55 protein-coding genes, 5 tRNA genes and 1 pseudogene are annotated in these 57,671 nt (G+C 27.1%); 44 read left to right on the top strand and 17 right to left on the bottom strand.

Annotated features, from left to right (window positions below):
• Positions 1-45: 45 nt before the first annotated feature.
• From era to folE, 7 genes are read left to right on the top strand one after another with little or no spacing between them, the layout of a single operon-like run.
• Positions 46-930 (top strand): GTPase Era, encoded by an 885-nt coding sequence (gene era / locus CRU94_RS08670; protein WP_109066286.1) that lies wholly within the window; start codon positions 46-48, stop codon positions 928-930.
• 24 nt (positions 931-954) lie between these two features.
• Entirely contained in the window at positions 955-1,827 is an 873-nt protein-coding gene (locus tag CRU94_RS08665) for a hypothetical protein (RefSeq protein WP_129106384.1), read from the top strand.
• The gene (locus CRU94_RS08660; protein ID WP_129106383.1) at positions 1,808-2,488 is read left to right on the top strand and encodes a hypothetical protein; all 681 of its coding nucleotides are present in this window, start codon (positions 1,808-1,810) and stop codon (positions 2,486-2,488) included. The genes CRU94_RS08665 and CRU94_RS08660 overlap by 20 nt, the downstream gene beginning before the upstream one ends.
• Positions 2,469-3,839 (top strand): GspE/PulE family protein, encoded by a 1,371-nt coding sequence (locus tag CRU94_RS08655; RefSeq protein WP_129106382.1) that lies wholly within the window; start codon positions 2,469-2,471, stop codon positions 3,837-3,839. Before CRU94_RS08660 ends, CRU94_RS08655 begins: the two co-directional genes overlap by 20 nt.
• Positions 3,826-5,013: a type II secretion system F family protein gene (locus tag CRU94_RS08650; protein ID WP_129106381.1), complete on the top strand. Its 1,188-nt coding sequence runs from the start codon at positions 3,826-3,828 to the stop codon at positions 5,011-5,013. Before CRU94_RS08655 ends, CRU94_RS08650 begins: the two co-directional genes overlap by 14 nt.
• Positions 5,014-5,024: 11 nt before the next feature.
• A complete protein-coding gene (gene corA, locus CRU94_RS08645; RefSeq protein WP_129106380.1) occupies positions 5,025-5,975 on the top strand; it encodes a magnesium/cobalt transporter CorA in 951 nt (316 codons plus the stop codon).
• Between the two features lie 22 nt (positions 5,976-5,997).
• Positions 5,998-6,570 carry a GTP cyclohydrolase I FolE gene (folE, locus tag CRU94_RS08640; protein ID WP_129106379.1) on the top strand — a complete coding sequence of 191 codons (573 nt, stop codon included), beginning with the start codon at positions 5,998-6,000 and terminating at the stop codon, positions 6,568-6,570.
• 33 nt (positions 6,571-6,603) lie between these two features.
• On the opposite strand, the gene CRU94_RS08635 is transcribed toward folE, so the two are convergent.
• Both CRU94_RS08635 and CRU94_RS08630 read right to left on the bottom strand, forming a co-directional pair.
• The gene (locus CRU94_RS08635) at positions 6,604-7,485 is read right to left on the bottom strand and encodes a DUF234 domain-containing protein (RefSeq protein WP_129106378.1); all 882 of its coding nucleotides are present in this window, start codon (positions 7,483-7,485) and stop codon (positions 6,604-6,606) included.
• 220 nt (positions 7,486-7,705) lie between these two features.
• Entirely contained in the window at positions 7,706-8,155 is a 450-nt protein-coding gene (locus CRU94_RS08630; RefSeq protein WP_129106377.1) for a Fur family transcriptional regulator, read from the bottom strand.
• A gap of 143 nt (positions 8,156-8,298) precedes the next feature.
• On the opposite strand from CRU94_RS08630, the gene CRU94_RS08625 reads away from it, so the two are divergent.
• Complete coding sequence (locus CRU94_RS08625; protein WP_129106376.1) at positions 8,299-8,529, top strand: FeoA family protein; 231 nt, start codon at positions 8,299-8,301, stop codon at positions 8,527-8,529.
• Complete coding sequence (gene feoB, locus CRU94_RS08620; protein WP_129106375.1) at positions 8,519-10,402, top strand: ferrous iron transport protein B; 1,884 nt, start codon at positions 8,519-8,521, stop codon at positions 10,400-10,402. Before CRU94_RS08625 ends, feoB begins: the two co-directional genes overlap by 11 nt.
• A gap of 13 nt (positions 10,403-10,415) precedes the next feature.
• Here feoB and CRU94_RS08615 read toward each other — a convergent pair whose 3' ends face one another.
• Together CRU94_RS08615 and trpA are read right to left on the bottom strand one after the other, a co-directional pair.
• Positions 10,416-11,156 carry an arginyltransferase gene (locus CRU94_RS08615; RefSeq protein ID WP_129106374.1) on the bottom strand — a complete coding sequence of 247 codons (741 nt, stop codon included), beginning with the start codon at positions 11,154-11,156 and terminating at the stop codon, positions 10,416-10,418.
• Positions 11,157-11,897 carry a tryptophan synthase subunit alpha gene (gene trpA, locus CRU94_RS08610; protein WP_129106373.1) on the bottom strand — a complete coding sequence of 247 codons (741 nt, stop codon included), beginning with the start codon at positions 11,895-11,897 and terminating at the stop codon, positions 11,157-11,159.
• A gap of 96 nt (positions 11,898-11,993) precedes the next feature.
• On the opposite strand from trpA, the gene panB reads away from it, so the two are divergent.
• The 3 genes from panB to CRU94_RS08595 are packed head-to-tail and all read left to right on the top strand — an operon-like array spanning position 11,994 to position 14,896.
• A complete protein-coding gene (panB, locus tag CRU94_RS08605; protein ID WP_129106372.1) occupies positions 11,994-12,803 on the top strand; it encodes a 3-methyl-2-oxobutanoate hydroxymethyltransferase in 810 nt (269 codons plus the stop codon).
• A gap of 27 nt (positions 12,804-12,830) precedes the next feature.
• Positions 12,831-13,865, top strand: a complete 1,035-nt coding sequence (ruvB, locus tag CRU94_RS08600; RefSeq protein ID WP_129106371.1) for a Holliday junction branch migration DNA helicase RuvB — start codon at positions 12,831-12,833, stop codon at positions 13,863-13,865.
• Positions 13,862-14,896 (top strand): AI-2E family transporter, encoded by a 1,035-nt coding sequence (locus CRU94_RS08595; RefSeq protein WP_129106370.1) that lies wholly within the window; start codon positions 13,862-13,864, stop codon positions 14,894-14,896. Before ruvB ends, CRU94_RS08595 begins: the two co-directional genes overlap by 4 nt.
• Positions 14,897-14,902: 6 nt before the next feature.
• Here CRU94_RS08595 and CRU94_RS08590 read toward each other — a convergent pair whose 3' ends face one another.
• Positions 14,903-15,634: a ferredoxin-thioredoxin reductase catalytic domain-containing protein gene (locus CRU94_RS08590; RefSeq protein ID WP_129106369.1), complete on the bottom strand. Its 732-nt coding sequence runs from the start codon at positions 15,632-15,634 to the stop codon at positions 14,903-14,905.
• A gap of 96 nt (positions 15,635-15,730) precedes the next feature.
• A complete protein-coding gene (locus CRU94_RS08585) occupies positions 15,731-16,102 on the bottom strand; it encodes a hypothetical protein (RefSeq protein ID WP_129106368.1) in 372 nt (123 codons plus the stop codon).
• A gap of 100 nt (positions 16,103-16,202) precedes the next feature.
• On the opposite strand from CRU94_RS08585, the gene CRU94_RS08580 reads away from it, so the two are divergent.
• The 10 genes from CRU94_RS08580 (at position 16,203) to CRU94_RS08535 (ending at position 22,949) form a co-directional block, all read left to right on the top strand.
• On the top strand, positions 16,203-18,563 hold the full coding sequence (locus CRU94_RS08580; protein WP_129106367.1) for an ATP-binding protein: 2,361 nt from the start codon (positions 16,203-16,205) through the stop codon (positions 18,561-18,563).
• A gap of 77 nt (positions 18,564-18,640) precedes the next feature.
• A tRNA-Gly gene (locus tag CRU94_RS08575) sits at positions 18,641-18,717 on the top strand.
• Between the two features lie 37 nt (positions 18,718-18,754).
• Positions 18,755-18,831: transfer RNA gene (locus CRU94_RS08570), tRNA-Met, on the top strand.
• 8 nt (positions 18,832-18,839) lie between these two features.
• A tRNA-Met gene (locus CRU94_RS08565) sits at positions 18,840-18,916 on the top strand.
• A 13-nt stretch (positions 18,917-18,929) separates the two neighbouring features.
• Positions 18,930-19,006, top strand: a tRNA-Thr gene (locus tag CRU94_RS08560).
• Between the two features lie 18 nt (positions 19,007-19,024).
• Positions 19,025-19,099, top strand: a tRNA-Gln gene (locus CRU94_RS08555).
• A gap of 118 nt (positions 19,100-19,217) precedes the next feature.
• Positions 19,218-20,198 (top strand): c-type cytochrome, encoded by a 981-nt coding sequence (locus tag CRU94_RS08550; RefSeq protein ID WP_129106366.1) that lies wholly within the window; start codon positions 19,218-19,220, stop codon positions 20,196-20,198.
• An 18-nt stretch (positions 20,199-20,216) separates the two neighbouring features.
• Positions 20,217-21,161: a cache domain-containing protein gene (locus CRU94_RS08545; RefSeq protein ID WP_129106365.1), complete on the top strand. Its 945-nt coding sequence runs from the start codon at positions 20,217-20,219 to the stop codon at positions 21,159-21,161.
• Positions 21,158-21,817 carry a response regulator transcription factor gene (locus CRU94_RS08540; RefSeq protein ID WP_129106364.1) on the top strand — a complete coding sequence of 220 codons (660 nt, stop codon included), beginning with the start codon at positions 21,158-21,160 and terminating at the stop codon, positions 21,815-21,817. Before CRU94_RS08545 ends, CRU94_RS08540 begins: the two co-directional genes overlap by 4 nt.
• Complete coding sequence (locus tag CRU94_RS08535) at positions 21,807-22,949, top strand: sensor histidine kinase (RefSeq protein WP_129106363.1); 1,143 nt, start codon at positions 21,807-21,809, stop codon at positions 22,947-22,949. The genes CRU94_RS08540 and CRU94_RS08535 overlap by 11 nt, the downstream gene beginning before the upstream one ends.
• On the opposite strand, the gene sugE is transcribed toward CRU94_RS08535, so the two are convergent.
• Entirely contained in the window at positions 22,939-23,256 is a 318-nt protein-coding gene (sugE, locus tag CRU94_RS08530) for a quaternary ammonium compound efflux SMR transporter SugE (RefSeq protein ID WP_129106362.1), read from the bottom strand. The two genes, CRU94_RS08535 and sugE, sit on opposite strands and share 11 nt — an antisense overlap.
• Before the next feature lie 129 nt (positions 23,257-23,385).
• Between sugE and CRU94_RS08525 the strand changes: the two genes are divergently transcribed.
• Positions 23,386-24,267 carry a DMT family transporter gene (locus tag CRU94_RS08525; RefSeq protein ID WP_129106361.1) on the top strand — a complete coding sequence of 294 codons (882 nt, stop codon included), beginning with the start codon at positions 23,386-23,388 and terminating at the stop codon, positions 24,265-24,267.
• A gap of 7 nt (positions 24,268-24,274) precedes the next feature.
• Here the strand turns inward: CRU94_RS08525 and CRU94_RS08520 are convergent, their stop codons facing one another.
• Positions 24,275-25,144, bottom strand: coding sequence for a LysR family transcriptional regulator (locus tag CRU94_RS08520; protein WP_129106360.1), 870 nt, complete (start codon positions 25,142-25,144; stop codon positions 24,275-24,277).
• Between the two features lie 99 nt (positions 25,145-25,243).
• On the opposite strand from CRU94_RS08520, the gene CRU94_RS08515 reads away from it, so the two are divergent.
• On the top strand, positions 25,244-26,272 hold the full coding sequence (locus tag CRU94_RS08515; protein ID WP_129106359.1) for a YeiH family protein: 1,029 nt from the start codon (positions 25,244-25,246) through the stop codon (positions 26,270-26,272).
• Between the two features lie 16 nt (positions 26,273-26,288).
• Here the strand turns inward: CRU94_RS08515 and CRU94_RS08510 are convergent, their stop codons facing one another.
• Both CRU94_RS08510 and CRU94_RS08505 read right to left on the bottom strand, forming a co-directional pair.
• Positions 26,289-27,029 carry a DsbC family protein gene (locus CRU94_RS08510; RefSeq protein WP_129106358.1) on the bottom strand — a complete coding sequence of 247 codons (741 nt, stop codon included), beginning with the start codon at positions 27,027-27,029 and terminating at the stop codon, positions 26,289-26,291.
• Between the two features lie 65 nt (positions 27,030-27,094).
• Positions 27,095-27,994, bottom strand: coding sequence for an AEC family transporter (locus CRU94_RS08505; protein ID WP_129106357.1), 900 nt, complete (start codon positions 27,992-27,994; stop codon positions 27,095-27,097).
• Positions 27,995-28,114: 120 nt separating this feature from the next.
• Between CRU94_RS08505 and CRU94_RS08500 the strand changes: the two genes are divergently transcribed.
• The 18 genes and pseudogenes from CRU94_RS08500 to mnmE all read left to right on the top strand — a co-directional run bounded on the left by CRU94_RS08500 (position 28,115) and on the right by mnmE (position 48,916).
• A complete protein-coding gene (locus tag CRU94_RS08500) occupies positions 28,115-28,696 on the top strand; it encodes an NAD(P)H-dependent oxidoreductase (RefSeq protein ID WP_129106356.1) in 582 nt (193 codons plus the stop codon).
• A 31-nt stretch (positions 28,697-28,727) separates the two neighbouring features.
• A complete protein-coding gene (locus CRU94_RS08495; RefSeq protein WP_129106355.1) occupies positions 28,728-29,357 on the top strand; it encodes an NAD(P)H-dependent oxidoreductase in 630 nt (209 codons plus the stop codon).
• 49 nt (positions 29,358-29,406) lie between these two features.
• Complete coding sequence (locus tag CRU94_RS08490) at positions 29,407-30,900, top strand: hypothetical protein (RefSeq protein WP_129106354.1); 1,494 nt, start codon at positions 29,407-29,409, stop codon at positions 30,898-30,900.
• Positions 30,901-30,987: 87 nt separating this feature from the next.
• Positions 30,988-32,586: an ABC-F family ATP-binding cassette domain-containing protein gene (locus tag CRU94_RS08485; RefSeq protein WP_129106353.1), complete on the top strand. Its 1,599-nt coding sequence runs from the start codon at positions 30,988-30,990 to the stop codon at positions 32,584-32,586.
• Positions 32,587-32,665: 79 nt separating this feature from the next.
• Complete coding sequence (locus CRU94_RS09740) at positions 32,666-32,830, top strand: hypothetical protein (protein ID WP_258237439.1); 165 nt, start codon at positions 32,666-32,668, stop codon at positions 32,828-32,830.
• Positions 32,827-33,081: pseudogene (locus CRU94_RS09815) on the top strand (POTRA domain-containing protein); the annotation flags it as partial. The gene CRU94_RS09740 and the pseudogene CRU94_RS09815, both read left to right, overlap by 4 nt.
• A gap of 111 nt (positions 33,082-33,192) precedes the next feature.
• Complete coding sequence (locus tag CRU94_RS08480) at positions 33,193-34,296, top strand: ShlB/FhaC/HecB family hemolysin secretion/activation protein (protein WP_258237438.1); 1,104 nt, start codon at positions 33,193-33,195, stop codon at positions 34,294-34,296.
• 15 nt (positions 34,297-34,311) lie between these two features.
• Positions 34,312-37,647: a filamentous hemagglutinin N-terminal domain-containing protein gene (locus CRU94_RS08475; RefSeq protein WP_129106352.1), complete on the top strand. Its 3,336-nt coding sequence runs from the start codon at positions 34,312-34,314 to the stop codon at positions 37,645-37,647.
• 505 nt (positions 37,648-38,152) lie between these two features.
• Positions 38,153-40,846, top strand: a complete 2,694-nt coding sequence (locus CRU94_RS08470) for a hemagglutinin repeat-containing protein (RefSeq protein WP_129106351.1) — start codon at positions 38,153-38,155, stop codon at positions 40,844-40,846.
• Positions 40,836-41,063, top strand: a complete 228-nt coding sequence (locus tag CRU94_RS08465) for a hypothetical protein (RefSeq protein ID WP_129106350.1) — start codon at positions 40,836-40,838, stop codon at positions 41,061-41,063. Before CRU94_RS08470 ends, CRU94_RS08465 begins: the two co-directional genes overlap by 11 nt.
• A 5-nt stretch (positions 41,064-41,068) precedes the next feature.
• On the top strand, positions 41,069-41,473 hold the full coding sequence (locus CRU94_RS08460; protein WP_129106349.1) for a hypothetical protein: 405 nt from the start codon (positions 41,069-41,071) through the stop codon (positions 41,471-41,473).
• A gap of 188 nt (positions 41,474-41,661) precedes the next feature.
• Positions 41,662-44,238, top strand: coding sequence for an ATP-dependent Clp protease ATP-binding subunit (locus CRU94_RS08455; RefSeq protein WP_129106348.1), 2,577 nt, complete (start codon positions 41,662-41,664; stop codon positions 44,236-44,238).
• A gap of 75 nt (positions 44,239-44,313) precedes the next feature.
• On the top strand, positions 44,314-44,448 hold the full coding sequence (gene rpmH, locus CRU94_RS08450) for a 50S ribosomal protein L34 (RefSeq protein ID WP_024775877.1): 135 nt from the start codon (positions 44,314-44,316) through the stop codon (positions 44,446-44,448).
• Positions 44,436-44,771 (top strand): ribonuclease P protein component, encoded by a 336-nt coding sequence (gene rnpA, locus CRU94_RS08445; RefSeq protein ID WP_082946344.1) that lies wholly within the window; start codon positions 44,436-44,438, stop codon positions 44,769-44,771. Before rpmH ends, rnpA begins: the two co-directional genes overlap by 13 nt.
• A complete protein-coding gene (gene yidD, locus CRU94_RS08440; protein ID WP_129106347.1) occupies positions 44,768-45,094 on the top strand; it encodes a membrane protein insertion efficiency factor YidD in 327 nt (108 codons plus the stop codon). The genes rnpA and yidD overlap by 4 nt, the downstream gene beginning before the upstream one ends.
• Before the next feature lies 1 nt (position 45,095).
• The gene (yidC, locus tag CRU94_RS08435) at positions 45,096-46,688 is read left to right on the top strand and encodes a membrane protein insertase YidC (protein ID WP_129106346.1); all 1,593 of its coding nucleotides are present in this window, start codon (positions 45,096-45,098) and stop codon (positions 46,686-46,688) included.
• A gap of 9 nt (positions 46,689-46,697) precedes the next feature.
• Entirely contained in the window at positions 46,698-47,567 is an 870-nt protein-coding gene (locus tag CRU94_RS08430; RefSeq protein ID WP_129106345.1) for a Jag N-terminal domain-containing protein, read from the top strand.
• A 5-nt stretch (positions 47,568-47,572) separates the two neighbouring features.
• Positions 47,573-48,916, top strand: coding sequence for a tRNA uridine-5-carboxymethylaminomethyl(34) synthesis GTPase MnmE (gene mnmE / locus CRU94_RS08425; RefSeq protein ID WP_129106344.1), 1,344 nt, complete (start codon positions 47,573-47,575; stop codon positions 48,914-48,916).
• Position 48,917: 1 nt separating this feature from the next.
• Here mnmE and CRU94_RS08420 read toward each other — a convergent pair whose 3' ends face one another.
• The gene (locus CRU94_RS08420) at positions 48,918-49,403 is read right to left on the bottom strand and encodes a SixA phosphatase family protein (protein WP_129106343.1); all 486 of its coding nucleotides are present in this window, start codon (positions 49,401-49,403) and stop codon (positions 48,918-48,920) included.
• A 93-nt stretch (positions 49,404-49,496) separates the two neighbouring features.
• Here CRU94_RS08420 and CRU94_RS08415 point away from each other — a divergent pair, with 93 nt between their 5' ends.
• Positions 49,497-50,183, top strand: coding sequence for a TIGR02117 family protein (locus tag CRU94_RS08415; RefSeq protein WP_129106342.1), 687 nt, complete (start codon positions 49,497-49,499; stop codon positions 50,181-50,183).
• Positions 50,184-50,223: 40 nt separating this feature from the next.
• Positions 50,224-51,072, top strand: a complete 849-nt coding sequence (gene htpX / locus CRU94_RS08410) for a zinc metalloprotease HtpX (RefSeq protein WP_066159432.1) — start codon at positions 50,224-50,226, stop codon at positions 51,070-51,072.
• 11 nt (positions 51,073-51,083) lie between these two features.
• On the opposite strand, the gene CRU94_RS08405 is transcribed toward htpX, so the two are convergent.
• The 6 genes from CRU94_RS08405 to CRU94_RS08380 are packed head-to-tail and all read right to left on the bottom strand — an operon-like array spanning position 51,084 to position 57,517.
• Positions 51,084-52,301: a diguanylate cyclase gene (locus CRU94_RS08405; protein ID WP_129106341.1), complete on the bottom strand. Its 1,218-nt coding sequence runs from the start codon at positions 52,299-52,301 to the stop codon at positions 51,084-51,086.
• A 40-nt stretch (positions 52,302-52,341) separates the two neighbouring features.
• Positions 52,342-53,415 carry an AAA family ATPase gene (locus CRU94_RS08400; protein WP_129106340.1) on the bottom strand — a complete coding sequence of 358 codons (1,074 nt, stop codon included), beginning with the start codon at positions 53,413-53,415 and terminating at the stop codon, positions 52,342-52,344.
• Positions 53,412-54,341, bottom strand: coding sequence for a 4-hydroxythreonine-4-phosphate dehydrogenase (pdxA, locus tag CRU94_RS08395; RefSeq protein ID WP_129106339.1), 930 nt, complete (start codon positions 54,339-54,341; stop codon positions 53,412-53,414). The genes CRU94_RS08400 and pdxA overlap by 4 nt, the downstream gene beginning before the upstream one ends.
• Positions 54,334-55,116, bottom strand: a complete 783-nt coding sequence (locus CRU94_RS08390; RefSeq protein ID WP_129106338.1) for a pyridoxine 5'-phosphate synthase — start codon at positions 55,114-55,116, stop codon at positions 54,334-54,336. Before CRU94_RS08390 ends, pdxA begins: the two co-directional genes overlap by 8 nt.
• 17 nt (positions 55,117-55,133) lie before the next feature.
• Entirely contained in the window at positions 55,134-56,546 is a 1,413-nt protein-coding gene (locus CRU94_RS08385; protein ID WP_129106337.1) for an anthranilate synthase component I family protein, read from the bottom strand.
• Positions 56,543-57,517, bottom strand: a complete 975-nt coding sequence (locus CRU94_RS08380; protein ID WP_129106336.1) for an SPOR domain-containing protein — start codon at positions 57,515-57,517, stop codon at positions 56,543-56,545. The genes CRU94_RS08385 and CRU94_RS08380 overlap by 4 nt, the downstream gene beginning before the upstream one ends.
• Between the last annotated feature and the right edge of the window lie 154 nt (positions 57,518-57,671).

Here is a 57,671-nt window from a genome sequence, read left to right as displayed (position 1 = left end):
AAAATTATGTTACTATTATAACTATTTATTAAAAAAGGCAAATTAATGACAAAATGCGGATATGTTTCAGTTGTAGGAAGACCAAATGCAGGTAAAAGTTCACTTTTAAACTGGCTTGTTGGTGAAAAGATTGCTATGGTTTCACACAAAGCAAATGCAACTAGAAAAAGATCAAATATTATAGTTATGCACGAAGATGACCAGATTGTTTTTGTAGATACTCCAGGAATTCATGAGACAGAAAAACTTTTAAACAAATTTATGCTTGATGAAGCACTAAAGGCTATTGGAGATTGTGATTTAATACTATTTTTAGCTCCAGTTACTGATAGCTTAAAATATTATGAAGATTTTTTAGAGAAAAATAAAAAAAATACAAAACATATTTTGCTTCTTACAAAAATAGATTTTGTAAACAATGAAGAGCTTATGAGTAAACTTAAAGAGTATGAAAAATATAGTGATAAATATGAAGCAATTATTCCAATATCTATAAAAAAAGCTACTAAAAAATCTGATATTTTAGGTGAGGTTGTAAAATATTTACCAGTTCATCCATATTTATTTGATCCAGAGATTATGACAACAGAGCACTTAAGAGATATATATAAAGAGTTTATAAGAGAAGCTATTTTTGAAAATATTAGTGATGAGATTCCTTATGAAGCTGATGTTATGATAAATAAAATTGAAGAGAAACCAAATGTTGATGTAATAAAGGCAAAAATAATTGTACAAAAAGATAGTCAAAAAGGTATGATTATTGGGCAAAATGCAACAGCAATCAAAAGAATTGGAAAAGCTTCAAGATTAAAAATTGAGAAACTTAGTGGTAAAAAATGTTTCTTGGAACTTTTTGTTAGTGTAAAGAAAAATTGGACAAAAAATAAAGATGCTTTAAAATCTATGGGGTATGAATTCGATAGTTAAACTTATTTTTTAAGGGGGTTTAAATTGTCTTTTATCGCAACAGTTTTGGATATAACTATTGTTGATTTTGAGGTAAAAGAGAAGATAAATGATAATTTTCTAAAAGATTATATATCAACAAATTTAAACCTAAAAAATATAAAAATTGAAAAAAATCAGAAAATTTTTATAAATTTTGTTGAAAAAATAAAAGAGTATCAACTCTTTATTTTGGATAAATCGTTTAAGTATTTTGAATATGAGATTATAAAAGAGATAAAAGAGTTTGATTTTATAGGTTTTTCTCTATTTATTTGCGAAGATTTTTTTGTAATTTTCAAAGATAAAAACCTATACTACCTTCAAAAAATAAATCAAAAAATTGAAAACTTTGAACTTTTAACATTTTTAGATAAAAAATTTAATATAGATTTTAAATATATAAAAAATTTATCAAAAGATGATTTAAAAATCTTAGAAGATGATTTTTTAAAAAAATCAAAAAAGAGCTATAAAGAGGAGTTAAAAAGAGTCAATCTATCAAAAGATTTTAGTTTTTATCTTTTTGTTCTATATATTTTTATTTTTTCAATTTTTTCAATAAGTTATTTTAAGAATGAGTATGAAAAAGAGTTTGCTTTAAAAAATATAGATCCAAATATGATATTAAAAAATCATCAATTTTTTAGCTTTGAAGAGAGATTTTATAAAGTTTTAAAAGATGCAAATTCTACTTTGGTTGATATTGTTATTTTTGATTATAAAACAGATTTTGCAAAAATTGTTGTTGAATCTTCAAATAAAGATGAGATTAATAATTTTTTAAATAGTTTTAACAAAATAGAGAAAAGTTCAATAAATTTTTTAGATGATAAAGATATCTTTAGGGCAACAATAGATGTTAAATTATCTAAATAATAGCTTCATTAACAGCAAAATAAAAACAAAAACACAGCTAGTATTACTTCCTATTTTAATATTTTTTTTAATCTTTACTATTTTTAATAATACTATTTTTCAAAATAGTTTAAAAAACGAAGATTCTAAAATTTATGATATTTTAAATAAGAAAAACAGTACACCATTAATAGAGATATCAAAACAAATTGGTGAAATAGCAAATGAAAACAAAGTTTTTATTCAAAAAATAGAGAATTTTAAAGATGAGATTAGAGTAGTTGCAAAATCATCAAAAAATAGTTTAATTAAGTTTTTAATAGATATTGAAAATTTTAATGACTTTTCAAATATAAGTAGTTTTACTCTAAAAAAAGTTAAATCTGATGACTATTTTTTTGATTTAAATATAGATTTTTCAAAATATTATATAAAAACTAAACAAAATATTATAAGAGATTTAATCTCAAAAAATAGTGATAAAAAGGATTTAAAAAATAAGATACCAAAGCTTACTGCTATTATTGGAGACTTTGTTTTAATAGATAATATTTGGATAGAAAATGGTGATTTTTATAAACATTATAGAGTAAAAATTGTGAATAATAATATTGTTTTATTGGAGTTTGAAAATCAAAAATTAGAACTAAAGGTGCATCAATATGAGTCTGTTAAAAACTAAAATAGATTTTTCAATATTTACTAAATATGGTGTTGAATTTTTCTTAAAAAATGAAATAGTTCCAATTTATGAAGATGGTATATCCTTGACTTTGGCTATTTGTGAAGATTTTGATATTTTAAATTTTGAACATAATTTTGTAAAACATATAAATTTTCAAAGATTTGAAAAGAGAGAGATTCTGTTTTTGCTACTAGATATTGAAAGAAAAATATCACTTTATGAAAAAGCAACAAGTGCATTAAAATTAAATAGTGAAAATCTATCAACTGCTAGTTTTTTGGATAGCTTGATTCTATTTTCAATAGAGAAGAGAGCTAGTGATATACATATTGAAGCTTATGAAAATTTGACACTTTTTAAGTTTAGAGTTGATGGAAAATTGAGTATATTTTTTAGTTTTTCGATTGAATTTTTTAAGATAATATCCTCTTATATAAAACTAATTTGTAATCTTGATATGACGCAGACACGGTTGCCTCTAGATGGAAGATTTTCAAGAGTTATAGAGGATAAAAAGTATGATTTTAGATTCTCTTCTATGCCAACTATTGATGCTGAATCAATAGTTTTAAGAATTTTGGATAATAAAAATATAGATAAATCACTACAAACTTTGGGTTTTAGTCAAAATATTTATGATAGTTTAAAAAATATATTAAAATTAAAATCAGGACTTATATTAATTAGTGGACCAACAGGAAGTGGAAAAACTACAACTTTGTACTCAATTTTAAAAGAGTTAAATAGTGAAGATAAAAAGATAATCACAGTTGAAGATCCAGTTGAGTATAAAATTCCTTCAATCAATCAAATATCAGTAGATAATAAGTTAGGACTTAGTTTTGAACTTGTTTTGAAAAATATTTTAAGACAAGATCCAGATATTATATTTATTGGTGAAATTAGAGATAAATTTTCTCTTGATATTGCTCTTCAAGCTTCACTTACAGGTCATTTAGTTCTTGCTAGTATTCACTCAAATAGTTCATTAGAAACGATTACAAGACTACTTGATTTACAAGCAGATCCATATTTAATTTCAACATCACTTAAAGCTTCACTAGCTCAAAGATTGGTTTTGAGTTTTTGTAAATATTGTAAAGCACAAGGTTGCAAAAAGTGTAACTACACAAAATTTTATGAAAGAGTTTGTATAGCAGAACTTCTACTTGTAGATGAGGTAATCGCATCTTTAATTTTTAAAAAAGCAAGTAGCCAAGAGTTTTGGCAATATTTAAAAACTATAAATTATAAAACAATGCTAGATGATGGACTTTTAAAGGTAAAAAATAGTGAAACATCTATTGAAGAGCTTGAAAAATTGGTATGTATAAATGAAAAAATATAAGATAATATACCAAGAAAATGGTGATATAAAAAATCAAATTGTAACAGATATTGAACTTGAATTAATAAAAAAAGAGTTTGATATATTAACTATAAAACCAAAAAAATCTATATTTGAAATTAAATTTAAAAATAGAGTGAAAGTTCCAAAAAAAGAGCTTTTATTAATCTTTTTTGAGTTAAATTTAATGCTTGAATCAAATATAAATATAAGTGATGCTATAGATATTTTAATTAAATCAAAAAAGAGTAAAAAAACTCAAAAATTTTTACAAGCTATTAATTATGCACTCTCAAACTCTATGCCAATTTCTGAAGTATTAGATGAATTTGCAATAGAAGATTTTGTGAAAGATTTTTTAAATATCTCTCAAAATAGCTCAAATTTAGGTAGAAATGTAGATGCTATTTATAATCTTTTAAAAGAGCAAGATAGTATTAAAAAGAGTTTTTATAAAGTCTTAGGCTATCCAATTTTTCTATTTCTTACATTTTTAGCTTCTTTGTTTATTATTTTTAGTTTTGTTATTCCAAGTTTTAAATCTATTTTTCAAAATCAAATAGAAAATCTTCCACAAAGCACAAAAATATTATTAAATATGGAGATATTTTTTCAAGAGTATTTTCTAATTTTCATTATGATTGTTTTTTCTTCGATACTTTTTTTAATTTTTTTATATAAAATTAGTAAGAAATTTGAGTATTTTTTAGATTATATTTTTATTAAATATATTCCAATATTCTCAATAGTTTTAAGAAATTTACAACTATATAAACTTTTTTTAGTCGTTGATATTATGCAAAAATCAAAGTATGAATTTCACAAAGCTTTCTTAAATAGTAAGCTTTTAGTAAAAAATAAATATTTATTGGATAGAATCCGCTTAATTGATAGTTTGCTAGAAAATGGAAAGAGTATTTGCTTTGCTTTTAAAGATGTAAATATTTTTGATAATATTATTTTAAATCTACTAAATACAGGTGAAGTGACAAATAGTTTAGAAATTGTTGTTCCTGAGATAAAAAATATATATAAACATAGATTTGAAAATAGTGTAAATCTTATGATTTCCATAATCCAGCCACTATTTTTACTATTAATTGCTAGTATGATTTTATTTATTGTATTAGCAATATTTACACCTATTTGGGAAATGGGAAGTTTAATAAAATAAAAAGGACTCTAATGATTAGTTGTTATGTAAAAAAAGGCAATAGATTAAGTGTAATACAAGGTTTAGAGTTTTTAGAAAATATTGAAGATAGAAAGAGTGTTATTTGGATAGATATGTTTTCTCCAACTTTACAAGAGGTAAGAGCTGTTGAAAATATTTTTACTATAGAGTTTCCAACAAAACAAGAGAGTGAGGAGATTGAGCTAAGTTCTAGGTATTGGGAAGAGGGAAATAGAATAGAGATAAATAGTTATTTTCTTATAAATGATAAAAAAGATCCAGTTAATGAGACGGTCTCTTTTATTTTACAAGATGATTTGTTAATAAGTGTTAGATATAAAAAATTAGCAAGTTTTGATGCTTCAATTAAAAAACTTCTAGCAAGTCCAAGAGAGTATAGAACAGGTTACTCTATTTTTTCTCAGATTATTGATATTAGAATTGATACAGATGCTGATATTATTGAAGAGCTAAATAGAGATATAGCAGCAATAAGAAAACAGGCTTTTAATGATGATGTTGAAAATGAAGATTTACTAGAGCAGATGTCTGCATTTGAAAACTTAAATATGAAAATAAGAGAGAATTTAACAGATAAACAAAGAATTTTAAACTCTTTATTGAAATCTCAAAAAATAACTGAAGATAAGAGTGAACTTCCTATTATGTTAAAAGATATTAGATCATTAATTGACCATACAAATTTTAATTTTGAAAGAATTGATTATTTGCAAAATATATTTATAGGGCTTTTAAGTGTTGAGCAAAATAAGGTTATAAAAATCTTTACTATTGTAAATGTAATTTTCCTTCCTCCTACACTAATTGCAAGTATTTATGGAATGAACTTTGAGATTATGCCTGAACTTAATTGGGAGTATGGATATCTTTTTTCAATAGGAGTTATGATTTTAGCTGCTGTTACACCTTTGATAATCTTTAAGAAAAAAGGTTGGATATAAAACTATTGTAAAGGAATTATAAATTATGAAAGAGATTGAGTTTGAGAATTCAATAAAAAATATTTTAGAGTATATTGAAGAAGATGTAAATAGAGAGGGTCTTTTAGATACTCCAAAGCGTGTTAGAAAAGCTTATGAGTTTATGTTTAGTGGATATAAACTTGACCCAAAAGAGATTATTCAAAAAGCACTTTTTACATCTACAAATGATGAGATGGTTGTTGTAAAAGATATAGAGTTTTACTCTTTTTGTGAGCATCATATGTTGCCAATTATTGGAAAAGCTCATGTTGCTTATATTCCAAATGGGAAAGTTGTTGGACTTTCAAAAATTCCTAGAGTTGTTGATGTTTTTGCAAGAAGACTTCAAATTCAAGAGCAGATGACAGAGCAGATTTGTGATGCTTTAAATGAACACTTAAAACCAAAAGGTGTTGCTGTTATGATTGATGCAAGACATATGTGTATGGAGATGCGTGGAGTTGAAAAAATTTGTTCAACTACTGTAACTTCTTCTTTAAGAGGACTTTTTAAATCTGATAAAAAAACTAAAGATGAGTTTTTATCAATAGTATCTTCTTCTTTTAATAAATAAACCATTTTTTGGTCTATTTATTAAATAATATAGTTAATTATTAAGTAATAAAGCTTTTAAGCTCTTTGCATTAAATATTTTTAAAGTATCACTCTTTAGATTTTTAAGTTCATTAGAGCAACCATTTTTTGTAAAAATAACTATAATATCATAAGCTATATCTTCACTTTTTAGATCCTCTAAAAATTTATTAAATTCACTCTTTTTTAATTTATTATCACTATATTTGCACATTCCTACAATAGTTTTTTCCAAAATCGTTTTTGCAACTATTGGAATATTGATATTCTCATTCCAATATTGACCATGCTGTTTTATATTATCTACAAAACTATTTTTTATAAAAGCTAAAGCTAACTCTTCAAAGATAAAATCACTAAAATCTGACTCTCTACTTTTAAATTTCTCTTTAAACTCCTCATAGTTTCCATCTTTAATCCCTTTGTAAATAGGAGATACAAAAGCAAACCAAAATCGAAGAAAAGGATTCGTAAAAATAAGCTTTTTAGCCACTTTTGAATCACCTCTTTTTCCAAGTAAAAAGTGTTCAGAACTATCAATATCTAAAATCTCTTTTTCATACAGTGAGTCAACACACTTCATACCCTCTTCAAAGCTTACATGAGCTCTTTTAAAGGCATTTGTAGTTTTTCTATCTCCTAGTGCAACTCCAGAAAGAATCGCATGATCTACATGGTAACCGCCTGTTAAATGGTTTATTTCGCTTCTATAGTAGTTGTAGTTGTTTAAAATATGTTTTTCTATTAATTCTAAAATTGGTTTTGAAGTATCTATCTCTATCTTAAGTCCTCCAAATATAGTAAAATATTTTATTGCAATTTGCATATCATCTATTTTGTTTACTTTACAAAATAATTTAAACTGCTCTTTTATTGATTTGTCTAATATAATCATGTTTTTGTTTTCCTTAAGATAGATTGAATAACTTAAATTTATTCTCTTTTTCCAAATGTAATATTATAAGCTCGATTTAAAAATCAAAAAGTGGGTTATTTGGAGCACCCACGCATGTTGGAATTTCAGATGGAAAATAGACATCTAAATTACACACCTTCCCCACTATAGCTGTAAAGTTAATGATTGATTTTTAGGAAGAAAGAAGTAGTGTTTGACACTACTTTTGACATTTTTCACAAACTCCATATAGTTGCATTGAGTGATCAGTTATTTTAAATTTATTTGCTTTTGCAATCTTCTCTTGTCTTTTTTCAATCTCATCATCTACAAATTCAACAATAACTCCACACTCTGTACAAATTAAGTGGTCGTGATGAGATTTCGTATTGCTTTCATATTTTTTACCTTCAGTACCAAAGTTAATAGATGCGATAAGATCAATCTCTTCTAAAAATCCTAAAGCTCTATAAACTGTAGCTATTCCAACATTTGAATCGGGATAATCTTTTTTGATTTGATTATAAATCTCTTCAGCAGTCAAATGATCATCAGCTTGAAGCAGTACACTTAAAATTATCTCTCGTTGTTCAGTGTACTTTAAACCTTTTTGCTTAACAATTCTTCTTAGCTCTTCAATTATTTTTTCTTGATCACTATTTTGTTTCATATAAATACCTCTTTAAATTTTAACTTATTAGTATATCTAAAGTTTGAATAAATTTCAAACTTATATATCTTTTGATTTAGCTTAAGCTATATTTATCAAACTTTATATTACAATAATCATTATTGTTTTAAAAAGGTACAAATATGTCTATAAATGATTTAGATTTTAATAAAATAGCTACAATCAAGGCTATAAATTGTGATGATATTTTAAAAAATAGATTTTACTCATTTGGAATAGTAGAGGGTACAAATATTTGTGTAACTGCAAAATCATTAAGAAAAAAGACTATTGAAATAAGAGTAGATAAATCAAAAGTTGCTTTAAGAGATAGTGAAGCCAATAGTATAAAAGTAGAAGTTTGTGAAAACTAAAATTAAGATTGCATTGGTTGGACAACCAAATGTTGGGAAATCTATGCTTATTAACTCTATTTCTAACTCAAGATTAAAAGTTGGAAATTTTTCAGGAGTTACTGTTGAAAAAAAAGAGATAAATTTCTTTTATAAAGATTTTGATATAACTATTGTTGATCTACCAGGCTCATATTCACTTACAAACTATTCAATTGAAGAGAGAGTTGTAAATGAGTTTTTAAATAAAAATAACTACGATATTATTTTAAATGTTGTTGATTCTACAAATCTTCAAAGAAATCTTCTTTTGACAACTGAACTTATGGCACTTAATAAAAAGATTGTAATTGCTTTAAATATGAGTGATGAAGCAAAAAAAGAGAATATATTAATAGATGAAAAAAAGTTATCAAATTTTTTAAATATCTCTTGTGTAAAAACAAGTGCTAAAACAAAAGATGGACTTGATAAACTATTAGAAGAGATTATAAAAACTTATAAAAATAAAGAGGTGTCAAATATAGATATCTCTTCAATTAATCAAAGATTTGAATTTTGTAAAAGTGCTGTAAAAGAGTGCGTAAGTGTAGATAATTTTTCAAATAAGAGTGTTACAGAGAAGATTGATTCTATATTGATGAATAAATATTTAGGAATTCCTATCTTTTTATTTTTTATGTGGATACTTTTTCAATTGACTTTTACATTAGGAGAAGTTCCTATGGAGTATATTGATATTGGTTTTTCAACAATCTCTTTAGAGATTAAAAATCTTTTTGGTGAAAATCAACTAAGTTTACTTCTTTCAGATGGAATAGTTGCAGGAGTTGGTGCTGTTGTTATGTTTTTACCAAATATTTTGATTCTATTTTTAGGAATATCTTTACTAGAATCAACAGGATATATGAGTAGAGTTGCTTTTTTATTGGATGGGATTTTTCATAAATTTGGATTACATGGAAAATCTTTTATACCTTTAGTAACAGGTTTTGGATGCTCGGTTCCAGCTTATATGGCAGCAAGAACTTTAAAAAACCAAAAAGATAGATTGATAACTTTGTTTATAATTGGATTTATGTCATGTGGTGCTAGATTGCCTATTTATGTACTTTTCGCAGGTGCATTTTTTTCAACTCAAAGTGCTGGAAATATTCTTTTTATAATATATATTTCAGGAGCCATTTTTGGGCTGTTTGCTGCAAAGATTTTAAGAGTTGTAGTATTTAAAGGAGTTGATGAACCTTTTGTAATGGAGATGCCAAAGTATAGGCTACCATCATTTAGATTTATTTTTAAAGATATTATAAATAAAGGTTTTATGTATTTAAAAAAAGCTGGAACTTTTATTTTAGCAGCTTCAGTTTTAATTTGGTTTATGAGTAATTATCCAAAAAACTTAGAGTTTCAAGAGGAGTTTGAATCTAAAATTGAGTTAGCAACTACAAAAGAGCAAAAAATAGATTTACAAAACGAGTTAGATTTATATAATCTTGAAAACTCATATTTAGGAGTTATTGGTAAGTTTAGTGAACCTTTGTTTGCTCCTTTAGGTTTTGATTGGAAGATGACAGTTGCTCTTGAGGCTGGTTTAGCAGCAAAAGAGGTTGTTGTTACAACTCTATCTATTTTGTACAAACAAGGTGCAAATGAAGATCCAGAAAATCCAAGTGAAGGCTTAGTTGAGAAAATAAAACAAAACATACCTTTTGCTTCAGCAATATCATTTATAGTTTTTGTAATGTTATATATTCCATGTTTAGCTGCTGCTATGGTATTTACAAAAGAGGCTGGTTCATGGAAATATCTGCTTTATCTATTTATTTTTACAACTTCAACTGCTTGGATAGTATCATTTGTGGCATATAATATTACAAAATTAGTAGTTGCATAACTGTTTGCAACTACTAATCCATTTTAAAAGCTTCCCAAAGGCTCTCTTGGCTATATTTTGCTCTATTTTTTAAAACCTCAAAAGGCATATACTCCTCTTTATATCCCATTGAAAAATGATCTTTAATCCAATATCCTAAATAGATATATGGTATTTTTAACTCTTTTGCAATTTGTATTTGAAACAAAATTGAGAATTTTCCAATAGATAAATCACTATAATCATGGTCATAAAAACAATAAATAGATGAGATTGATTTTTCTAGAATATCTACTAGAGCAACACCAATTAATTTGTTATCTCTAAAATATAAAAACTCTCTAGCATACTCTTTTTCACCCTCTACATAGGATTTTACATAGTCATCTAAATCTATTGGATTATATGGCCAATTCTTTTTGTGATTCATAAATTCATGATATTTGTTATAAAGCTCTAAATGCTCAATTGTAACACTTGGATTTCGTATTGAAATTTTTGTATCTCTGTTTTTTGCTAAGACTCTTTTTTGAGATTTTGAAAATTTAAAGTTTGCTACATCTATTCTCATAGATACACATTTTGTGCAAGATCTGCACTCAGGCACAAAATGAACCTTACCAAATCTTCTCCAACCTCTTTCTAGCTTATTTTGGTAGTTTTCACTACTACAACTATTTAAAAATTGGTATCTAATATCAGATGATTCATTGTCAAAATAGGAACACTCTCTATTCTCTTCAAAAAACTCAAAATCTTGGTTAAAAAACTGCATCTATTCGTTTATTTTCTCTTTTATCTCTTTTGCCAAAGAAGATATTTTTTTGATTTTTTCACTACTATTTAAACTATCATCAAGCAGATGTTGAACAAAAGCACTTCCAACTATAACTCCATCAACATCTTTTGATTTTTCCTTACAAGTTTTTTCATTTATTCCAAAACCAATATATAAAGGAGTTTGTGAATATTTTCTTACATTTTTTATAAGTTGTGATAAATCCTCATCTCTTCCGCTTCCTGTAATTCCAGCATAAGCAACCATATAGATAAATTTTTGTGAATTTTCTACAAGTAGTTTAATTCTATTCTCAGGTGTTGTAGGAGCTACAAATGCTATATTTGCTTTATTATATTTTTTGAAAAGCTCTTCATATTTTTTACCCATTTCATAAGGTAAATCTGGAATTACCACTCCTGATACACTATATTCAACTGCTTTTTTTAAGAAGTTTTCCAAGCCATAGTGATAAAATGGATTCATATATCCCATCCACAAAGTATCAATATCTTTTGCAATTTTTGATGAAACTTCAAAAAGATCATTTAGTTTAAAACCATTTTTTAAAGCCAATAAATTAGCTTTTTCAATAATTGGTCCTTCTGCAACTGGATCTGAAAATGGAACACCAAGCTCTAAAATATCAACTCCACTATCTTTTAAACTATATGCCAAATCAATTGTAAAATTGTTGTTTGGTAAAGATGTAGTAATATATCCAACTAATTTTTTCAACTCTTATCCTAAAAATAAATTTTTTGATTTTATCTAAAACCGAATTAAAATCTATTTTTAGCTATAATCAACTCTATTTTAATTTAGGATTTTATTATGAGTATAATTAAACAAAATTTTGAAAAAATGAACATAACGAAGATTATAAATGCAAAAAATAGATTTAAACTAACTGTAATTACAGCATATGATGCTTTGTTTGCAAAACTATTTTCACAAAGTGCTGATATTATACTTGTAGGAGATAGTTTAAATATGAGTTTTGCTGGTAAAGATGATACTTTAAGTGCAACGCTAGATCAGATGATTTATCACACAAACGCTGTTTGCAACGGTGCAAAAGATAGTTTTGTTGTTATGGATATGCCTTTTGGAACATATATTAATAAAGATGAAGCTTTAAAAAATTGTGTAAAAGTTTATAAAAAAACAGCTGCAAGTGCTGTAAAAATTGAGGGTGGTGAGGATAGAGCCGATATTGTAAAACATCTTACATCAAACTCAATTGCAGTTATGGGTCATATTGGTCTTATGCCACAATATGTAAGAAGTGTTGGTGGATATAAGGTTCGAGGAAAAACAAAAATTGATGAAGAGCAGTTAATTCGTGATGCAATCGCAATAGAGAAAGCAGGAGCATTTTGTATTGTAATAGAGGGTGTTATGAGTGATGTTGCACAAAAAATTACACAAGCTGTTTCAATTCCAACAATTGGAATTGGAGCTGGTAAAGAGTGTGATGGTCAAGTCTTAGTTTGGTCTGATATGTTAGGATTTTTTGAAGATTTTAAACCAAAGTTTGTAAGACACTATTTAAATGGTTCTAAACTTGTAAAAGATGCTGTAAATAACTACAGAGATGATGTTCAATCACAAAATTTTCCATCAAAAGAGGAAGAGTATTAAAATGAATTTTAAAAGCGGAGCTTTATAGTGCAAAGATTAGTTGAGGTTGAATCAGTATCTTTTGAAGAAGAGACAAATGAGCAGAGTTTAAGACCCTCAAACTGGGATGATTATATAGGTCAAGAGAAGATTAAAAAAAATCTTAGAGTCTTTATAGATGCCTCTAAAAAAAGAGCAGAAGCACTTGATCATATTTTATTTTATGGACCTCCAGGTCTTGGAAAAACAACTCTATCTTATCTTATATCAAATGAGATGAGTACAAATATAAAAGTAACAGCTGGTCCTATGATTGAAAAAAGTGGTGATTTAGCAGCTATTTTAACAAACCTTGAAGAGGGAGATATTCTTTTTATTGATGAGATTCATCGTTTAAGTCCTGCTGTTGAAGAGATTTTATATCCAGCGATGGAGGATTATAGACTTGATATTATAATTGGTAGTGGACCTGCTGCTCAAACTGTAAAAATTGATTTGCCAAGATTTACACTAATTGGAGCAACAACAAGAGCTGGAATGCTCTCAAATCCTCTTAGAGAGAGATTTGGAATGCATTTTAGAATGCAATTTTATACAGATGAAGAGTTAGCAAAAATTATTCAAAAAGCTTCTGTAAAGTTAGGTATATTTTGTGAAGATGAATCAGCTTTAGAGATTTCAAAAAGAAGCAGAGGAACTCCAAGGGTTGCCTTGCGACTTCTTAGAAGAGTAAGAGATTTTTCTCAAGTTGTAAATGATAAAACCATAAAATTAGATAGATGTAAATATGCACTTGATGAGCTAGGGGTTAATGAGAATGGTTTTGATGAGATGGATATAAATCTATTAGAACTTCTTATTTCAAATAAAGGAAGACCTATGGGATTAGGAACAATTGCAGCAGCTTTAAGTGAAGATGAGGGGACAATTGAAGATGCAATTGAGCCATATTTACTTGCAAACGGATATATAGAAAGAACAGCACGCGGAAGAGTTGCTAGCGTTAAAACTTATGAGATGTTTAGATTAACTCCACCAGATGGTAATAAATTAGATGATAGTTTTCAAGGAAAACTTTTTTGAAACCAGCATATTTTTTAATAACAATCTCTATAGTTTTGCTATTTTTTCTTATAGAGTTATTTAATCCATTTTTAAAATCTATTTTTGTAGCAACACTTCTTACAATTGCTACAAACTCTATGCATCAAAAAATAGAAAGAAGCATTAAAAATAGGGTATTATCAACTTCAATAATAACTTTTGTAATGGCTTCACTATTTTTTATTCCAATTTTATATTGCATTATCTCTTTTGCTACATATTTTAATCAAGTAAATCAAGTGACTTTAGTAAATAATTTAAATGAGATAAAAATATCTTTTTTTGGTATATTAAAAGAGTTTAGTTTTTTAAATGATTTTATGGAGAGTATTACTTCAAAGCTAGATATTGGGAAATTAGTTCAACAGCTTGTATCTTTGAGCGCATATTTAGGTAAAAATAGTGCAAAATTTATGGCTGATATGTTTTTAATTCTAATATTTTTATTCTTCTTTACGCTATATTCAAAACAAATTTCACAATATTTAAAAAATATTATTCCAATAAATAATGAAGATGCAACAATTTTATTTAATGAATCTTCAAGCGTTATGAGCGTAGTTTTTTACTCAATTTTAGTAACAGCTATATTTCAAGGATTTTTATTTGGAGTATTCTTAACAATATTTGGATATGACGGTCTATTGTTTGGTGTTTTATATGGTTTTGCCTCACTGATTCCTGTTATTGGTGGAGTTATTATGTGGCTTCCTGTTTCAATATATGAAGCAAGTACAGGAACTTTATCAAATGCAATATTTATTGCTATTTACTCAATAGTTGTAATATCAATTATTGCAGATACTTTTATAAAACCAATAATAATAAACTATATAAATAAAAAAGTTGTAAAAAATAGAACAAATATTAGTTCACTTTTGATATTTTTCTCAATAATTGCAGGATTATCTACTTTTGGATTTTGGGGTATGATAATTGGACCTGCTATGGTTAGTCTTTTTATATCTGTAATGGAGTTATTAAGAAAGTATAGTGATATTTTTAAGTAAATATCACTACTCTCCTCTTAAAACCTCTCCTTGCCAAGTCATAATTCCATAATCTAAGTTTATAACTCTTTTAAATCCCATATTTAGCATAACTCTTTGACAATAAGCACTTCTGCTTCCACTGTGACAATATAAGATTATAGTTCTATCTTTTTTATTATTTAGTGGCTCAAGAGAGTTATAAAATGAAGTTGTTGGAACTAAATAATCAGTTCCCTCAATTCTAGCATTTACCCACTCCATCCACTCTCTTGTATCAACTAGTAAAAAATCAACCATTCCTAACTCTCTAGCTTCAAGTAGTGCTTCAAGCTCAATTGAACTAATATCCTCTTTGTTTAATAAATCTTCACACTCATTTTTTGTAAGACCTCTGCTATGAGTTACTATAGCCTCTCTTGTATCATGTCCTAAAAGCAACTCATCTGCTTTATCTTTTGTACAAAAGATTCCACAATGACAGTTTCCTTTTGTTGGAATCTCTTTTGTAAGAGCTGGAACACAAGGACAAACTCTATTTTTTTCAGTTTCACTCTCTTTTATTACCATAAAACATGGGCAATATTTCTTTCCATAAATTAGTTGGTTTCTTGTAAGTCCCATCTCAATAGACTCAACAACTTCAAAATCAGGATTAAATACTAAATTGTGTTTTTTTAATACATCTTTTGTAAATTCTTTTGTATTTTCTAACTCATTTTTAAACTCTATTGAATTAATATCAATCTTTGCTATCATAAAAAATTCCTATATATTTAAATAAGATAAAATTATATTAGTAGTTTTAGTAGAGTTGGCTTAAAAAATAGATTAAGCCAACTATTAATTAGAAAATTAAGAGTTAGATTCCATTTGAGCTTTTTGTAAAGCTAACATTTGAGCTTTTACTCTCATCATATCTTCTGTTGGATATTGATTTTCAACATTTCCTCTTGAAACTTTTACATAAAAATCTTCAGAGCTAGTATTAAATCCAAAATTTGTATTTGACATTACAACTTCATATTTGCTTTGAGTTGCACTATCATTTTTTATAGATTCTGCTTTTGCATCATCTTTTGCATTTTCAATACTCTTTTTTTGAATTTGTTGTAGCTCTTTTTGTCCATCAGTTTTTGCTGAGTTAGAAGTAGATTTTACTTGTTGTAGCTCAATAGTAGCATTCTCTTTAAACTGATCAATATTTGGTCTAATTCCAAGTTCCATACAATGCTCCTTTTCTTAAAATTTTCTTATTATACAATAAATTTTAAGTTTTTTCTATAATTTTGGTTATAATCTAATAATTTTTTTTAGGAAATATTTAATGAATAGCACTTTTGATTATGAAAAATTAAAACTTTTTTATATAGGTAAAGAAAAAGTTGAAGATAGTTTTGTTCCTCTTGTTTATCAAAACAAGGATTTATTAACACATGCTGCAATAATAGGAATGACAGGAAGCGGAAAAACAGGGCTTGGAATAACACTTTTAGAAGAGGCTGCAATTGATCAAATTCCATCAATAATAGTAGATCCAAAAGGTGATATGACAAATTTATTATTAAACTTTCCTAATCTAAATCCAAGTGATTTTGAACCTTGGCTTGATAGTAGTGAGATTTCAAACAGTGGATTAAGTAAAGATGATTTTGCAAAAAAAGTTTCAACGAACTACAAAGATGGTATCACAAGAGATTTTCAAGATATTAGTAGAGTAAAAAAACTAAAAGATAGTGCTGATTTTACAATTTATACACCAGCTAGTAGTGCAGGTGTTCAAGTCTCTATTTTATCATCATTTAAAGCTCCAAGTATTGAAGTAATAGAAGATAATGAGCTATTCTCTACAATTATAAACTCAACAGTTCACTCAATTTTATCTTTGATTGAAAATAGTAGTGATGAGACATCAAAAGAGTCAATTCTTTTAGCCTCTATATTTACAAACTATTTTAAAGAGCAAAAAGATTTAACTCTTGAAGAGTTGATTACTTTAATTGTAACTCCACCATTTTCAAAAATTGGAGTTTTTGATTTAGAGACATTTTTTTCAAAAAGTGATAGATTAAATTTTGCATTAAAACTTAATAATATCATTGCAAGCCCATCTTTTAGTAGCTGGTTAGAGGGTGAAACTCTTGATATTTCAAAACTTTTATACAATGAAGATGGAAAACCAAAGGTAAATATATTTTCAATTGCACACCTAAATGATTCTCAAAGAATGTTTTTTGTAACAATACTTTTAAATCAAATTGTAACTTGGATGAGAAGACAAGAGGGGACAACATCTTTAAAAGCACTGTTGTATATGGATGAGATATTTGGATATTTTCCAGCACAAGCAAATCCTCCTTCAAAACAACCAATGCTTACACTTCTAAAACAAGCAAGAAGTTTTGGAATAGGTGTTGTTTTATCAACACAAAATCCTGTTGATATTGATTATAAAGGTTTAAGTAACATTGGAACATGGTTTATAGGAAGATTGCAAACAAAGCAGGATATAAATAGAGTAATTGATGGATTAAGTAGTGCATCATCAAGTGAAGCTTTTGATAAAAATGATTTAATTTCAAAATTAACTTCACTACCAAAAAGAAATTTTATTTTAAAAAATATAAATGAAAAAAATTTAAAAGTTTTTGAGACAAGATGGGCACTGTCTTACTTAAAAGGACCACTCTCTAAAGATGCTATATCAAAACTTATGAGTCATAAAAAGCAAAAAAGTTATAAAAAAGAGGAAAATAGTTTAAATGAGAACAATTTTGTTGATATTTCCAAAGGAAAAGCAAAACAAGTTATTGCAAGTGGATTAAAAGAGAGTTATTTATATAAATCACAAAATAGTGCTTATTATATGCAAGGATATCTTCTTTTATCTTGTAATATTCACTACAATTTAGCTTCAAAAAATATTGATTTAAAAGAGAATTTAAACTATAGGTTATATTTAGATAAAAATGATAAAGAGCCAAATTTTGATGAACTTGAAGCTATAACTATAAAAGATTTTGAGCAAAAAGAGAAACAAAGTAGTTTTTATTATGAACTTCCATCATATGTTTTAAATGAGTCAAAAATTAAACTTTTGCAGAAGAGTTTTAATGATTTTGTATATAGAAATTCAAAATTAACTTTATATAAAAATGATGATTTAAAACTCTTTTCAAAACAAAATGAGAGCTTGGAAGATTTTAAAATTAGATTACAAGATAGATTAAATGAGAATATAGATTTTGAAATAGAGAAGTTAAAAAGTAGATTAGAAAAAGAGAGTAATCAAATTTTAGAAAAGATTAATAGACTTAATTTGAAACTTCAAAAAGAGAAAAAAGATTTAACAAATGCTTCAGCAAATAGCTTTATATCAATCGCAAATACAATTTTAACGGCTTTTTTTGGAAAAAGTAATTCAAAAATTAGTGCAACAAAAATAAGTAGTAGTGCAAGAGCTACTTCAAAAGTCTTAAAAGAGAGAGATGATATAAAACTTATAGAAGATGAGATAAATACTCTTAAAACCCTTCAAATAACTCTTCAAGATACTCTACAATATGAGATTGAAAAGATTAATAAAGATAATGATATTTCTAATTTAGTTATAGAAGAGTTTGATATAAAACCAAAAAGAGCAGATATTTATGATTTAAAAGTAGAAATTTTGTGGATTGAACAGTAGTTGTCTTTACTTAAGCAAATTTTAATTTGTAAATGCTTATAATTCCACTCCTTTTTGATACAATTGCTTCAAAAAGTGCGGGAGTAGCTCAGTTGGCTAGAGCTTCTGCCTTCCAAGCAGACTGTCGCGAGTTCGAGTCTCGTCTCCCGCTCCACTTAACTTTTTTTAAGTTAAATCGTTCTTTTATATATCGCGGAATAGAGCAGCTAGGTAGCTCGTCGGGCTCATAACCCGAAGGTCACAGGTTCAAATCCTGTTTCCGCAACCAATTTTTGTGTCAAGGTAGCTCAGCTGGTTAGAGCGCTGGTCTCATAAGCCGGAGGTCGAGGGTTCGAGTCCCTCTCTTGACACCATTTATTTATGGATGCTGGTGTAGCTCAGTTGGCTAGAGCAGCTGATTTGTAATCAGCAGGTCGGGGGTTCGACTCCCTTCACCAGCTCCACTTTTAATAACCTTTTTTTGGGGTATCGCCAAGCGGTAAGGCAACGGTTTTTGGTACCGTCATTCGAAGGTTCGAATCCTTCTACCCCATCCACTTACAATCTTTACAATAAAAATTTCTTTTGTTACAATTCAAAGCCTTGTAAAATTTCTTTTGTTATCTTCGTGTTATATTGAAATAATACAATTCAAAATCAAATTAGGAGGAAGTTATGAGAAAAATAGTAGTATTAGCTACAGTATGTAGTCTATTTGCAACAAGTGCATTTGCATTTGATCCAAAAGAGCTTGCAAAAAGAAGTAGTATGGGGTATAAATATGAGGGTGAAAAACTTGAGTATAAAATTCCAGATGAGAGCACAATCCCAAATAATCAAATGGGAGATATGATTAAGTATGGAAAAGAGCTTATAGTTCATACTTATAAGTATATTGGACCAGAGGTTGATGATAAAAAAATGAGATACTCTGGAAATAATTTTTCATGTCAAACTTGTCACTTAGATGCTGGAACAAAAGCTTATTCAGCGCCATTTGTAGGAACAAGTGCAGCTTTTCCTCAATATAGACCAAGAGAGGATGCAATTGGAACTTTAGCTGAAAGAATCAATGGTTGTATGCAAAGAAGTATGAATGGTAAACCACTTCCAGTTGAGAGTAAAGAGATGAAGGCTATGGAAGCTTATATGTTTTGGTTAAGTCAAGGAGTTCCTATTGGGGCTTCTAATAAGCTTGAAGGAAGAGGACTTTATAAAGTTGATAGAAAAATGATTAAAAAACAAGCAGCTGATCCTGTTAAAGGTAAAGTTGTTTATACACAACACTGTGCTTCTTGTCATGGAGAAGATGGTCTTGGTGTTAAAAATGATGGTAAGGCAAATGGTTATATGTTCCCACCACTTTGGGGGAAAGATAGCTACAATAAAGGTGCTGGAATGTACAGAACTTTAAAAGCAGCTGATTTTATTAGAAATAATATGCCATTAGGTGCTACAAAAGAGCATCCAATTTTAACAGATGAAGAGGCTTATAATGTTGCAGCTTACATGAACTTAGATACTCATGAAAGACCTGAAAAACCAAATAGAGATAAAGATTTCCCATCAGCAGCTGTAAAAGCACCTGATGCTTATATTGAAGGTAAAGACCCAATAGAGAGAAAATTTGGACCTTATGGAAATATCATTAAATAGTAAAAAGGAGTATCTTAAATGATACTTCCTTTTATAAAAACTTACAAAAAAATAGTTACACTTTTTATTTTTTTGGTTCTTTTTTTTATATACTTTTTAAATAAATACAATAATATTTTAGATAAAAAAAATCTTGATATATTTGTATCAAATCAAATTCAAATTATTGAAAATGAGTTAGAAAACCAAAAAAATCAAGCTTTGTCTTTAGCTTTAATGTTTTCACGAAATCAAGAGATTATTAAAAATTTAGAAAATAAAAATAATATAGAGTTAAAAAAAGAGCTTTTAAAACTTTTAAATATAATAAAAACATATACAAAAAATAGCATAGATGTTCAAATTCATACAAAAGATTTAGAGGTTTTTACAAGAAGTTGGGAAGATAAAGATTTTGGATTAAAACTTGATAGTTTTAGAGAGGGTCTTGTAAAGGTTAAAAAACAAAATGAACCTTATGTTTCAAGTGAATTAGGAAAACGATTTAACATAAAAGCAATTGTACCAATTTATAATGATAAAAATATATTTATAGGTTCTCTTGAAGTAATAGTTGATTTTAAATCTCTTGTAAATAGGCTTAAAACTCTAGGTATAGACTCTATAGTAGTGCTAGAGAGAGATTATTTAAAAATTGCAACTTACCATCAAAATAATCAAAAGTTTAAAGATTATGTTATTTTAGAGAGTAGTTTTACAAAAGGCTTATTAGATATTTTAGAAAAAAATCCACAATTTTTAAAAAAAGATAAGTTTTATTATGAAATAGATGATAGGATTTTTACTCAAATTCCTTTAGGAGAGTTCGAAAATAGTAGTGTTGGAGTTTTGTTTATTAGTTTTGATAAAAATATAAACAACTTTAGATATTTACCAAAATATGATTACTTTATAGATGTTGAAATAAAAGATGAAAAAAGTGATACTAAAGATATTTTAAAAAAAGAGATAATAATTAGATGATAAAAATATTGCTACTTGAAGATGACTATTTATATAAAATCTCAATTAAAGAGTTTTTAGAAGAGCTTGATTTTGTAGTTGATGATTTTGATAATGGAGAAGATGCTTTAAACTCAATTTTTGAAAAAAGATATGATCTATTGTTACTTGATATAAGAGTTCCAAAAATGGATGGATTTGAGCTTGTAAAGCATGTAAGAGAAGCCTCTATTGATACTCCAATTATAATATTAACTTCACTTACAGATATAAAAGATTTAAGCCGTGGTTACACTCTTGGTTGCAATGATTATATTAGAAAACCTTTTGATATGATTGAGCTAAAATTTAGAATAGAGGCACTTATAAAAAATCATTTTAACTCAAGTGATGATTGCATTGAGCTTGAGTTAGGATTTAAATACAACATAAAAAAATCTCTTCTTTATAGAGATAAAAAGGTAGTTGATTTATCATCAAAAGAGCTTGAACTTCTATCTTTTTTGGTACAAAATAGAGGTTTTTTTGTATCTATTGAATCTTTACATGAAAATGTTTGGGAGAATAAAGATATATCTTATGCAGATATTAGAATGTGTATAAAAAGAGTTAGAGAAAAAACAGACAAAGATTTTATTAAAACAAAGAGATTTTTAGGTTATAAAATTGATAAATAGCAAATCAGAACTAAAATATATTGTAATTCAAGTAACAATTACACTTTTAATAGCTCTAATTCCAATATATTTTTATATAGATGCAACAAAAAATAATCAAGATATAAAAGATAAAATAGATTTACAAAATTATGCAAATCAAATTGTTTTAAAAATAGATTATTTTGAAAGACAGAACAACAATATATTTTATTATCCAAGATCAAACATATATTTCTCTTCAATTTTTGATAAAAATAGAAATGAAATATTCTCTTCAAATGAATCTTTAGAGTTTTTTTATGAAGATTTTAAAAAGTTTAAAGATAGATTTTGTTATCAAAAAGAGTTAAATCAAAATATTTTAGATGCTTCATTCTTAATTGTTTGCAAAAATAGCGATTATAGCGAGGTTATATATAATGCCTTAATACTTATCTCAATAGTTACTTTTTTTATATTTTTACTCTCATTTTTTGTAATAAAACAGAGCATTGAGCCATATAAAAAATTAAATATCTATTTAGATGAGTTTTTAAAAGATGCTATGCATGAGCTAAAAACTCCAATAGGAGTTGCTAGAATAAATATTGATATGTTATCAATGAGATTAAGAAATGATAAAAATATTTTAAGGGTAAAATCTGCTTTGAAAAATATGACAATTATTTATGAAGATTTAGAGTATTACATGCAGCAACATGAGGTAAAAGAGCTAAAAACAAATATTAATTTATCTTCATTTTTAGAAAAAAGAGTAGAGTTTTTCAATGACTTAGCAGTTGCTAGAAATATAGTTTTTCATAAAAATATAGAAGCAAATATTGAGATACTTTTTAATGAAATAGAGGCTTATAGAATAATTGATAATAATCTATCAAATGCAATAAAATATTCAAAAAATGAGTCAAATATTTATGTTAGTTTAATAAAAGATGATAATAGTATAAGGCTTGTTTTTAAAGATGAAGGAGTTGGTATAAAAGATATATCAACAGTTTTTAAAAGATATTATAGAGGCGATAATATAACAGGTGGTTTTGGAATAGGTCTTAGTATTGTAAAAAATATTTGTGATAAAAATGGCGTAAAAATTGAGCTAGACTCAAAAGAGAATCAAGGCTCAACTTTTACATATATTTTTAGTTTGTAGTAAATTTAAGACCAACTATTCCTATAAGAATAAATAAAATGCTTATAACTCTAATTAAGTTCATAGATTCACCAAAAAGCATAATTCCAGCTATTACAGTTCCAACAGTTCCAATACCTACCCAAACAGCATATGCTGTACCAATAGGAAGAGCTTTTAAAGCAAGACTAAGAAGATAAAAACTAATAATCATAGTAACAATAGTAAAAATAGTTGGAAATAGTTTTGTAAACCCATCACTATATTTTAAACCAACTGCCCAAAATATCTCAAAAATACCTGCTAAAAAAAGTATTGTCCAACTCATAAAAATCCTTTTGAAAAATTTAAGGCCGTCCTTGAGTGAGTAAAGAGGCTAGGTCGTCCTAGCTTTTGTAGAGGCGTATTTTAGTAAATATTAGATAAAATAGAGATAAAAATCAATTAAGGTAAAGCTTTGCAACAATCAACAAAAGCTCATATTTATGTAATAATAGCAACAATTTTTATAGCAGGATCATTTCTTGCATCATATAAACTTTCAAGTACAATAGATGCAATATCATTAACTCTTTATAGATTTGTTTTAGCACTTATTTTTTTATCACCACTTGTAATTTTTAATAAAAAAAGAGTAAAAGCAGTACCAAAACTTTTACCAAAGGCTATGGTTATAAGTCTTTTTTACTCTTTATATTTTATTGGAATGTTCAAAGCTTTGGAACAGACAACAGTTTTAAATACAGGCTCTATTTATACTTTAGTTCCTTTAATGACTGCAATTTTATGTATCTTTTTCTTTAAAGAGAAGATTCCTTTATCTCAGTTGATTGTTTATATTATAGGAATAATCTCTACTTTAATAGTTGTTTTTAAAGCCAATTTAGAACTTTTATTAAAATTTTCTCTAAATCAAGGAGATATTATATTTTTAATAGCCTCTTTATCTATGGCACTTTATTCAATATTTTTAAAGGTTTTATATAAAAAAGATGATGATATTATTGTACTTGTTTTTTCTACTTTAATGGCTGGAATAATCTGGATGAGTTTTACAATGTTGATTTTAGATATTCCTTATGAGTGGGGTAAAATTGAGGGTAATTTACTATTTTCAATGTTATATTTAGTAATTGCAACAACAATTTTAACGCTATTTTTATATCAAAAAGCAACACTTATTTTAGGACCAAAAAAAGTTATGGCATATATTTATATAAGTCCATCTTTGGTTGCATTAATAATGTTTATTTTTGAAAAACAGACAATCTCTTTAGGAGTTTTTATAGGTATTTTGCTTTCAACAATTGCTACAATTATAATTTTAAGACAAAAATAAAAGTAACTTAGTTAAATCTACTTTTTATAAACTCAACAAAAGTTTCAAAAAGTAGGTTTTTTGATTTCTCTTTATGATAAATTAGATAAAACTCTCTATCTAGCTTTAGATTTTTTAATTTTATTTCAAACAGTTTTTTCTCTTCTAACTCTTTTTTCACAACTACTTTTGAAATAGCAGTTACTGTATTGGGGTTGTTTAAAACAATAGTTTTTATCTCCTCAAAATCTTGAAGCTCTATAAAAATATCTAACTCTTTTGCAATCTCACCAATTTTTGCTATAAAAATCTCTCGTGTTCCACTTCCAAGCTCTCTTAAAATCCATTTTTTATTAATTGTATCAATAAAAGCCTCTTTTTTGTAGTTTTTATCACTTGTAACAACTATTAACTCATCATTTGCTAACTTCTCTTTTACTAAATTACTATTTTGCATATCTACTTCAATAAGCCCAATATCTAGCTCACTTTTTAAAATTTTATCTATTATTTTGCTTGAGTTTATTGTTAAGATATCAAGTTTTACATCTCTATATTTTGATAAAAAATCAAAATAAATATTAGGCATAATGTAGTTTGATATTGTTTTGCTTGCAGCTATTTTTATATGTCCAGCTAGTTTATTCTCTTGAAAAATTGTTCTTGCATCAATAAGTGCTAGATAGTGGGAATAGGTCTTTTCTTTAAAATATTTTCCCTTTTCATTTAGGATTAATTTTTTACCAATTCTATTAAATAGTTGTTCATTTAGACTATTTTCTAATGATTTTATAGCTAATGAAATAGCTGATTGACTTATATTTAACTCACTTGCTACCTGTGTTACTTGCGGATTTTCACAAAGTTTATAAAAAAAACTTAGCTCTTTTAGTGTCATATTTTTCCTTATTAAAAATATTTATTATTATATTAAAAATAATATATTTTACAAATTAAAAAAATAAGAATATAGTTTTAAAATTAAAGGAGAATTATTATGAAAACAAATAATCAAGATATAAAATTATTAACAATAGGTACATTAGTAATCTTTGTTTTTGCAATAATATCAATATCTATTTCAAATTTAAAAATCGTTTCAAGTTTTGCAATAAGCCCATTAATTGTTGGAATTATTTTAGGGATATTTTTTGCAAATACAATAAAGGAGAGCTTTTTTGAGAAATATAATCAAGCCATAACATTTAGTGCAAAAAAACTTCTAAGAGTTGGAATTATTTTATATGGTTTTAGACTTAGTTTTCAAGATATTGCATATGTTGGTTTGGGTGGAGTTTTTGTAGCCTTTTTTATAGTTTTTTCAACTTTTAGTTTAGGGTATTTTATTGGAGTTAAAGTATTAAAGCTAGATAGGGAAGTGTCAATTTTATGTAGTTCAGGAGCATCTATTTGTGGAGCTGCTGCTGTTATGGCAACATCTAGTGTTGTAAAAAATGAATCATATAAAAGTGCAATTGCTCTATCTTTTGTTGTTCTTTTTGGGTCAATTGGAATGTTTTTGTTACCTTTTTTATACAATATTGGATTAATACCTTTAGATAATCATCAAATTGGAGTCTATTTTGGTGCAGTTTTACATGAAGTTGCAAATGTTGTTGCAGCTGGAAATATGGTAAGTGATGAAGCTACAAATAGTGCAATAATTGTAAAAATGGTTAGAGTTATGTTTTTGGTTCCATTTTTATTGCTTTTATCATATTTTTTAATCAAGTTTCCAAGCTCACAAAATGTTAAAGAAAAAAGTAAAATTTTGATTCCTTGGTTTGCTATTATATTTATAGTTGTTGTTGCTTTTAACTCTTTTGATTTTTTAAATATTAAAACAATAGAGACAATAAATTATATAGATATGATACTTTTAACAATGGCAATGTTTGCTTTAGGATTAAATACAAATCTTAAAAAGTTTAAAGAGCTTGGAATAAAACCCTTTTATTTAACTTTACTTCTATTTATATATTTATGTTTTATAGGATATTTTTTAGTTCTGTTTTTTGTTAAATAGTGGAAGCTAATGCCCACTATTTAACACTAATTTTATAGTCAGATAGAAGTTTTACCCAAATAACACTATTTCCATCTTTATCAAAAAGTGCTGGTGTTCCTTGAACTCCTAAGTTTGCTCCAAGTTTTAAATGCTCATCTAAAATTTTCTCTAAACTCTCATCTTGAGATTTTGAGTATTTTATACTTTTAATTTTTGTTAAATCATCTCCAATTTCAAACTCAAAAAAAGCATCAATTTTCTCTTTTGTAGTTTTTTGACTTAGGATATATTTGCTAATATCTCTTGCCTCTTTATGAAAATCAAGTGGATAAAAAAATACTTTGATTTTTACTTTATCTTTAATCTGTTCAAAATATGACTCAAATTTTTTACAATATGGACATTGTGGATCTGTAAAAAGTATTAACTCTTTATCTCCATTTCCATAAATAAAAGCCTCTTTATTTTTAAGTGGTGTTAAATCAACAGGAGATTTTAGTTGAGTCCCATTTGAACTATTTATTACCGTTCCACTTATTACATATTTTTTATCTTTTGTTACAAAAATCTCATCTTTTGCACCTTGAGCTGATATTTTTAAAATATATAACTCTCCTGCATTAAAAGCTTTTTCAACAGTTATAGAGTTTCTTTTTAAAAGTTCTAACTCCTCAAATTGTGCATATTCACTCTTTTTTAGTTCAATAAGATTAGCTTGTGATAAAGTTAATAAAAATATTGATAAAAATAGAGCATTTTTTACTCTTTTTAACATTTTTTTCCTTTTTTAAAATTTTGTGCTAATGTTACTAAAATATAGTTAATCTTTAGTAAAACTCTTTAGATAATTAAAGAGAAAAAATATGTAGTAACAAAAGAGATTAAAATACCATAACCAACTATTGCAGAGCTTAATCTTGGAGCAAGTCCAGCCATTGCTGCTATTGCACCTGCTGTTATCATTGGAGCCATAGCAGCTTCTAGTATTGATACAGTTCCTGCAAGATTATTCCACCCAAAAATTTTACAAATAATAATTGCAATAATTGGAGCAAAAATAAGTTTAACAAATAAAGCTACACTAAAAGGTTTTATATCCTCTCTTGGAAGTTTAAGTTGAAGTTGAAGTCCAGCTGCTACAAGTGCAACTGGAACAGTTGTTAGGGCAAAAGCCTCTAATACTTTTGTAATTGTAGGATTAAACTCAACGCCTACAAGAAATAGAGCAAAAACTAGAGTTAAAAATGGTGGGAAAGTTAGAACTTTTATAGTTATTAGTTTAAAAGTAACCTTTGTTTTGCTTGTATATATTGATACTATAAATGTTCCATAAATTGCAAATGCCAAGAAAGTTCCTAGTTGATCATAAACTAGTAAATATGGCATAAAATTATCATTTGGCAAATATGTATCAAGTAGTGGAATACCCAAGAATGAGCTATTTGTCAAAATAGCAACTAGCATTAAGCTTCCAATTACCTCTTTGCTAAAATCAAAAATCTTTGATAGAAAAAGGATTAAAAAAGCACTTAAAGTCATAACAAGCCAAGCAACAATTGCTGGAATCATAAGCTCTAAAGAGAAGCTTATTTTTGGTGTTTGTAAAAGTACAATTGCAGGATATGATACATAAAGTACAAATTTATTTAAAGCAATTGAACCATCCCTTTGCATAATATTTAAACGATTTAACATATACCCTAAAAATAGAGCAAATAAAATTAGTAATATATTTTCCAAAATAGACCTTTTTTCATAAGTAAAGTGGAACTTTATCATAATATGATTTAATTATTTAATATAGAGATTAAGATTATTTTGATACATTATTGTTTTACATAATTTTTTTAAAGGGTATATATGAAAAAAGTTTTAATTATAAATGGACATCAATATTATGATGTAGTTGCCAAAGGTGAATTAACAAATAAAATAGTAGAAAAAGCAACAAAGTTTTTTGAAAGTAATGGTTTTGAAGTTAAATATACACATATTGAAAAAGGTTATGATGCAAAAGAGGAGTGTGAGAAGTTTGAGTGGGCTGATGCAGTTTTATTTCAATATCCTGTTTATTGGATGGGAGTTCCTTGGATTACTAAAAAATATTTTGATGAGACTTTTACTCAAGGAAGACACTATGAAAGCGATGGAAGAAGTAGAAGTGATGAGAGTAAAACTTATGGAAGTGGGGGACTTTTAAAAGGTAAAAAATATATGTTAAGTATCACTTACAACTGTCCAAAGAGTGAATTTAATAATCCAAATGGTTTTTTTGATGGATTATCACTAGATGAAGCAAATGTTGCTACTCACAAAACTTTTCAATTTGTTGGATTGGAGCCTTTAAAAACTTACTCTGTTCATGATATTTTTAAAGGTGATTTGGATTTAAATAAAGAGTTAGCTAAATTTGAAGATACTTTAAGAGAGAATTTTTTATAAAATTACAAAAATAAATTAATAGGAGAAAAATATGGAAAAAACTTTTATGGAAGCTATGGATTTTAGACATGCTTGTAAAATATTTGATGAGACAAAAAAGATTAGCAATGAGGATTTAAATTTTATTTTAGAAGCAGGAAGAAAATCTCCTAGCTCATTTGGGCAAGAGCCTTGGAAATTTTTGGTTATTACAAATCCAAATTTAAAAGCAAAATTAAGACCTTTTTGTTGGGATCAACCACAAATTACAACTTGTTCTCACTTAGTTGTTATTTTAGCAGCAATTGACAGTACAAAACCAACTTCAAGTGAAGTTTTAAGAAAGTTTAATAGAAGAGGATTGCCACAAGATATGGTTGAAGCCTATATTAAAAAATATTCAAGTCACTTAGAGGATACATTTAGTAGTGATGAAAAAACTCTTGCTTGGACATCAAGACAAACATATATTGCAATGGCAAATATGATGACAGCTGCTGCTGTAAAAGGAATTGACTCATGTCCTATTGAAGGGTTTGAAAAACAAAATGTAGAAAAAGTATTAAATTTAAATACAAAAGAGTATCAACTAAGTGTAATTGTACCTTTTGGGTATAGAATAAAAGAGCAGAGTAAACAGTTAAGAGAAGATTTAGACAAAATTGTTGAATATATTAACTAAAGCTGTAAAATGCTAATATAATCAATATTTTTATTAAATAAGGGATTAAATGTTAGTTAATGTTAGTGAGATAGAAAATTGGTTAAGAGAGCATGGTATAAGTAACTACCATATTTCAGATGATTTTTATGTTTCAGTTCAAGGTAATGTAAACTTAAGTGAAAAGTTAAAGGGAGAGAAGCTTCCAATTAAGTTTGATAGAATTGATGGTTATTTTGATATAAGTAACAATGAACTTCCTAGTCTTGAGGGTTGTCCAAAAATTGTTATGAAAGATTTTAACTGTTCATACAATAAACTAACATCTTTATTTGATTGTCCTGTTGAGGTTGGAGATTTTGATTGTTCTCATAATAATCTAAAAAACCTATCTTATGGTCCAAAAGAGGTAAAAGGTTTTTATGATTGCTCTTTTAATGAACTAACATCAATAAAAGCAAGTCCAAGAACTGTAAGAGGTCACTTTAAGTGTAATAATAATCGTCTAACTACACTTGAAGGTGGTCCAAAAAGTATTGATACATATTTTGATTGTTCAAATAATATTTTGGAGAGCCTAATTGGTGGACCAATTACAGTTAAACAAGATTATATTTGTAATACAAACAGAATAAGTGAGCTTGATGGTGTTGCTGATGAGATTGGTGGAGATTTAATTACAGATATTAAACTAAATATCAATCCAAAATCAGAAGAGGAACAAGTATATAAATATAATGGTAGAGAGGCAGTTTCTCATATTTATAGACCTTTAGTTGCTCTTACAAATGCTGAAGATATACAAGCTTGGCTTGATAAGTTTGATATAAAAGGAACTACAATTTTGCCTGATAACTCTGTTGATGTTCAAGGTGATGTAAAACTTTCAAATAGACTTCCAAACTTAACAAAACTCCCTTTAAATTTTAACTATGTTGATGGAGATTTTGATATAAGTGAAAATGAGCTTGTATCTCTTGAAGGTTGCCCAACAAGAGTTGGTGGAAGTTTTTTTGCTCATAAAAATGAGTTGGTATCTTTAAGAGGAGGACCAAAAGAGGTTAAAGGAAGTTTTGTAATTTTACATAACAATATAACTTCACTTCAAAACTCTCCAACAGTTGTAAAAGATGATTATATCTGCTCTCACAATCCTTTAAGAACACTTGAAGGGATAAATACAGTTTTAGGATATGTATTTACAGGAGTTTATATTCCAAGACTAAAATGTCAAAAATATAACTACAAAGGGATTACAACTTATAAATATCCTGGTGATGCTGTTATGAAATATCTTGATGAGGAGTATATCTCTTTAACAGATGAAGAGAAAGCTTTTGAATCTACAAAGAAAAACTTAGAGAAAGTTATAAAAAAGATGTTAAATGCAAATACTTTAACAAAAGAGATGGTAACAGATCAACTTATAAAAAATCTTACAAAATATCAATTAGACCAACTTAAAACAAAAGTTTTATGGATTAAAAATCCACCAAATGAAGATAATAGCGATATTATAAGTGAAGATGATATTATGAAACTCGCTTTTGAGAAAGAGCTTTAAGCTCACTCTTAAGGCAAAAACTTTTTAATTTGGATATAATCGCCAAAAATTAATCAATAAAATTATACAAAATGGAGTTATTAAAATATGGTTCAAACAGTTAATTTAAAAAAATCATTTGGTGCTAGAGTTCTTTTTGCTGATATAAATTTAAAACTTGATAACGGGAAAAGATATGGACTTATAGGGGCAAATGGTGCAGGAAAAACAACTTTTCTAAAGATTTTATCAGGACAAGAAGAGGCTACTGAAGGGGAAGTGCAAATTCAAAATGGTAAAAAAGTTGGAGTTTTATCACAAAATCAATTTGCATATGAAAACTTTTCAATATTTGATACAGTTTTAATGGGAAATAAAAGACTTTATGATGCTATAAAAGAGAAAGAAGAGCTTTATATGAGTCCTGAGTTTACTGATGAGATAAATAATAGATTAGCAGAGCTTGAGATTATTTGTTGTGAAGAGGATCCAACTTATGAGTATGATATTAAAGTTACAAAGATTTTAGAGGATTTAGGATTTCCAGCTTCAACTCAACAAAATTTAATGAGCACTTTAACAGGTGGTGATAAAGTTAAAGTTCTTTTAGCACAAGTTCTTTTTCCTAAACCAGATATTCTATTTTTAGATGAGCCTACAAATAACCTTGATATTGAAACTATTTCATGGCTTGAAAATCAACTGCAACACCATGATGGTACAATGGTAGTTATCTCTCACGATAGACACTTTTTAAATGCTGTTTGTACAAATATTTTAGATGTTGATTTCAAAAAAATTAGAGAGTTTAGTGGAACTTATGATGATTGGTATATAGCTTCTACATTAATTGCAAAACAACAACAAGCAGATGTAAATAAAAAACAGAAAGAGAAAGAGGAGCTTGAGAAGTTTATTGCAAGATTTAGTGCAAATGCTTCAAAAGCAAAACAAGCTACAAGTAGACAAAAACAGCTTGATAAACTTGATATTCAAGCTATTGAAGTGTCAAGTAGAAGAGATCCATCTATTATTTTTAGACAAAAAAGAGAGGTTGGAAAAGAGCTTTTAACTGTTAAAAATATCTCAAAATCTTATGGAGATAAAGTTGTATTAAAAGATATTTCATTTACTTTAGAAAAAGGGGATAAAATAGCTTTAATTGGAGCAAATGGTATAGGAAAAACAACTTTATGTGAAATTTTAATGGGTAATATAAAAGCTGATAGTGGAGAGGTTTTATGGGGAGCAACTATTCAAAACTCATATTTCCCACAAAATACAACAGATATTATAAAAGGTGATATGACACTTTATGATTGGTTAAGAGGATTTGATAGAGAAGCTGATATAGCAGAGATTAGAAACTGTCTTGGAAGAATGCTTTTTAATGGACAAGAGCAAGAGAAAAAAGTAGATGCTTGTAGTGGGGGAGAAAAACATAGAATGATGCTCTCTAAAATTATGTTAGAGCAAGGAAATTTTTTAGTTCTTGATGAACCTACAAACCACCTTGACCTTGAAGCAATTATTGCGTTAGGTGAAGGGCTTCACCAATATGCAGGTTCTGTTATTTGTGTATCTCACGATAGAGAGCTCCTTGATGCTTATGCAAATAGAATTATTGAGATTCAAGCAGATGGCTCAATTTTAGACTTCAAAGGAACTTATGAAGAGTTTATTGAGTCAAAAGGTCTTAGTGCTTAAAATTTCTTTATAAAATATAGTTTATAAGTGAAACTACACATTCGCTTATAAATTAATAGTGTAAGGGGAAACATAAAAAATGAGAAATATTTATATATTTTTCTTTATAACGCTAAATATATATGCAAACACTCCTTTAGATATAGTAAATAAACAAATCCAAGACTTAGAACAAAAAAGAGTATTTGAAGAGCAAAAAGCAAATAAAGCAAAAAAAATGAAAAGCTTTTTGATAAAAAGATAATAAAAATAGATCAAGACCTAGATGAAAAAAGTTGTATAAATATCAAAAATATTTATATAAGAGGTGTTACTGTTTTTGAAGATTGTTATTTTGATAAAATTATCGAACCATATTTAAACAGATGTAATGGTATTAGAAATTTATCAAATTTAAGAGATAAAATTACAAATAAATATATAGATAGTGGATTTATTACAAGTAAAGCTTATATAAAAGCTCAAGATTTAAATAATAATAGTTTTGTTATAGATGTATTTGAAGGAAAAATAGAAGAAATTTTATCAAAAGATGTAAATAGTTCAAATCTTTATTTAAATTATAAAAATAGAGTTTTAAATATAAAAGATTTAGAAGTAGCTCTTATGCAAGGTGATAGATTAAATTCACAAAATCTAGATTTACAATTATACGCTGGTAATGAACCATTTTATACAAAGATATATATAGAAAATAATAGCCAAAAAAATCCATATTATGGAACTATTGGAGTAAATAATTTTGGAACAGATTATACAGGTAAATATCAGATATATAATAATTTAAATTATGAAAACCTTTTAAATATAAATGATATTTTATCTTTTAATTTAAATACTACAAATAATGCCTTAAAAACAAAAAATAAAACTATAGGTAGTTCTATAAACTATTCAGTTCCTATTGAAAGAGCTTTATTTAATCTTTTTTATAATTACTCAAACTATAAACAGATAAATAGTGATTTCTTTGGAAATGATTTTCTTTCAAATGGTGATAATTACTCTTTTGGTGTAGAGATGGAATATAAGCTTTTTCATAATATTAACAATAATCTTAGTTTTATAATTAATTATGAAGATAAGAGTACAAGAAATTATTTAAATAATGCAAAACTTGATTTACAAAGTTATAAAATTAGACCTATTGGATTTGGATATAAACATAGTTATGTATCAAATAGTTTTGATTTTTATAGTAAGCTTTTATATCATAAAGGTATATCAGGTTTAAAAGAGGAGTTTTCTGAACAAAATATCTATTTTGATAAATTTAATTTAGATTTTGGTTTTAATAAATATTTTGATAAATTACATAATTTACAATATAACTTATTATTTAGAGGTCAATATTCAAATAATAATCTTTTTGGAACAGAAGAGATAAGTGTAGGTGGGATTTATAGTGTTAGAGGCTTCAATAATATAAGTTTGAGTGGAAATAAGGGATTTTATTTAAGAAATGAAATCTTACAAAGATATTATATAAGCCAAGTTGTAATTATGCCTTATGTAGGTTTTGATTATGGATATATAGATGATAATATTTATAGTAATGCTGGAAGTATAAGTGGAACAGCATTTGGAAGTAGATTTTATTACAAAGATGTGAGTTTTGAAATCTTTTATAATAGACCTAAAAAAGAGACAGAATATACAAAAGAGCAAAGCTCTGATTTTTATGGATTTAGTATAGTTTATAGTTTTTAGGAGGGGGGAATAAAAATGAAAAATTATATAAAAAAAATAATTTCATTACAAATAACAACAAGCTTGTTTTTACAACAAACTCTAATAGCTAATAATTTGGCAGTAGATACAACTGCACCAAAAAATAATCAAGCAAATATAGAAAAAGCTAGAAATGGGGTTCCAGTTGTAAATATAGTGGCTCCAACTCAAAGTGGTTTATCTCATAATAAGTTTAGCGATTATAATGTAAATAAAGATGGACTTATTTTAAATAACTCAAATAAGCAAGAGGTAAATACACAACTTGCAGGTTATATTTATGGAAATAAGAACTTAAGAAATGGTACAGCAAAAACAATTTTAAATGAAGTAACAAGTAAAAATAGGACATATTTAAAAGGATTTACAGAAGTAGCAGGAGATAGGGCATCTGTAGTTGTAGCAAACCCAAATGGTATTTATATAAATGGTGCTGGATTTATAAATACTTATAAAGCAACTATCACAACAGGAAATCCAAATATTATTAATCATGAGCTAAGAGGGTTTGATATAAAAACTGGACAAATAGATATAGATGGAAGTGGCTTAAATGTTTCAAATGTAAATAAAGCAGAACTTTATGCAAAGACAATTAGTTTGAATGCAAAAATATATGCACAAAATCTTGATGTAGTAACTGGAGAGAATAAGATATTACAAGATGGAACTATTAAAAATATAGAAGATGTAGTAAAAGAGAAACCACTTTTATCATTAGACTCTAGCTCTTTGGGTGGAATATATGCAAATAAAATAAGCTTAATTGGAACACAAAAAGGTGTAGGGGTAAATCTTCCTATTGAGATAATTGCTCAAGATAGTTTAGTTTTAAGTGTAGATGGAAAAATATTTTTAGATAAAGTAAGTTCAGAAAAAGATGTAGAGATAGCTTCTAAAAATGACTCTATAAATACAAATATTGTTTATGCAAATAGTATAAATATGGAAGCAAAAAATGATATAACGAATGAAGAACTTATTATTGCACAAAACAGTATTAGTTTGAAAGCCAATGATATTGTAAATAAAAATGCAATAGCAACACTTAATAAAGATATAGATATAACTGCTAAAAATCTTACAAATTATAATACTATTTATTCAAACGATAGTGTAAATTTATATCTAGAAGATACTCTTTTAAATAGTACAAATAGTAGTGTAGTAGATTTGGCAAATGAAAAGGCAACTATTGAAGCAAAAAATAGTATAAGTATAAAAGCTAATAGAGTTGTAAATGATAAAGCAATAATAAAAACTCAAAATGAAGATATAAATATAGAAGCTTTTAGCCTAGAAAATCTAGCTGGTAATCCAAATATAAAAGGCTCTTATATACAATCTGGAAATTCAAAATCGATTCAAAATGGTACAAGAATAAATACACAAACAATAGCAAGAGATAGAGCTGGGAATACCTACAATGCTTTTACAATATATACAGATGTTATGAGTTATGATAAAAATTATATCTACTCTTCTATCATATCAGGTAATGATATGAATATAATAAGCAATAATATAAAAAATAACTATTCACTAATATTCGCACAAAATAATATAAATATAGAAGCTAATACCTTAGCAAATATATCAACAGATATTGTAAAATTAGTAACAACTCATAAAGATATCTATCAAAATGAGAGGTATTGTAAACATAAAGTTTTAGGAAAATGTGTAGACCATAGTAATCGTTCAGCTTATAGAGGTAGACAAACTACTTACAATGTAGAGGTAATAGATAGTGTAAACTCTACAATCCAAGCAGGTGGTAAAATATTTGCAAATTTAGATAAATTAGAAAATGGAATGCTAGAGAATAAAACATTAGAGTTTGATACATATAACTCTTTTAATAGTAGTTTGTTTAAAAATATACCTTTAAATAAAGATGAAGAGGGAAACTATAAACTACCAACAAATAGATATTCACTATTTACAACAACCAATCCAAATAAAAATCCAGAGTATCTAGTAGAGAGTAATCCTTTATATACAAACTATGATAACTATATAGGAAGTTCATATTTCTTCGATAAGGTTGGATATAGTCAAGATAGAAAAATAAAAAGATTAGGGGATGCAGCCTATGAAACAAAACTTGTAAGTGATGCAATCTTTAGATTAACAGGACAACGAAGTTTAAATTTAGATTTCCAAAATGAGAATCAACAGTTTGTAGTATTGATGGAAAATGCAGTAAATCTTAGTGGTATTTTAGAGTTAGAATTGGGTAAACCTCTATCTAAAGAACAAATAAATAATCTTACAGAAGATATAGTTTGGATGGAAGAGAAAATTGTAAATGGGCAAATAGTATTGGTACCAGTTGTATATTTGGCAAAAGATTATAAAACAAAAGGTGCCTCTATAGTTGCAAATAACATAGATTTAGATATAAAAGATGGTTTAAACAGTAGTGGAACTATAAAATCAAATAAAGATATGAATATAGATGCAAATAGTATCACAAACAGTTCAGGAGTTCTTTTATCAAAAGGAAAAGCAACACTTATTTCAAATGAAGATTTTATAAATAAAAATGGTGGGCAGATTAAAGGAGATGAAATAGCTATTGCTTCAATAAATGGAAGTGTGATAAATGAGACATATTCAAATACCTATACAGAAGATAGTATTTTAAATAAGAAGAGTTTATTTGGGACTAAACAGGTAAAGAATGGTAATTTTACAAATACCCAAATAGGAAAAACAAGTAGTATAGAAGCAAATAATCTTTTAATCTTTGCTTCGCAAGATATTACAAATAGTGGAGCAAATCTAAAAGCAGAAGAAACACTACAACTTCAAACACAAAGTGGAGATATAAATTTAAATGCAATAAAAAAAGAGAGTGGATATAATTTAAATTTTAGTGGTGGGTTTGATAAGAGTAAAGATGTAGAGTATCAAACATCTAATATAGAAGCAAATAATATCTTAATGCAAAGTGGAAATAATATAAACCTACAAGCCACAAAACTAAAAGCAAAAGAGGATATAAATTTAAGTGCTTCAAATGATGTAAATGTAGAGGCATTAAATAATGAGTACTATAGAGATAGACAAACAACTACAAAAGGGTTTATGAGTAAAAAAACAACAAGAGATATGGTTCAAAGATTAGGGGGAATCGATGATATACAGAAATCGTTTGCTCATCAAAAAATAAATAATAACAATATTAAGAATATAAAAGTTGAAGCACCAAATCATGGAATAATTATTTACCCAACAAGTATATTAAATTTATATGAACAACTTATTAATGACCATTCTAATTTAGATAGTAAAGATGTTTGGAAGCAGTTTAATGAAAAATAAAATTATAGCAATAATTTGTGTATACATAATTTTTATTTTTGTTTATATAGATAATAATTCAAATATAGAAGTATTAACTAAAATGTTAATACTATTTTGGATGCTTCTTTTTTTTAATAATAGTGAAGGTAAAAAAATATTTTTTATTTTTTATTTTTTATCAAATTCTGAGACTGATAGACATATGTCCAATTTCTTATTTATAATAATTGGTTTATTGTTTCCTATGTATAGTCTTGTTTCATTAAATATAATAAGAATAAACTACAAGTATTTTCTTAAGTATAATGGTGTATTTTTGATTGTAATATTAGTCTTCTTTTTTAGGGATTATTTTGGATTTAAAACAGGTATTGCAAATATGACATATACTAAATTTGATATATTTTTGTTTATCTTAACTGTGGTACAAATTTTATTTGCAATTTATTTTTCCAAATTAATATTGTTAATTTCTAAAAGAAAAGTTTCTTCAGAAAATTATTTCAAAAATAAAAGGTAAAATTTGAGTATAAACCCAATAGTAAATAAAAATTTATTGTTAAACCTAAAAGCAAGAGAGAGTATAGTTTTAGATAGTTTAAGTGATATAAATATAGTAGGGAGTAATTTAGAATCAGAAGAGAATATAACACTAAGCTCAACGGTTGGAGATGTAAATATATTAAGCTCAACAGATAGTTATAGCCAAAATATAGATGAGAAGCATGGAAGTGTGAAGATAAGCTTAACATTACAAAATGAGTATGTAGAGATAGCACAAGCAGTAGATAGTGCAGTAAAGAGTGCAGAGCAACTAAAACAGACCAAAGAGGATTATAGTAACTATAAGAGTGAAGTAAAAAAACTAGAGAATACTTTGAGTGAATTAAAACAAAGCTATAAGAATAAAGAAGTAGGAGTAGATTATAGTGATATAGAGGATTTAAGTGATTTTATAGATAACTTAAAATCACAAGAGAAATACTATTTAGCAGCAATAGCAAGTGCAACAGCAGATTTGGCAAGTAAAACAACAGCTATTGCAACACAAACAGCAACAGCTGCTGCTTCAAGTGGAACATTAGGGTTTAGTGCAGGAGTATCTTTAGATGTAGATGGAAGTAAAACAAATACCCAAAATAAAACAACAAGCTCAAATGCTTCAAATCTAGTATCAAACAGTATAACAATCAATGCAAAAGAAGATACAAATATAGAAGGTTCAAATTTAGTAGCAAATGATAGTTTGAATATAAATACAAATAAGCTAAATGTAAAAGCAAGTCAAGATACAACACAAAATAGTGAGAGTTTAAATGGAAGTGTAAACCTAACAATGTATGGAGGTGGAGGAGGGACTGCATCATTAGGTGGAGGAAAACAAAGTTTCCAAAGTAATAGTGTAATAAATAATAACTCACAACTACTAGCAAATAATGTGAATATAGATGTAAGAAATGATGCAAATTTAATAGGAGCTTCTCTAAGAGCAGAAGATACACTAAATTTAAATGTAGGTAATAATCTAATAGTTGAAAGCTTAAGAGATGAATATTCTTCAAATCAATCAGGATTTAATGTAAATGCAGGAATGGGTGCAAATACAACAAATGCAGGATTATCTATGAATAATAAAGTAAGCCAAAGTAAACAAACAGTTCTAAGCTCTATAACAGGAAATGAAATAAATATAAATGTAGCAAATAATACACACCTAAAAGGTTCATTAATATCTAGTGATGAAGATAATCTAAACCTAACAACAGATACTTTAACATTTGCAAACCTTTCAAACTCTTCTTACTCTTCAAGTAAGACTTTAGGTGGAAGTGTAAGTAGTAATGTAAAAGGAGATGTTTCAAACCTAGGATATAACTCTGAGAATTCATTAGAAACAAATGCAAGTAAAACCTTAGCAACATTAGGAACAGGGAATATCATAATCAAAGATAAAGATAATTCAGATGATATAACAAAACTAAACCAAGATACAGATGCTATAAATAAAGATTTGTACTCAAGCCAAACTGGAACAAAAGTAGATGCGACTTTGGATACAAGACTTCTAACCGAGGATGGAAGAAAAGAGATAAAAGATGATATTTATACAGCAAGTGCAATAACAAAAGCAATAGAACAAATAACATCAAATGATAAAGTAGGTATAAAAGACTTCTTTGATGAAACACAACAAAATGTAGATGTGTATAATGCGATGAAAACAAAGATAGCAAATAGTGAAGAACTATCAAAATATTTGCAAGATCCAAACCTAGACCCATTAACAAAACAAAATATGCTACAAGAGATAGCAAGTACAGTAATGCAAGAATTGGGATATAAATCAAATGAAGTAAAAATCATAAGTACAGATGAAACAGGAGCTAATAATACACAAGTAAAAGGATATTATGATTCAAATACACAAACAAGTTATGTAAATGATAAAAATAATAACTCAACAAGTGAATTAGTATCATCAACAGGACATGAAATAATGCATGATATGGATAAACAAAAAGAAATATTTATTTCAAATGATAAAGACCAAAATATCTATGCAACAAACTTTGGGAATAATTTGGCATATTATGTCAATGGAGCACTGTATATAGTAAATGGAGGAAACCTAGCAAGTACAAATAATCATAATTTAGGGATAGTAACAGAGTATCCATCAGTATTTAATACAAATAATTTATTAACTGGAAATAATAAAGAGTTTGCTGGACTTGATAAAAATAATGGTGATGATTTACCAATAATTCCAATAGTAATATTGGGAGTAAGTGCTTTTCAAACTTATCTTAATACACCAACAAATGAGAATGATATACATAGAGGAATAGAAGGAGAAATAGATAAAAATATGAATCAACCAATGAAAAAAGTAATAAATAAATCAGGAGAAGTAATAAATCTATTTGGAAATGATTTAAATACTTTATATGTAAAAAGAGATGAGATATCACAAGATATTTCAACTGCTTATAACAATATGCCTGATTGGGCTAAAGAATTAACAATTATTCCTGCAATGTCAATAGTTGAATATGGAGCAACTGGTTGGCTTCCTAAACCAATATTGAATACTTATGATATTTATTCTGGACAAATTTTTGATACTATTCCTATATCTAAATGGGGGTGGTTAGGGAAAGTAAATGATTTATTAATTAAAGAAGAGCAGAACAAAGGAAATACTAATGGAAAATAGTAGCCTTTTCGATAAACTTAGTGGTAAATTTTTAACAGCAATTATTATAATAGTTTTTGGGATGTATATTATTATAAATCCTTCTTATACAAAATGGGGAACAGATGAAACAGCCAATACTATTATAGGGATAATATGTGTCATATTTGGTTTTATTGTGGCTATTTATCAAATTATTTCTATCTATAAAAGTTATAAAAAAGATAAAGAAAATTAAAATAAATGAAAAATATTATATTATCTATATTCTTTATTACTCAAAGTTTAAATGCTTCTTTAAATATAAATGTAGATGGAAATACACATTTAAAAGGTTCATTAATATCTAGTGATGAAGATAATCTAAACCTAACAACAGATACTTTAACATTTGCAAACCTTTCAAACTCTTCTTACTCTTCAAGTAAGACTTTAGGTGGAAGTATAAGTAGTAATGTAAAAGGAGATGTTTCAAACCTAGGATATAACTCTGAGAATTCATTAGAAACGAATACTTCAAAACCCTTAGCAACATTAGGAACAGGGAATATCATAATAAAAGATAAAGATAATTCAGATGATATGGATAGATTAAATAGAGATAAAGATAATGTAAATAAAGATTTGTACTCAAGCCAAATGGAATGACCCCAAGTTAGTAGACAATTTTTTAATCATTTAATACCTTAGATTGAGTAACACTTTTATTTTATCTTTTCTCAAATTCTTTTAGAGTTATAAAAAATTCTATATATTCAAATAATATTATATAATACTTGACATTATCTGACTAAAGTTATATAATCCAATTAGCAATTAAACATTAGGAGTGCTAAATGAATAATATATTTGAAAAAATGACAAATCAACTAAGAGAAGCTATTGATAGTGGTTTAAATCTAGCTTTACACAATAAAAACCAAGAGATAGAAGTAGTACATATTTTGTGGGCTTTGCTTACAAATACAAACTCAGTATTAAATCAACTATTAAATAAGATGAATGTAAACAAAGCTGCAATTGAACTTGAAGCAAAATCAAATGCAAGTAGACTTCCAACTGTAAGTAGTGTTACAAAAGAGAATATTAAAGTATCAAAAAAATTATACGATAGTTTTCAAAAAGCAGCTGGACAGATGTCAAGCTTGGGAGATAGCTATATAGCAATTGACTCTTGGCTTATAGCAAACTTCGATGAGCCAACTATTAAAGAAATTTTAGGAAAATATATAGATTTAAAAGAGGCAAAAAAAGAGCTTGAGGCTATTCGTGCTGGAAAAACTATAGATAATCAAAGTGCTGATGATAATCTTGAAGCTTTAAATAAATATGGAATAGATTTAAATAAACAAGCAATTGATGGAAAACTTGATCCCGTTATTGGTAGAGATGAACAAATAAACAGAATGATGCAAATCTTGATAAGAAAAACAAAAAACAATCCAATCTTACTTGGAGAGCCAGGTACTGGAAAAACTGCAATTGCTGAAGGTTTAGCTCAAAGAATTGTTGCAAAAGATGTTCCAACATCTTTATTAAATAAAAGGGTAATTGCACTTGATATGAGCTCACTTATTGCTGGTGCAAAATATAGAGGAGAGTTTGAAGATAGACTTAAGTCTGTAATTGATGAAGTTAAAAAAGATGGGAATGTAATTTTATTTATAGATGAGATTCATACAATTATAGGAGCTGGTGCTAGTGAAGGAAGTATGGATGCTGCAAATATTTTAAAACCTAGTCTTGCAAGGGGTGAATTGCATACAATTGGTGCAACAACACTAAAAGAGTATAGAAAATACTTTGAAAAAGATCAAGCAATGCAAAGAAGATTTCAACCTGTAAAAGTTGATGAGCCAACAGTAAATGAAGCTTTACAAATTTTAAGAGGTATTAAAGAGAAACTTGAAACTCATCACAATGTTACTATAAATGATAGTGCATTAGTTGCAGCTGCAAAGTTATCAAATAGATACATTACAGATAGATTTTTACCTGATAAAGCAATAGATTTAATAGATGAGGCAGCAGCAGAACTTAAAATGCAAATTGAGAGTGAGCCAACAGCATTATCAACAATAAAAAGAGAGATTCAAACTTTGCAAGTTGAAAAAGAGGCTTTAAAGATGGAAAAAAGCCAAAAAAATGAAGATAGAATTAAAGAGATAGAAAAAGAGCTTGCAAATAAAAATGAAGAGAAACAAAATCTTGAAGCTAGATTTGAAAATGAGAAACATACATTTAATCTAACAAGTGATTTAAAAACAAAAATTGATGAGTTAAAAACTAAAGCAAATATTGCAAAACGAGAGTCAAAATTTGAAGAGGCTGCAAAAATAGAGTATGGAGATATTCCAGAGTTAGAGAAAAAAATTAAAGAGAATGAAGAGAAATGGGCAATTATGCAAAAAGAGGGAACTCTTTTAAGAAATAGTGTAGATGAAGAGAGTATTGCAACAATTGTCTCAAAATGGACTGGAATTCCTGTAAATAAGATGCTTGATAGTGAGAAACAAAAAGTATTAAAAGTTGAAGAGGTATTAAAAAAAGATGTTATAGGTCAAGATGAAGCTATAAAAGCAATTAGTAGAGCAATTAAAAGAAATAAAGCTGGACTTAGTGAAGTTAATCGTCCTATAGGAAGTTTTTTATTCTTAGGACCAACAGGAGTTGGAAAAACAGAGAGTGCAAAAACATTAGCAAAATTTTTATTTGATGATGCAAAGTCACTTATTAGATTTGATATGAGTGAATATATGGAAAAACACGCTGTTTCAAGACTGGTTGGAGCAGCACCTGGTTATGTTGGATATGAAGAGGGTGGTCAGCTAACTGAAGCTGTTAGAAGAAAACCTTATAGTGTAATACTGTTTGATGAGGTTGAAAAAGCACATCCAGATGTATTTAATATACTTTTACAAGTTCTTGATGATGGAAGATTAACTGATAATAAGGGTGTTACAGTTGATTTTAAAAATACAATTATTATTTTAACTTCAAATATTGGAAGTGCTAGAATTATTGAAATTAGTGATAAAGAAGAAAGAAGAAAAGCTGTAATGGATGAGTTAAAAGCTCATTTTAGACCAGAGTTCTTAAATCGACTTGATGATATTGTAATTTTTGAGCAGTTAAATTTAGATGCTATTACAAATATTGTTGATATTTTATTTGCAAATATAGAGAAGAAATTACTTGAAAAAGATATAAAAATAACACTCTCAAAAGAGGCAAAAGAGTACATTGCAAAAGTAGGATTTGACCCTGTATATGGAGCAAGACCACTAAAAAGAGCAATTTATGAGATAGTTGAAGATAAACTAGCTGAGCTTATTTTAGAGGATAAAATAAAAGAGCAAAGTTGTGTTGATTTTGATTTAGAAGATGACAAGATAGTGGCAAAAATATCTTAAAGCAAAGAATAGTTTAAGTAAGATTTGCCTATAATCCACAACTTAATTTTGAAAATTTAAAAGGGTAAGAGTAAGATGAAAAGAACATATCAACCACATAACACTCCTAAGAAAAGAACTCACGGGTTTAGAGTAAGAATGGCTACAAAAAATGGTAGAAGAGTAATTAATGCAAGAAGAGCTAAAGGAAGAAAAAGATTAGCTGTTTAAGTAAGGACTTTAGGCTAAATAGCCAAAAAGAGTTCAATAAACTTTATAAAAGCGGTAAAAGTTGGCATACTTCAACTTTTGTCGCTTTTTTTATGCCAAATTCAAAATCAAAATTTGCATTTGTAGCTTCAAAAAAGATTGGAAATGCAGTTTTAAGAGCAAAGGCAAAAAGAAGATTGAGAGCTACACTACTACTATATGATAATCGATTAAAAGATGGAAGTTATATTTTTGTTGCAAAAAATCCTATAAATGAAAAGTCATTTATAGATTTACAAAAAGATTTTAATTTTGCTTTTAAAAGACTTGAACTACTTAAATGAAAAGTATTGGTAAGTATTTAATAAGATTTTATCAAAAATATCTAACAGTTCTATCATATGGTTCGTGTAGATATTATCCAACTTGTTCACAATATGCACTTTGGCAATTAGATAATAATAGTTTTTTTAAGGCTATTTTTTATACAATATTGCGTATTTTAAAGTGCAACCAACTTTTTGCTGGTGGGTTTGACTATCCAGTTGTAAATAGGTTAAAAAAAAATCAAAATATCAAATATAATAAAATCAAAATAGTATATTGGTATATACCCACAAAAAATGGGAAATTTCTAGCAGTAAAAAACAGGGAGTGGAAGAAGTAGAATGAACAATGGTAATAATATAAACGGCGGATTACAAAAACGACTAATTATAATGACTGTAATGGTTTTTGTATTTTTTATAGCGTATGAGTTTTTGGTACTTAAACCAAAACAACAAGAGAGATTGGCTCAGGCAAAAATTGAACAACAGCAACAAGCAAATGCAGCTCCTGAAGTTCAAAATATTGTAGAAAATTCAAATAGTAATAGTGTCTCTGCACCAGCTGTAGTAGATAATAAAAGTATAATTGCAAAGATTACAACTGAAAAAAATGTTATAGAGATTGATAATCTAGGAAGAGTTGCACAAGTTACACTTTTAGAAACTAAATACAAAGATGAAAATCAAAACCAAATAAAACTATTTAAAGCAGATCAATTAAGACCTTTAGAGCTTAGATTTCAAGATCCAGCTTTAAATAATGAAGCTTTCAAAGTTGATATGCAAGCTAGCTCTTCAACAATAGATGCTACAAACTCTGTTCAAGAGTTGGTTTTAACACAAACTTTAAGCAATACAGTTTTAACAAAAAAGTTTAAATTTTATCCAGATGGTCACTATGATTTAGAAGTTAGCTCTACAAATGATAAACAATTTTTTATCACAAATGGATTTAGACCAGATGTAATTGCAGATATGTACGCAGTTCATGGATTTATGGGTAAATTAGCTGATGATACTTTGGAGACTATTGAAGATGGAGGTTTAAAAGATCAAAAAACTTTAACAGGAGTTAGTTTTATCTCTAATTTTGATAGATACTATGCAACTGTTATTTACAATTTTAATAGAACATTCCAAGTAACATTAATGCCAGATAACAATAGAGATTCACAAGCGTTTATTCACGCTGGATCAAATATTAGTTTTAGTGGATTTATGGGACCAAAAAATTATAATGATTTAAAAGCTTTAAATCCAGAGCTTATTGATGTTATTGATTATGGTTGGTTTACATTTATAGCAAAACCTATGTTTACACTTCTTCAATTTATCCAAAGTTATGTTGGAAACTGGGGTTGGACAATTGTTATTCTTACAATTTTAATTAAACTTGTACTTTATCCTTTATCATACAAAGGTATGGTATCTATGCAAAAATTAAAAGAGCTTGCTCCAAAAATGAAAGAGATTCAAGCAAAATATAAAGATGATAAGCAAAGACAATCTATGGCTATGATGGAACTTTATAAAAAACATGGTGCAAATCCAATGGGTGGATGTCTGCCTCTTTTATTACAAATTCCAGTTTTCTTTGCTATTTATAGAGTTTTAATTAATGCAATTGAGTTAAAAGGTGCTCCTTGGATTTTATGGATTAAAGATTTAGCAGAGCTTGATCCTTGGTTTGTATTACCAATTTTAATGGGTGCAACAATGTATATTCAACAAAGAATTACACCAATGACAATGCAAGATGAGTTACAAAAGAAGATATTCCAAATGTTACCAATTGTATTTACATTCTTCTTCTTATGGTTCCCAGCAGGATTAACACTATACTGGTTTGTAAATAATCTATTTACTATTGCTCAACAATATACTATTAATAGAATATTTGAGAAGAAAAAAGCTGCAAATAGAGCAAGCTAGGAATATACAATGAAAAAGTTTGAAGCTAATAGTTTAGAAGAGGTTTATGACCTAGCTAAAAAAGAGTTTAATTGCTCAATTACTGAGTTGGTTATTGAAGTAATTCAACAACCAGCAAAGGGTTTTTTAGGTTTTGGGAAGAAAAAAGCTATTATTTGTGCTTACTGTAAGTGTGAAAATCAAGGACAAAAAGATAGTTTTAAAACTTATAAAAATAAAGATGTAAAAATTGAAGATGTAAACTCAAGAATAGAGAACTCTAAAAAAAATGAAGAGTTTGAAGATATTAAAATTGAGAAAAAAGAAGATATTGTAAAAGTACCAAGTGTAGAGAAAAAAGAGAAGATTTTTGATAATTTTTATCACGAAGATAAAGATAAAGAGGTTTCAAAAATAATTATCAAAAAACCAAAAGATGAGATAATTAAAGAGATAAAAGATGGTTTAAATCTTCTATTTAGTGATACTTGCTTTAATTTAGATGATGTAAAAGTTAGTTTTTATGATGATGAGACGATTTATATTGAGTTTTATGGAGAAGATTCAGCTTTGTTAATAGGTAAAGAGGGTTATAGATATAAAGCTCTATCATATATTCTATTTAACTGGATAAATGATAAATATGGACTTATGTTAAGACTTGAAGTTGCAGAGTTTTTGAAAAATCAAGAAGTTGCTATTAATTTATATTTAGAGCCTGTTATTGAGATTATTAAAGAGAGAGGTAATTTTAAAACAAAACCTCTTGATGGTATTTTAGTTCATATTGCTCTAAAAAGATTAAGAGAAGAGTTCCCTTTAAAATATGTTGCAGTTAAAACAAATATTAAAGGTGAAAAATATGTACTTGTAAATGAGTACAAAAGTAAAGAGGATTAAAAAAATTGTATTTAGATGATACAATTGTAGCTATTGCCACTCCTTTGGGAGTTGGCTCTATTTCAATAATTAGAGTCTCTGGTTCAAACTCACTAAATATTGCACAAAAAATCTCAAAACTTACAGATATAAAACCAAGATATGCAACTTTATCATATCTTTATGATGAAAAAAACAATCCAATAGATGAAGCCATAATACTATATTTTAAAGCTCCAAACTCTTTTACAGGAGAGGATATAGTGGAGTTTCAACTTCACGGTGGAGTTGCAATTGCTAATTTGCTTTTAGATTTAGTTTTATCTTGTGGTGCTAGAATGGCAAATGCTGGTGAGTTTTCAAAAAGAGCTTTTTTAAATGGAAAGATTGATTTAAGTAAAGCAGAAGCAATTTCAAAGATAATTGAAGCAAAGAGTCAAAGTGCTGTTAAACTTCTAGCTAGACAGTTAAAAGGTGAGCTTAAAGAGTTTGTTGAAAGCATTAGAGAAGATCTTCTTTTTATGCTTGCATATACAGAGGTTAGTATTGATTATGCAGAAGAAGATTTACCAAGTGATATTTTAGAGAAAATTGAAGAGAAAATTGAAAAAATCACTTTAAAACTAACAAATACTTTAAGTGCAAGCAAAAGAAGAGAGGGGCTAATTGAAGGTTTTAAAGTAGCAATTATTGGTAAACCAAATGTTGGAAAATCTAGTCTTTTGAATAAACTTTTAAACTATGAAAGAGCAATTATCTCAAATATTGCAGGAACTACAAGAGATACTATTGAAGAGAGTATAAAAATTGGTTCACATATTATAAAAATAGTTGATACAGCTGGAATTAGAGAGGATACAACTGATTTAATAGAGAAAATTGGAATTGAAAAATCAATAAAAAGCATTGAAGATGCAAATATTATTTTAGCTTTGTTTGATAATAGTGAAAAAACATCAAATGAAGATAGAAAAATTTTAGAGCTTATAAATAGTGTTAGTGATAAAACTGTTATAAAAATTTTAAATAAAATTGATATGCAAAACTCTTTTGATAGGAGTTGTTTGGGTGAATATTTAGAACTATCTACAAAATATAGTATTGAAGAGTTGATTTCAAAATTAGAGGATATTTTAAATAGAAGTATTGGAGAAGATGAGCTTACTCTTGTTTCAAAAAGACAGGTTCAAAGTGTTGAAAAAACTTTAGAAAATATAAATTTATCAAAAAATCCACTTAAAACTGGAGAGTTAGAGTTTTTTGCTCACTTTATAAATGAAGCTTTGTTTGAGATATCAAATATTACAAAACCATATGATAATGATGAGATGTTAGATGTAATGTTTGGTGAGTTTTGTTTAGGCAAATAGCCTAAACATCACTTGGTTTTGTGTAGCTTATAAGTTTTGCATTAGTTTTATCTATATCAATCCAACTGTCGCAGTCAAAATCAATTTGCATTAAAGCTCCCTCTTCAAACTTCTCTTTAAACCCCACAAGAGTAACTGCAAGAGCTGTTAAAGATGGATTGTGACCAACAATTAGCATTGTATCAACTGTATCATAAGTGTAAGTAATAGTCTCTATTAACTCATTTACAAAAGCCATATATAAAACCTCATTTAACATAATAGTTTTTGTATAATCTAGCTCTTTTGCAAATATTTCAGCCGTTTGTCTTGTTCTTACAGCTGGACTTGCAACTATTAAATCTATCTTTGGATCTTTACTTGCCAAATATTTTGCCATTTTAACAGCTTTTTCTATCCCCTGTGCTGTTAATTCTGTATCGTAATCATATTCGTTTACAACTTCTCTCTCTTTTGTAGTATGTCTTGCTATAAAAACTCTTTTCATATTTTCCTGCTTAAATAAAAATGCTAAATTTTAACCTTATCTTTATAAGAAAAATATAAAAATAGCAAAACAATAAAAAGAGAGTAACAAATTATGAAAAAATTTATCAAATATCTACTATTTACCTTGATTTTTATAATATCTTTTCTGATTTTATATTTTATTTTTGAATACTCTCTTTCAAGATATTCAACACCATATAGTTTAAAAAATGGCGAGTATGAGATGTTTGTAAAATCAAATGGTGTTCACACAGATATTGTTTTACCACTTAAAAGTGATATTATAAATTGGTTCGATTTTTTCTCTTCAAGTGACACTTTAAGTAAAAGAGATGATTTTTCATATATTAGTATTGGTTGGGGTGATAAAGGTTTTTATCTTGATACTCCAACATGGGCTGATTTAAAAGTCAAAACAGCAGTTGTAGCAGCTCTTGGACTTGGCTCAACTGCTCTTCATATAACATATTATGATGATATTATTGAAGATGATTTAACATATAAAATCTATATATCAAAAGAGCAGTATGAAAAAATTGTATCAAGGATAAAAAACTCTTTACAATATAAAGATGAAAAAGTTATAAATATAAAAACAAATGCACAATATGGTCAAAATGATGCTTTTTATGAAGCTATTGGAAGTTACAGTATTTTTTACACCTGTAACACTTGGACAAATAGTGTTTTAAAAAGTGCCTCTTTACCAGCTTCATTTTGGACAGCATTTGATGAGGGAATTTTATATCAATATAAAAATCTAAAAAGTAACTATTAATCTAAATTTGATAGAATTCGCAAAAGTTTAAGGAGATAAAATGGAACAGGCTAAAACAGTATTTTTTCTAACACTTCTTACAGTATTATTTGTATTTATAGGATTTAGTTTTGGTGGAACAAATGGAATGTTAATAGCATTTTTAGTTGCATGTGGAATAAATTTTTATGCATATTACTATTCAGATAAGCATGTTTTAAAAAGATTTAATGCAACACCAATTGAAGATATTAGACATCCAATATATAGAATAACTCAAAAATTGACTCAAAGAGCAAATCTTCCTATGCCAAAAGTTTATTTAATAGCAGATCATACACCAAATGCATTTGCTACAGGAAGAAATCATGAAAATGCAGCAGTTGCAGTTACAATGGGACTTTATGAGATGTTAAATGAAGATGAGCTTGAAGGTGTAATTGCTCATGAATTATCACATATAAAACATTATGATATTTTAATTGGAACAATAGCTGCAGTTTTTGCTGGGGCAATTGCTATGATTGCAAATATGATGCAATTTAGTACAATGTTTGGAAATAGTAGACAAAATTCAAACCCTATAGTTATGATTGTTATGGCAATTTTACTACCACTTGCTGCTTCAATTATTCAAATGAGCGTTAGTAGAAGTAGAGAGTTTATGGCAGATGAAGGAGCTGCAAGGATGACAAAAAATCCAAGTGGACTTCAAAATGCATTAAGAAAACTTGAAAATTATGCACAAAGAGGAGCTGTTTTAAAAAATGCAAGTGAAGAGACAGCTCATATGTTTATAATAAACCCTTTTTCAGGTTTAAAAAATAATTTTGGAAATCTTTTCAGAACACATCCAACAACATCTGATAGAATTGCTAGACTTGAAGAGTTAAAAAAAGAGTTAAGATAGATTAAACTATCTTAGCTTTTATATGCAATAACTCTATTTTTTCCCTCTTTTTTTGCTTTAAATAGTGCCAAATCTACCTTTCTTATTAGTTCATGGCTTGAGATATTTTCATTTGCTTCTATAACTCCAAGACTAATAGTAACTCTTTGATCATTTTTAAATATATGACCTTCAACATTGTTTTTTAGTTTTTTTGCCAAAATAAAACTACTATTTAAATCACTTTGTGGAATTATAATTGCAAATCTATCTCCAGCAACTCTTGAAATAAAAACATCTTTTGGAAGAGTTGCTTTTGCTAAATTGGCTATTTGTTTTATTATAGTATCACCAAAATCATAATTAAAAGTGGTATTTATATTTTTTATATCATCAATATCAAAAACAACCAAAGAGAAGCTATTTTTACCATCTTTTAGATTTTGATGAAAAGTTTCTAAAGCTTTGTAAAACCAATCTCTATTGTAGAGTTTTGTCATATTATCTATTGATGCTTGTTCCTCATTTAAGTTTTTAGATTTTGCAAGATAGTTAAATTTTTTAAGAAGAATATTTGATACAATAAATGCAATAAAAATTGATACAACAATAAATATAAGTGCTAAAAGAAGTGTTAAATAGATATTTTTATCATAAGTTGCCTCTTCACTTTTTATTTTTTCTTCTACTTTTTTCTCAATTTCACTTGGATAAAATCCACTTCCTAGAATCAAGTTTGTTTCAGGAATTAGTTTTACAAAAGATATTTTTTCTTCAACTTTATTTGTATTTGGATTTAGCCAAAGATAGTTTACAAATCTATCATTTTGATAATTTGTTGTTATTGTTTTTACTGCACTATTATAGTTTTCATCTTCAAGAATAAAAAGATTTTCTCCCTCTAAAAAGTTTAAAAATGAGTGTAAAATAACATTTCCAGAGGTGTCAAATATAAAAAAATAATCACTAGCATTGCTATTTATATTTTTTATAAGATTTAAAAAAGAGCTATTTAATATATTTTTATTTCCAGTTAAAATAATCTGGTTTTTATATATTTGAATAGCTATCTCAACATTTGTTTTAACTTGCGTTTTCTCTTGTTCTATCAAAGAGTTTTTATATAATAAAAAATTATTTTCTAAACTACTTTTGTAGCCAGAAATTATTAGATAAAAAATCATTGCTACAACTAAAGGCAAAATAGTAAGTGGGGCATATCTAATAAAAGATATAATTCTTTTTTCCATATTCAATACTCTTATTCTCTATATTCTAATTGCGTTCATTCTATCTTAAAGCCCACTCAAAAAATGAAAAAACTTCAATTTTAAGTTGATTGTTTTTTATTTTATTACTATTTGAAACAGTGATTATTTCAATATTTGAAATATTTAGCTCAATTGATATTTTTGTTATTTTTTTAAGTAAAGTAGCATTTGAAACTTCATTAAAAAATGGTATACAAACAACTGCAGTTGAAATTTGTGGTATATAAAAATCTATATAATCAAGATAATAAATATCTTCATAACTATTTATCAGTTCCAAAAAAACCATATTTGTAAACTCTTGTTTAAATCTTTTTTGAAAATTTATAGCACTTTGAAATGCGTGATTGTAACTATAAATCTTTTTTAAAGAGTTTTTTTGCTCAAATTTATCTAAAAAAAAGATTAATCTTTGCTCTTCAAAAATTTTGCAACTCTCATAAAATCTATCTTTAGAGATTTTCATTCTCATTTTTAAACTATTAAATAGTTGAAAAATAGACTTTTTTTCATCAATATTCTCTAATAAAAGTAGATAGATATTTAAATCTGTACTATCTTTAAAGTTTAGATTTATAATCTCTTGAGTTCTTGACTCTTTTTTACTCTCTTCAATAAAAAGTATCTCAGGAGAGTTTCCATATTTTAAGAAACTATTAAAACTAGAGGTAATATTTAGTTGTTTATTGTCAAATAGAAGATACTCTTCAAAATCTAAGTTATTTAAAAATATTTTTGAAAAACCATCTATATTTATATCTTTAGTTGCAGATATAATAATATTTTCAACGCTAATTTTTTCAATTGATTCAAAATTAGGATTTTCTAAAACTAAAACTTTTATCTCATTTTGATTAATAAAATCTTGTAAAGATTTTAACTCTAATTTGAAATTTCTATTTTTTATATCTAAAAAATCTATATATAAAATCTCTTGTTTTTTAAAGTTTGATAATAGGTCAAAAATCAAATAAGTTTTACCAACTTTAGGAGCACCTACAATTATAGTTTTATTAAATACAATCTTTTTTTTTCTCTCCAAAAAGTTTATTTTTGGAAGAGTTTGTTCATAATTTTCATTTAAAAAACTCATTTTTTACTTAAATTTATAGCCTCTTTTATTGCATTTATATAGCTTTTTGTATCTATTTTTTCATTTTTATATGCAATATTAAAGGCTGTTCCGTGATCAACACTTGTTCTTATAATTGGAAGATTAAGACTAACATTAATACTCTCATCAAAATATAAAGCCTTTAATGGTGCTAAACCTTGATCATGATACATTGCTATAAAATATTTAAAATTCTCTCTTGAATTTGGTGAAAAAGCTGTATCAGGTACTAGTGGACCTTTAAAAATATCCTCTTTTAACTCTTTATTAGCTTTTTTAATAGCTTTAAAAATAACTACCTCTTCATCACCTAAAACACCATTATCACCTGCATGTGGATTTAATCCTAATACTGCAATATTTTTAGCTTTTACATTTTTGTAAAAATCAATAAAAAAACTTACTAAATCTTTTTCAATAATCTTTTTAGGAACTTTTTTTAATGCAATATGTTCTGTAAAAAGTGCAACATACATTTTAGGACAACCCAACATCATAATTGCATGTTTTCCAAAAAAATCTCTTAAAACCTCTGTGTGACCTTTGTATTTTATACCAGCTTTGCTCCAAGACTCTTTGTTTATTGGAAGTGTACAAATTGCATCAACCTCTTTTTTATGTGCTAGTTTAATTGCATCCATAAATGAGTCAAAAGAGTATTTCCCAGCTTTTTTTGAAACCTCACTAGGCTTTATAGCAAAATCACCTTTTGTTTCAAAAAGTTTGAAATCTTCTGGAATATCAACTTTTAAAAGTTTTGAAGCTTGATTTAACATACTTTTATTTATACAGTAGATTGGATTACAAATTTTTTTTATAGTTTCATGCTCTTTTAGAGCAATTTCAATTCCAATACCATTTAAATCGCCAATGCTAATAGCTATTTTTTTAAGTTGTTTACTCATTGATTAAATTTTTCATATCTTCAATTGCATTTTTTAAACCTGTAAAAACAGATCTAGCAATTATACTTTGTCCAATATTTAACTCAATAATCTCTTTTATTTCACAAATATGTTTAACATTTTGATAGTTTAAACCATGTCCAGCAGCAACTTTTAAATCTAAATTTGATGCAAAATTGGCAGCTTGTTTTAAGTCAAGTAGGCTATTTTGTAAAAGTTCTTTAAGCTCTGCATTTGTCAATTCAAGATATTTAATAGAGTGTTGAGTTCTTCTTAAATTTGTGTGAAGCATTGCATATATATTTGCAAAACTTCCTGTATGAAGCTCTACCCAAGTTGCACCTAACATATTTGATAATTCAATTGATTTACTATTTGGATCAACAAAAAGTGAAACCTCTATATCATTTTCTTGTAGTTTTTCAATAGTAGTGTTGATTTTATCAAAGTTTTTATCTAAATCAAGTCCACCTTCTGTTGTAACTTCATCTCTATTCTCAGGTACCAAAGTTACTCTATTTGGTTTTAGATTACAAACAATATCAATAATATTTTCATTTATAGAGCACTCAAGATTTATAGGTAGTGCTGATTGTTCAATTATAGCTTTAGCATCTAAATCATGGATATGTCGTCTATCCTCTCTTAAATGAATTGTAATTTGATCTGCACCTGCAAGTTTGCAAATACTTAAAGCATCTAAAGGGTTTGGATCATTTATTTTTCTAGCCTCTCTAAGCGTTGCTATATGATCTATATTTACTCCAAGTAGCATTTTATTTCCTTTACTGTTTATGATAAATCTTTTAGTGTTGCAATATTTGCTGCTAATTTATTGTGAACTTCTAAATACTCATCTTCATTTTTAGAATCAGCAACTATTCCAGCTCCTGATTGAAAAATTATCTTATCTTTAGTTAAAAGAGAAGTTCGTATAGTTATTGCACTATCCATATTCCCATCAAATCCAAAATAGGCTACGCTTCCTGAATAAAAACTTCTTTTTATTTTTTCAAAGTTTGCAATTAACTCCATAGCTCTTATTTTTGGAGCTCCTGTCATAGTTCCTGCTGTAAATGTTGCCATAAATAGATCAAACATATCATATTTTTCATCTAAAACAGCCTCTACATCACTAACCATATGCATAACATGAGAGTATCTTTCAATTCTCATTAAATCAGTTACTTTAACACTTCCAGCCTTTGCTACTCTTCCAACATCATTTCTTCCTAAATCAACAAGCATTAAATGTTCAGATCTCTCTTTTAAATCATTTAAAAGCTCATTCTCCATCTCTAAATCTTTTTGTAAAGTTGCCCCTCTTTTTCTTGTACCTGCAATTGGTCGAAGAAGCATATGATTATCTACCAATCTAATCATAACTTCAGGGCTACTTCCAGCAATACTAAAATCTTCAAATTGAAGTAAAAAAAGATAAGGACTTGGATTTTTACTTCTTAAAGCTCTATAAAAACTTAAATGATCTACAACAGCACTTTGAATAAATCTATTTGAAATTAAAATTTGAAATATATCTCCACTTTTAATCATCTCTTTTGCATCTTCTACCATAGAAAAAAACTCTTCTTTTGAATAGTTAAATTTTCCTTCATCTAAAATAGTAGCTTTTTTCAAGGCTGTATAGTTATATGGTTTTAGAAGCTCTTTTTCTATAACTTCAAGCTCATCTTTAAGCTTATTAACTGAAGTTAAAATAGTCAATTTTGAACTTTTATGAGAGTAAGCAAGAATTATTTTTGGTCTAATTAAATCAAGATCTGCAATATCTAGTTGATCTTTTAAATTTTGCATACTATTTTTTAGTTTTGGTTCAAACTCTTTGCTAATATCATAACCAATATTTCCAATAAAACCATCAATTAAACCAATTCCAAGCTCTTTAGCACTCTGTTTATAAATCTCTTTATCAAACTCTTTATAATATTTTTTTAAAAATAGTAGTGGATTATTATCAACTTTTTTGATATCTCCACTCTCATTTTGAAAAAAACATTCACTATTTTTGTACCAAATTCTCTCTCTTGCACCAATTATTATATATGAGAAGTTCCCATCATTTCCACTACTAATTGTACTTTCAAATAAAAACGAAAGCTCTTTAGGGTAAAGAGCTTTTACTTTTTCATAAATTGATACAGGTGTAAATTGATCCAAAAATAGAGTTTTGTTATAAAAAATCATTTAATTTCTTTAATAAAAGCTGATTGAATATTTAGCTTAGTTTTTATATTTGGCATTTGAGTATTTGCGTTTGCTCTACTACTATATGGTCCAATTAAAAGTTTATTTAAATTACTTTCGTTTATGATTTTGTATTCAAAACCATTTTGTTTTATTTTTTGTAAGTATGAACTATCTGGAGTGTTTTTAAATGCACCAATTTGAACATAAAAACCTTTAGAAGTAGATGTTGTAGTCTCAACTGCTTTTGTAGTTGTATTTTGAGTGCTTTTACCTTCAACTAACTCTCTAATAGATTTTTTAGGTTCATTTTGTGTAGCAGGTGCTTTTCTCTCTTCAACTTTTACAACTGGAGCAATAGTTTTTTTCTCTTCAATTTTTTGAATCGTTTTATCTAAATCTTCATTTGTAATAGTACTCTCTTTAGGCTCTTCTACAATCTCTTTAATAGAGTTTAAATTATCTAAACTATCATTTTCTTTTATATCTTCTAGTGATTGTTCTGCACTTTTTCTATTTGTATCATCAAGAATTTTTTGATAACTCTCTTCAATGCTACTCTCTTTTGAGATATTTGTATCACTACTTGATGAATCTTGTGGCATAAAAGGATCACCTTTTTTATCTTTATTTGAAAGAAGTCCAACAATAACAACTGTTAGTAAAAATAGAACTAATAAAATAGCTCCAAGCATAAGATATTTCTTCTTGTTATCGCTTCTATTAGATCTCTTTTCTAAGATTAGGCTATCAAACTCATCATTACTATTTTCTAATTCAATATTGTTTTGAAGTCTTTGAATCTCTTCATAACTGTTGTCACTGTTATAAGCACTATTTAGACTATTTGATAGATTTAAATTTTGCATATTTGATTCTGCTTGATTTAGTTCATTTAATTTTCTTTTTAACTCTTCGCCCTCTTGTTTCAACTGAACTTTTTTTAAAAAATCATCACCACTTATTTGCATAGCCTATCCTTTTTTTAAAATTTTTACTTAATATGTCGAACTACTGTAAATCACAAACTTACTAGCTAACTCTTCAAGCTCTTTGTTTATTTTTTTATGTAACTCTTTATCTTCAATATTATCTAATACATCACAAATTTTATTTGCAATATAT

Origin of the sequence: Arcobacter sp. AHV-9/2010 (assembly GCF_004116575.1) — a bacterium.
Lineage (GTDB): Bacteria > Campylobacterota > Campylobacteria > Campylobacterales > Arcobacteraceae > Aliarcobacter > Aliarcobacter skirrowii.
This window is presented reverse-complemented; position numbering and strand designations above follow the sequence as displayed.

Excerpts from the sequence above, each read along its gene's own strand:
- CRU94_RS09740 (WP_258237439.1), top strand. The coding sequence starts at position 32,666 with ATGAGAAATATTTATATATTTTTCTTTATAACGCTAAATATATATGCA.
- CRU94_RS08550 (WP_129106366.1), top strand. The coding sequence starts at position 19,218 with ATGAGAAAAATAGTAGTATTAGCTACAGTATGTAGTCTATTTGCAACA.
- CRU94_RS08590 (WP_129106369.1), bottom strand. The coding sequence starts at position 15,634 with ATGATAGCAAAGATTGATATTAATTCAATAGAGTTTAAAAATGAGTTA.
- CRU94_RS08500 (WP_129106356.1), top strand. The coding sequence starts at position 28,115 with ATGAAAAAAGTTTTAATTATAAATGGACATCAATATTATGATGTAGTT.
- htpX (WP_066159432.1), top strand. The coding sequence starts at position 50,224 with ATGGAACAGGCTAAAACAGTATTTTTTCTAACACTTCTTACAGTATTA.
- CRU94_RS08385 (WP_129106337.1), bottom strand. The coding sequence starts at position 56,546 with ATGATTTTTTATAACAAAACTCTATTTTTGGATCAATTTACACCTGTA.
- CRU94_RS08400 (WP_129106340.1), bottom strand. The coding sequence starts at position 53,415 with ATGAGTTTTTTAAATGAAAATTATGAACAAACTCTTCCAAAAATAAAC.
- CRU94_RS08390 (WP_129106338.1), bottom strand. The coding sequence starts at position 55,116 with ATGCTACTTGGAGTAAATATAGATCATATAGCAACGCTTAGAGAGGCT.
- CRU94_RS08655 (WP_129106382.1), top strand. The coding sequence starts at position 2,469 with ATGAGTCTGTTAAAAACTAAAATAGATTTTTCAATATTTACTAAATAT.
- CRU94_RS08460 (WP_129106349.1), top strand. The coding sequence starts at position 41,069 with ATGAAAAATATTATATTATCTATATTCTTTATTACTCAAAGTTTAAAT.
- CRU94_RS08420 (WP_129106343.1), bottom strand. The coding sequence starts at position 49,403 with ATGAAAAGAGTTTTTATAGCAAGACATACTACAAAAGAGAGAGAAGTT.
- CRU94_RS08480 (WP_258237438.1), top strand. The coding sequence starts at position 33,193 with ATGCAAGGTGATAGATTAAATTCACAAAATCTAGATTTACAATTATAC.
- CRU94_RS08615 (WP_129106374.1), bottom strand. The coding sequence starts at position 11,156 with ATGCAGTTTTTTAACCAAGATTTTGAGTTTTTTGAAGAGAATAGAGAG.
- CRU94_RS08635 (WP_129106378.1), bottom strand. The coding sequence starts at position 7,485 with ATGATTATATTAGACAAATCAATAAAAGAGCAGTTTAAATTATTTTGT.
- CRU94_RS08495 (WP_129106355.1), top strand. The coding sequence starts at position 28,728 with ATGGAAAAAACTTTTATGGAAGCTATGGATTTTAGACATGCTTGTAAA.
- CRU94_RS08430 (WP_129106345.1), top strand. The coding sequence starts at position 46,698 with ATGAAAAAGTTTGAAGCTAATAGTTTAGAAGAGGTTTATGACCTAGCT.
- CRU94_RS08455 (WP_129106348.1), top strand. The coding sequence starts at position 41,662 with ATGAATAATATATTTGAAAAAATGACAAATCAACTAAGAGAAGCTATT.
- CRU94_RS08520 (WP_129106360.1), bottom strand. The coding sequence starts at position 25,144 with ATGACACTAAAAGAGCTAAGTTTTTTTTATAAACTTTGTGAAAATCCG.
- CRU94_RS08475 (WP_129106352.1), top strand. The coding sequence starts at position 34,312 with ATGAAAAATTATATAAAAAAAATAATTTCATTACAAATAACAACAAGC.
- CRU94_RS08630 (WP_129106377.1), bottom strand. The coding sequence starts at position 8,155 with ATGAAACAAAATAGTGATCAAGAAAAAATAATTGAAGAGCTAAGAAGA.
- sugE (WP_129106362.1), bottom strand. The coding sequence starts at position 23,256 with ATGAGTTGGACAATACTTTTTTTAGCAGGTATTTTTGAGATATTTTGG.
- CRU94_RS08515 (WP_129106359.1), top strand. The coding sequence starts at position 25,244 with ATGAAAACAAATAATCAAGATATAAAATTATTAACAATAGGTACATTA.
- CRU94_RS08380 (WP_129106336.1), bottom strand. The coding sequence starts at position 57,517 with ATGCAAATAAGTGGTGATGATTTTTTAAAAAAAGTTCAGTTGAAACAA.
- rpmH (WP_024775877.1), top strand. The coding sequence starts at position 44,314 with ATGAAAAGAACATATCAACCACATAACACTCCTAAGAAAAGAACTCAC.
- CRU94_RS08510 (WP_129106358.1), bottom strand. The coding sequence starts at position 27,029 with ATGTTAAAAAGAGTAAAAAATGCTCTATTTTTATCAATATTTTTATTA.
- yidC (WP_129106346.1), top strand. The coding sequence starts at position 45,096 with ATGAACAATGGTAATAATATAAACGGCGGATTACAAAAACGACTAATT.
- CRU94_RS08415 (WP_129106342.1), top strand. The coding sequence starts at position 49,497 with ATGAAAAAATTTATCAAATATCTACTATTTACCTTGATTTTTATAATA.
- CRU94_RS08650 (WP_129106381.1), top strand. The coding sequence starts at position 3,826 with ATGAAAAAATATAAGATAATATACCAAGAAAATGGTGATATAAAAAAT.
- pdxA (WP_129106339.1), bottom strand. The coding sequence starts at position 54,341 with ATGAGTAAACAACTTAAAAAAATAGCTATTAGCATTGGCGATTTAAAT.
- yidD (WP_129106347.1), top strand. The coding sequence starts at position 44,768 with ATGAAAAGTATTGGTAAGTATTTAATAAGATTTTATCAAAAATATCTA.
- CRU94_RS08465 (WP_129106350.1), top strand. The coding sequence starts at position 40,836 with ATGGAAAATAGTAGCCTTTTCGATAAACTTAGTGGTAAATTTTTAACA.
- CRU94_RS08540 (WP_129106364.1), top strand. The coding sequence starts at position 21,158 with ATGATAAAAATATTGCTACTTGAAGATGACTATTTATATAAAATCTCA.
- corA (WP_129106380.1), top strand. The coding sequence starts at position 5,025 with ATGATTAGTTGTTATGTAAAAAAAGGCAATAGATTAAGTGTAATACAA.
- panB (WP_129106372.1), top strand. The coding sequence starts at position 11,994 with ATGAGTATAATTAAACAAAATTTTGAAAAAATGAACATAACGAAGATT.
- CRU94_RS08625 (WP_129106376.1), top strand. The coding sequence starts at position 8,299 with ATGTCTATAAATGATTTAGATTTTAATAAAATAGCTACAATCAAGGCT.
- CRU94_RS08490 (WP_129106354.1), top strand. The coding sequence starts at position 29,407 with ATGTTAGTTAATGTTAGTGAGATAGAAAATTGGTTAAGAGAGCATGGT.
- CRU94_RS08580 (WP_129106367.1), top strand. The coding sequence starts at position 16,203 with ATGAATAGCACTTTTGATTATGAAAAATTAAAACTTTTTTATATAGGT.
- CRU94_RS08485 (WP_129106353.1), top strand. The coding sequence starts at position 30,988 with ATGGTTCAAACAGTTAATTTAAAAAAATCATTTGGTGCTAGAGTTCTT.
- era (WP_109066286.1), top strand. The coding sequence starts at position 46 with ATGACAAAATGCGGATATGTTTCAGTTGTAGGAAGACCAAATGCAGGT.
- CRU94_RS08585 (WP_129106368.1), bottom strand. The coding sequence starts at position 16,102 with ATGGAACTTGGAATTAGACCAAATATTGATCAGTTTAAAGAGAATGCT.
- CRU94_RS08405 (WP_129106341.1), bottom strand. The coding sequence starts at position 52,301 with ATGGAAAAAAGAATTATATCTTTTATTAGATATGCCCCACTTACTATT.
- CRU94_RS08545 (WP_129106365.1), top strand. The coding sequence starts at position 20,217 with ATGATACTTCCTTTTATAAAAACTTACAAAAAAATAGTTACACTTTTT.
- CRU94_RS08660 (WP_129106383.1), top strand. The coding sequence starts at position 1,808 with ATGTTAAATTATCTAAATAATAGCTTCATTAACAGCAAAATAAAAACA.